A 57,671-nucleotide genomic window follows, 5' to 3' on the forward strand; every position below is an offset into this window, starting at 1 on the left:
GCACCGGTGGCGGTATCGCTGGCGGCGCAGCTGGGTGTCACTGCGACCGACGCGGATGGTTCGGAGCAGGTGACCGGCGTGACGGTGACCCTGAGCGGTGTGCCGGCAGGTGCGTTGATGGGGGCAGGCTGGGTGGCTGGCGCGGTGGCGGGCAGCTACAGCTGGAGCGGTGCGAGCACAGCGGGCGTGCCGGGCTTTAGCTTGCCGGCGGACTGGAGCGGGGTCGTGAATGGCAACGTGGCGGGGACCACGGACGAGGGTGGGGCAGACAACAAGCCCTTCACCGTGACCGTCACTGCAACTAACGATGCTCCCATGCTGACTGTCTCGGATCTGCGCATATCCGAGGAGGGATTACCGGGATCCAATCCAGACAATTCACCCAATCCCGGCGATATTACCGATAGCACCTCGACCCATGCGACGGCAAGTGTGACAGATATCGACAGCAATACCTTTACGTTCACTCTTTCTGCTCCATCTGGCCTGAGCTCTGGAGGGGTACCAGTTGTGTGGAGTGGTATAGGGTCTGCGACACTGGTGGGTTCAGCGGGAGGGATCCCAGTCATACAAGTATCTGTAGATCCGGTTGGTAAATATACCGTCACCTTGCTGGGGCCCATCGATCATGAATTTGGAGACAATAAGGAAGGACTGAAGACATTTACCTTCAACCTGTCAGCCAGTGATGGTGACTTGAGTGATACCAAGCAGGTCAGTGTTGTTATTGAAGACGATATGCCCGTGATCACAGGCATCGAAAGTCTGGAAGTGATGAATGTAGCCGACATCACTACCGGTGGATTGTTTGGCGTCTCTTTTGGTGCTGATGGCCCTCTGGGTACTGGTGGACTGAAACTGACTGGATGGCCTGATTTGGCAGGGATCACCGAAACCTTGTCGACTGATGGCAAGACTCTGGTAGCAACCATTGATGGTAGTGGGCAGCCACCTAAAGTGTTCTATACATTGACACTCAATGACGACAATACTTACAGCTTTGAACTGGTTACTCCCCAGCCAACCCAGACTTTCTCGATCGGGGCACAGTTCGGTGCTGGAGGGCCTGTTGAGACGATCGGGGTTACTGCTGGCGGGATTGGTGTACTGTTCGATGGTCTGCTGTTCAATGGCAGCGTCAATAATCCTCAGGATCTGCCGGGGAGTGATGCAGATAATCTCAACCCGAACAACAATGGTTTCGGGATTAAGAACGGCAACCTGGACAATAACGAAGGGTTCAAGGTATCCACGACTGCAGCCGTTGATGGGCTCTCTTTCAACGTCTACGGGGTTGGCAACACCAATACCAGCACCATACAGTGGGTGGCTTATGCTGCCGATGGCGTGACCGTCGTCGATTCCGGAGAGCTTGTTCTGTCAGGACTCAAAGGGTCGATGCAGTTGGCCAGCATAGAACCCGATGGGGAGTTCAGCCAGCTTTATGTCCGCTTTGTGCTGAATGGCAATGACTCAGTGAGGATCGAGAATTTCGGAGTGATCGACAAGATCACGCCTCCTGATATTGACCTTGATTTCAGTGCTACCTTGACTGATGCCGATGGAGATAAAGCCAGCGCCAACTTTACTGTATCGGTCAAGAGCAATGAGCCTCCCGTCGCGTCCAATATTCTGGTTGTGGGTAGCAACACCTCGGATACCCCCGACACTACCGGGACCCCCGGCACGGATGATGATCACAAGGTGCCCAACTCCAACGGTAGTGTGGATGGTCTGGTTGCAGGCGGTGCTGGTCACGATATTGTGGTGGGGGACATCGGCGGCACCAGTACCAATTTCATCCCGGGTGAGAATTACAATATTGCCTTGGTGGTCGATGTGTCTGGCAGTATGGCTGGATCACGACTGAGTATGCTCAAGGCCTCCCTGACCCATTTGGCGAACCAGTTGAAAGATCATGATGGTGAGATCAATGTCACCTTGATTGGTTTTGCGGCGAATGCCAGCGAGAGTGTGACAATAGTAGGGCTTGATGCCAGTAATGTGAGCAACCTGACCAATGCCATTGATGCACTGGTTGCCAATGGTGGCACCAACTATGAAGCCGCGTTCAATCAGGCCGTGCAGTGGTTCAATGATGGTAGCAAGGCTGCTCCCGGTTACCAGAACCTGACATTCTTTGTCACGGATGGTAACCCGACTTACTACCTCAATGACAGCAATCAGGTCGCTGGACCAGGCAACAGCACCACATTTGAGGTGATCAAGGAGTCGGTGGATGCTTTTGTTTCACTCAGTGCCATCAGCCAGGTCAATGCAATCGGGGTGACCAATGATGTTAACAAGGATTTGTTGAAGTTCTTTGATAACACGACTGAAACGGCAGATCAGTTTTACTCGGCAGGCAGCTTCCTTGACTTGGCCACATTTGGTAGTGGTAGCGGCATAAATGCCGCCTCGGGATGGGTGCTCAGTGGTGATGCTCAGGGATCGCATACCGTTACAAATGGAAGCTTGCGGATCCGGGATGATCGAACCGGTTCTGATTCTGACAGGACAATATTGGCGCTCGCCGTGGCCAATGCCATCCAGGTTTCTGCGGCACAAGCCGGAGCAAGTCTGCAGTTCCAGTATGCCTTGAATGGTGTTAATAGCAGCGACAGCTTCACCTGGAAGTTGGTGAAACTCGAGGGTGGCGTCTGGGATATGCTCAATCCAGTGCAAACGGGCACCATTACTGGCGTTAGTTCATCTGTTTTGACGGCTTACAGCACTATCACAACCGATGGACTGCCTGTCGGGCAATACGGGTTTGTGTTCGAACTGCTCGACAGCTCCAATGACCGGAATGCTGAGGTACGGATAGACAATATCCGGATCGAGCAGGGTTTCAATGCCCCGATCGGCGATGCCCAGATTGTGACCAGTGCCGAGCAGTTGACGGCAGCCCTGACCGAGGGGGATCAGATTACCGTGTTGCTGGGGGCCGGCAATGACGTGGCCGATGGTGGTGTTGGCAATGACATCCTGTTTGGCGATGTACTCAATACCGATACGCTGGCCAGCGAGTTGGGACTGGATCTGCCCCAAGGTTCTGGTTGGCTGGTATTTGAAACGCTGGAGTCCAGTCATGGGTGGACACGTGAACAGACGGTGGATTACATCCGGACCCATATTACTGAGCTGAGTGGGGAGAGTAGCCGCAGTGGTGGTAATGACACCCTATATGGTGGCAGTGGCAACGATATCCTTTTTGGCCAGGAAGGGAACGACACCCTTGTTGGAGGTGTCGGTGATGATTATCTGGATGGTGGTTCTGGTAGCGATATACTCACGGGCGACCTTGGTAAGGACATTCTGATCGGCGGCCTTGGCAGCGATACCATGACCGGTGGTGGGGAGAGTGACACCTTCAAGTGGCTGGCGGGGGATGCGGACGGCAGTATCGATACCATTACTGATTTCACTTTAGGTGATACCAACAATGGTGGAGATGTACTGGATCTCTCGGATCTGCTGGTCGGCGTACCTGCAGTGGGGAACAACGAGGATCTGGCAGCCGTGCTGGACAACTATCTGCAGTTCAACACGACGACCAAGACGTTGACGATAGATCCTGCCGGGGCCGGTGGGAGCCCGGAACTGACCATCCAGTTCCAGAACTCACTCGACCTCGCCTCACTGGGCTCCAATCAGGAGATCATCAAGCACTTGCTGGATGACGGTAACTTGAAGGTTGATCCGTAACCCTCTCTCGGGGCCGGGCTTGCCTGGCCCCTGTTTTTTCTTTAGGTGGATGGATAAGATAGCGGCCGTAGAAGAGAGGGTAATCATGCAGTCATTCAACTGGGTCGACATTGATGGCATCCGTTATAGCTGGGATGGACAGGGCAACATTACCTGCGCAGGTCAGTTTGGCTATCAGGCCTCGATCGCCGGTGATCGGCTGGATGGGATGGAGATAGAGAATGAGGCCGGTGATGTCGCGGGCTCGCTCTATGTTGACTTTGCTGCAGCCTCTATCACCTATGTGCCTGTTTTGGATACCGAGTCTGCCCATAACATGATTCTGGTTGGCCATGAGCAGGGTCAGCAGGAGTATCCACTGGTCAGTTTTCACCCTCCGTTGTTGCAAAATTTGCTTGGGCCGTCTGATACCATCCCTTGGTCTGCGATGGAGGAGGCAATTGGTGGCACCGATCTCGGACAGGCGGTGCAAGGACATGTTCTGTCGTGGGACTCGTTCCATTTCGATGATGAGGTGCAGGTCTGCGGTGCGACATCGTCACAAGATAAGGTAGAGCAGAGCCCAGATGTCTGCAGCGTGGTCACCATCAGTCTCGATCTGACCAATCAGATACTGGATCAGTTCCCCCCCTCGCATGATATATGAATCCCGTAGCTGCACGGGCATAATGGCCTCAATCTTTTCGATTGAGGTTTTTTTCTATGTGGCGTCCCCTTCTTACTCTTTCCGCTCTGGTTGTCAGTGCTCCGCTGCTGGCGATTGAAGTGCCGCAAGCGCCCCATCTGGTGGTGAGTGGTTATGCCGAGCAGAAGACCGAACCCGATATGCTCACCCTCAATGTGGCGGTGAGTGCACTGGATAAGCAGGGCCTCAAGGCCAAGCAGCAGGTCGATACCAAGGTCGCAGCCTTTTTCAGCCAACTGGAAGGGCTGGGGATCAAGCGCAGCGATGTTGAGGCTGGCAACCTGATGGTCTCTCCGGAATATCAGTATGGCGAGAACAAGAAGCCGGTATTGTTGGGATACCGTGCTCAGCGACAATTGGCGGTGAAGCTCTATCAGCTCGACAAGTTGAGCCCCCTGATGGATACCGCACTCAAAGCCGGGCTGGAGTCCGTATCCCAGATTGAGTACGGGTTGAAATCGCCGCAGGTCATCAAGGAGCAGGCCCGTTTGAATGCCGTTGAGGATGCCAAAACCAAGGCTGAATCTCTGGCCAAGGCCTTCGGGATGAAGCTTGGCAAGGTCTACAGTGTGGAGTACCGCAATGCTTCGCCCATTACCGCCTACAGCCGCAACCTGAAGGTAGTGCAGGCCATGGCGATGGCTGCACCTGCGGCGGATATGGCGGACAACAGCTATCAACAACAGCAGATCACGGTAAGTGATAATATCGAGGCTGTTTTCTTGCTGGAGTGATGCCCGTCGTTTAAGTCCAGTCATGAACACCCCCGCCATTTGCGGCGGGGTTTCTATTGCGCATCGATGCAGATATAAAAAAGCCGACGCTCGTGTTTACTAAATCGAGCATCGGCTTTTTGTTGCGCTGGGTTTATCAGGCGGTCACAGCATCAGCCTTGGTCGCTTCCGGCGCCGGGTTGCGGATGAGGTAATCAAACGCACCCAGTGCGGCGGTGGCGCCAGCACCCATGGAGATGATGATCTGCTTGAACGGTACCGTGGTGGCATCTCCTGCGGCGTAGACGCCGGGCAGGGAGGTCGCCCCTTTGGTATCGATCTCGATCTCGCCAAAGCGGGTCATGGCAATCTCGCTCCCTTTCAGGAACTCGGTGTTCGGTACCAGGCCGATCTGGACGAAGATACCCGCCACCGCCAGGTGTTTGATCTCACCTGTGGTGCGATCTTCGTAATCCATGCCGACCACCTTGCTGCCATCACCGATCACTTCGGTGGTGCGGGCGCTCATGATGATGTCGATATTGCCCATGGAGCGAGCCTTCTTCTGCAGCACTTCATCGGCACGCAGGGTGTCGGCGAACTCCACCACAGTCACATGCTCGACGATGCCAGCCAGATCGATGGCCGCCTCGATGCCGGAGTTACCGCCACCGATCACAGCTACTCGCTTGCCCTTGAAGAAGGGACCATCGCAGTGCGGGCAGTAGGCCACGCCCTTGGTGCGGTACTCAAGCTCGCCCGGTACGTTCAGATCACGCCAGCGGGCACCGGTAGCCAGGATCACGGCGCGGCTCTTCAAGGTGGCACCAGAGGCGAGATCCACGTTCACATATCCATCTTTGCTGATGGCGGCGGCGCGCTGTTCGGTTATCACTTCCACCCCGTACTGTTTGACGTGCTGCTCCAGGCTGGCGGCCAGTTTGGGGCCTTCGGTGTAGGGGACGGAGATAAAGTTCTCGATACCGACGGTATCCATCACCTGACCACCGAAACGCTCGGCAACGATGGCGGTGCGAATGCCTTTACGAGCGGCATAGATGGCCGCTGCGGCGCCAGCTGGGCCACCGCCCACCACCAGCACATCGTAGGGATCTTTCTCATTCAGCTCGGCAGCCTTGCGCTCGGCGGCGCCGGTGTCGAGTTTGGCGACGATCTCTTCCAGCGAGATCCGGCCCTGGCTGAACGGTTGACCGTTCAGGTAAACATTCGGTACCGCCATGATTTGACGCTCGGCGACCTCTTCCTGGAACAGGGCGCCGTCGATCATGGTGTGAGTGATGCCGGGGTTCAGGGTCGCCATCAGGTTGAGGGCCTGTACTACGTCCGGGCAGTTGTGGCAGGAGAGGGAGATATAGGTCTCGAAGTGGAACTCACCTTTGAGATTGCGGATCTGCTCCTGCACTGCCGCATCGGCCTTGGAGGGGTGGCCGCCGCTTTGCAGCAGGGCGAGTACCAGAGAGGTAAATTCATGACCCATGGGGATGCCGGCAAAGTGAACGCGCGGTGCTTGGCCCTGGGGCGCGACGCTCATGGAAGGCTTGCGAACGGCAGTGCCAGAGGTCTGGGTGATCTTGGGGGACATCTCGGCGATCTCGCTGGCCAGTGCCAGCAGCTCTGCAGATTTGTCGCTGTCGTTGCCGGACACGCTGATCTCGATGGGATTGACGATGTACTGCAGATAGGTGTTCAGCTGTTGTTTGAGGTTGGTATCCAACATGGTCGAATTCCTTCTTGTAATGGCGAGTTGGCATTAAATGTGAGTCGGTCTGCTTTCAGGCCTATTTGGCAATGCCGGAAAGCAGACCGGCCCTTACGCGGGCCGGTCTTGGAAGCGGGAGGCTTAGATCTTGCCTACCAGGTCCAGGGACGGGGCCAGAGTGGCTTCGCCTTCTTTCCATTTAGCCGGGCATACTTCACCCGGGTGGGAGGCAACGTACTGGGCTGCTTTGACTTTGCGCAGCAGTTCCAGTGCATCACGGCCGATGCCGCCAGCGTTGATCTCGACGATCTGGATGATGCCCTGCGGGTCAATTACGAAGGTACCGCGGTCAGCCAGACCAGCTTCTTCGATCATCACGCCGAAGTTGCGGGTGATGGTACCAGTCGGGTCACCAATCATCGGGTACTGGATCTTCTGAATGGTGTCAGAAGTGTCGTGCCATGCTTTGTGAGTGAAGTGGGTATCGGTAGAGACAGAGTAGATCTCGACGCCCAGCTTCTGGAATTCAGCGTAGTTGTCAGCCAGGTCGCCCAGCTCGGTCGGGCAAACGAAGGTGAAGTCAGCCGGGTAGAAGAAGACCACGGACCACTTGCCTTTCAGGTCAGCGTCAGACACCTGAACGAATTTGCCATTGTGGTAGGCGGTAGCATTGAACGGCTTGATTTCAGTGTTGATGTAGGTAGACATGTAATTGCTCCTTGGTGATGTACATATGCCGGTCTGGTGTTGAAGAGTCTTGCCAGACGAGGCGCTTAACTTTCGATGGATTCATCATAGGGGCTTCCGCTAATCGATAAAAGCCGCAATTTTGAATCGCTTAAATCTACTTATTAGATAGCTCACTATGGCTGTACCTAACATGAATATCTCTGGCCTACTGAGATAACTCCTTGTCGTGGTTCAATATCTGTGCGCTACATCGCCTTTTCAAGGCATAAGAAGGGGTGTGCAGAGTCACGATGACGCGATGAGATAAACGGTGGTGCAAACAGGTGGCGCAGGAGGTTGAGGCAGCTGCTTGCAGCGATGGGGATGTGCTGGCAAGGGGAGGCAGAAAGGCGCAGATAAAAAAATCCCGGCGCTATCGCAACGACAGGGCCGGGTCATCAAACAAGGAATGGCTATATAAACAAATGCTTTACAGCAAAGACTAACTACGGGGTGTGCAAACTTGCAGACATATGAGAGGAAGATAATGGGTGCACAATCCCTCGTCTCCCCCTCGGCAACTATTGCATGAGAGGATGATAGTGTGACACAGATCACAAGGCAAGTATTTGGTGTAATTTTTCAATCAAAATGAAAGTGTTTCATCATTTTAGCTTATTTCGACGGCTTAAAACGCTTTTATTGTAATTTAATTACATCCAGTTCTGTCAAAAGTCGGTAGGTGGTTCCTGCTCTTCCATCAATTCCAGCAGGTTGATGGCCACGGCAATGAAGTCCGACTCGGTGACAATGCCGATCAGCTTGCGTCCTTTGAGTACCGGCAGGCAGCCATATCTGTGCCGCTGCAGGTAAAGTGCCGCCTCCTTGATGCCGGCGTGAGGATCTACGCTCGCCACTTGCCGTGTCATGATCTCGTCGAGTTGCACGCTGTCGGTAAATTCGGCTTCCCGCTCCGGGCTGATGAGCAGCAGCTTGGATTCCCGGGTGGCCAGGATATCGGTAAGGGTCACCAGCCCCAGCAGGTGGTGCTGCTCGTCGACGATGGGAATGTGGCGGATCCGCTCCTGCTGCATCAGGTCCATCGCCTGTTTGACACTGTTTGACGGACCCAGAGTGAAGGGGTGTTCGGTCATGATTTCGGATAGGGTCATCATGGTGGGCCTCCTTGTGTATCTGCTTTCACCCTAGCCCAGCCCAAACTGGCAAAACATGATCAGGGTCAATACAGAACATTAAAGAATCATTAACCGGAGGTGTGTCTCAATATTGCTCGCTACCCCTTGTCTCTCTTGGGTTTTTGGTCTTTTGGGTTGCCTTGGAAGATGGGGATAACTAGACTAGCCGCCGATTCCCCCCGAGGTGAAAGATGCAAGTATCCGATTTTCATTTTGATCTGCCAGACGAGCTGATTGCCCGCTATCCGATGGCAGAGCGTACCGCCAGCCGCCTGTTGCAGCTCGATGGTCAAACTGGCGCCCTGCGCCACGGTCAATTTGTGGATGTGCTGGATCAGCTTAATCCGGGTGACCTGCTGGTATTCAATAACACCCGTGTCATTCCGGCGCGCATGTTTGGCCAGAAGGCCAGCGGCGGCAAGCTGGAGGTACTGGTCGAGCGCATTCTGGACGAGCACAGCGTGCTGGCCCATGTCCGGGCCTCCAAGGCGCCCAAGCCCGGCACCCGGATGATCATGGATGGTGGTGTGGAGGCAGAGATGCGCGCCCGCCACGACGCCCTGTTCGAGATCCACTTCCTCGACCCGCGTCCGGTGCTGGAGATTTTGGAGGCCATCGGCCACATGCCGCTGCCCCCCTATATCGACCGCCCCGACGAGGATGCCGACAAGGAGCGCTACCAGACCGTTTACAATCAAAAGCCGGGCGCCGTTGCCGCGCCGACCGCCGGTCTGCACTTTGATGAGCCGCTGCTTGAGAAAATTCGGGCCAAAGGGGTTGAAACGGCCTTCGTCACCCTGCATGTAGGGGCGGGGACCTTCCAGCCGGTGCGGGTAGAGAAGATTGAAGATCACCACATGCACTCCGAGTATGCGGAAGTGCCGCAAGAGGTGGTGGATGCCATCGCGGCCACCCGTGCTCGTGGTGGTCGGGTGATCGCGGTGGGGACCACGTCGGTGCGTTCGCTGGAGAGCGCGGCCAAGGTCACCCTGGCGCAGGGCAAACCGCTGGCGCCCTTCTTTAGTGACACCGATATCTTCATCTTCCCTGGCTATCAGTTCCAGATTGTCGATGCCATGGTCACCAACTTCCATCTGCCGGAGTCGACCCTGATCATGCTGGTCAGCGCCTTCGCCGGTTATGACAACGTGATGGCGGCCTATCAGGCAGCCGTGGCCGGGCAGTACCGTTTCTTCAGCTACGGGGACGCCATGTTCGTCACCCGTCGCCAGGTTGAAGCATAAGCTTCAGCTTATTTACCGGGCCGTGAGCGGCCCTCCTATTGTCAGACTGTTTATCTGACGCAGCCGAGGTAGCAATGAAATTTGAACTGAAAACCACCGACGGCCGTGCCCGTCGCGGTCAACTGGTCTTCGAACGTGGTGTGGTACAAACGCCGGCCTTTATGCCGGTCGGAACTTACGGCACCGTCAAGGGGATGACCCCGGAAGAAGTGCGTGAAACCGGCGCCCAGATCCTGCTGGGTAACACCTTCCACCTCTGGCTGCGTCCGGGTCAGGAAGTGATGCGTGCCCACGGCGATCTGCATGACTTCATGAACTGGCAGGGCCCGATCCTGACCGACTCCGGTGGTTTCCAGGTGTTCAGCCTGGGCCATATTCGCAAGATCACCGAAGCGGGCGTCCACTTCCGTCACCCCATCAATGGCGAGAAGATCTTCCTCGACCCCGAGAAGTCCATGGAGATCCAGTACGATCTGGGCTCCGACATCGTGATGATCTTCGACGAGTGCACTCCGTACCCGGCCACTTATGAAGAAGCGCGCAAGTCCATGGAGATGTCCCTGCGCTGGGGCAAGCGCTCCCGCGACAAGTTTGATGCGCTGGGCAACAAGAACGCCCTGTTCGGCATCATCCAGGGCTCGGTCTACGAAGATCTGCGTGATGTCTCCCTCAAAGGGCTGCTGGAGATCGGTTTCGACGGTTATGCGGTCGGCGGTCTGGCGGTGGGTGAACCCAAAGAGGACATGCACCGCATCCTCGAGCACGTCTGCCCGAAAATTCCGGCTGACAAGCCGCGCTACCTGATGGGTGTCGGCAAGCCGGAAGATCTGGTGGAAGGGGTGCGCCGTGGTATCGACATGTTCGACTGCGTCATGCCGACTCGCAACGCCCGCAACGGCCACCTGTTCACCACCGATGGCGTAGTGAAGATCCGCAATGCCCAGCACCGCAACGACACCAGCACCCTGGATGCCGAATGCGATTGCTACACCTGCAAGAACTACAGCCGCAGCTACCTGCACCATCTGGACAAGTGCAACGAGATCCTCGGTGCCCGTCTGAATACGATTCATAACCTGCGTTACTACCAGCGTGTGATGCAGGGTTTGCGGGACGCGATCGAGCAGGGTAAATTAGACGACTTTGTAACAGAGTTTTACCGTCGGCAAGGGAAGCCTGTGCCTCCGTTAGCTGAAAATGACGTTAAATAACAACAACATATAATTTTTTTTAAATCTACATCAATAAGAGGTTGTTAAATGAGCATTATCTCCAAGGCGTATGCAGAAGGCGCAGCACCGGGTGCACAGGGTGGTGGTATGGAAATGATCATCATGCTGGCCGTATTCGGCCTGATCTTCTACTTCATGATCTATCGTCCCCAGGCCAAGCGTGCCAAGGATCATCGCAATCTGATGAGCTCCTTGTCCAAGGGTGATGAAGTGCTCACTTCCGGTGGCCTGGTTGGCAAAATTGCCAAAGTGGCTGCAGACAGCGATTACCTGGTGATCGCCCTGAACGACCAGACTCAAGTCACCATCAAAAAGGACTTCGTCTCTGCCGTTCTGCCCAAGGGTTCTATCCAGTCCCTTTAATCTCCCAAGGAGCACAGCGTGTTGAATCGCTATCCGCTGTGGAAATACCTGATGGTGATCCTGGTGATCGCCATCGGTTTTCTATATGCAGCCCCCAATCTTTACGGCGAAGATCCGGCTTTGCAGGTTTCTGCCAGCCGTGGTGCCGAAGTCAAGCTAGATACTCTTGATCTGGTGAAAGAGACCCTTGAAGCGGCCAAGATCCCGGTCAAACATGCTGCATTCGAGCACGGTTTTATCCTGATCCGTTTCAAGAACACCGAAGACCAGCTGAAAGCGCGCGATATCGTTGCCAACAAGCTGGGCGACAACTTCATTACCGCACTCAACCTGGCACCTTCCACTCCCGCCTGGCTCGAAGCCATCGGTGCGGCGCCTCTGAAGCTGGGTCTTGATCTGCGCGGTGGTGTGCACTTCCTGATGGAAGTGGACATGGCCGAAGCACTGACCAAGCAGCAAGAGCAGATGGTGCAGGATTTCCGCTCCGAGCTGCGCACCCAGAAGATCCGTTACTCCGGCGTGCGCCGAGTCGGTGATCAGGTGCAGGTGATCTTCCGTGACGAAGCCGATCAGGAACGCGCCGTTTCTCATCTGCGTCGTCAGAACCCTGATTTGACCTTCACTACCGAGCAGAAAGGGGATGAGTTTATCCTGCTGGCGGGTCTGAGCGAAGCCAAGATCAAGGAAGTGAAGAAGTACGCCCTCGAGCAGAACATCACCATCATCCGTAACCGGGTCAACGAACTGGGTGTGGCCGAGCCGCTGGTACAACAGCAGGGCGCCGAACGCATTGTCGTTGAACTGCCCGGTATTCAGGATACCGCTCGTGCCAAGGAGATCCTCGGTGCGACCGCGACCCTGGAGTTCCACATGGTGGATGAGGCGGCTGATATTCAGGCGGCTGCTGAAGGGCGAGTTCCCCCCAGCTCCAAGGTCTATACCGATCGCAATGGTCGTCCGGTGGTACTGCACAAGCGAGTGATCCTGACCGGTGACCACATCGTGGGTGCCCAGTCCGGTTTCGACGAGTACAGCCGTCCCCAGGTCAACATCAAGCTGGATGGCCAGGGTGGTAACAAGATGGCCAACTTTACCAAGGACAACGTGGGTAAAGGGATGGCGACCGTCTTCATCGAGTACAAGCCGGTCGGTCAACCGGGTCCGGATGGCAAGCGCAAGTTCCGCAAGCAGGAGGAGGTGATCAACGTCGCCACCATCCAGTCGCGTCTTGGCAGCCAGTTCCGTATTACTGGGATCGACAACGCCAACGAAGCCCACAACCTGGCGCTGCTGCTGCGTGCCGGTGCCCTGATCGCCCCGATCCAGATCGTGGAAGAACGCACCATTGGCCCGAGCCTGGGTCAACAGAACATCGACAGCGGTATGGAAGCCATCGGCTGGGCCATGCTGGTGATCGTGCTGTTCATGGGGATCTACTACCGCGCGTTCGGCTGGGTCGCCAACCTGGCGCTCTGCATGAACCTGGTGTTGATTGTCGGCATCATGTCGATGATCCCTGGGGCCACCATGACATTGCCGGGTATCGCCGGTATCGTCTTGACGCTGGGTATGGCGGTGGATGCCAACGTACTGATCTACGAGCGTATTCGTGAAGAGATCCGCAACGGTCGCGGTGTTCAGCAAGCCATCCATCTGGGCTTTGATCGGGCATTCTCCACCATCGCCGACTCCAACGTGACCTCGCTGATCACTTGCGTGATCCTGTTCGGTATCGGTACTGGCGCCATCAAGGGCTTTGCCCTGACGCTGGGCATTGGTCTGACCGCCTCCATGTTTACTGCCATCACAGTTTCCCGTGCCATTATCAACCTGGCTTGGGGTGGACGGCGTATCGACAAGCTGCCCATCTGAGGATAGAGAAATGTTTCAGATTCTACATTTTGAAAAACCGATCCCGTTTATGCGCTATGCCAAGCCGGGTGTGGTTTTCTCTTCCGTGCTGATGGTGGTAGCCCTGTTCTTCCTGTTTGATCGGGGGCTGAACTGGGGTCTGGACTTTACTGGTGGTACCACCATCGAGGTGGGATTCCAGCAGTCGGTGAGCCTGGACAAGATCCACGACGTTCTGGAAGAGCAGAAGATTGAAGGGGCCACCCTGCAACACTTTGGCTCCAGCCGTGACGTGCTGTTCCGTTTGGCGCCGAAAGAGGGGGTCAAGGTCGAGCAGCAGGGTAACGAGGTGCTGGCAGCGGCCAAGCTGCTCGATGAGGGCGCTGTACTCAAACGCGTCGAATTCGTCGGCCCTTCAGTCGGTGACGAGCTGGCTACTGACGGGGCGTTGGCGATGCTGGCCTCCATCATCTGTATCCTGATCTACGTGGCGGTGCGCTTTGAATGGCGTCTGGCCATGGGCGGCATCCTCTCGCTGGTGCATGACGTGGTGATCACCTTGGGCGTCTTTGCCTACTTCCAGTACGAGTTCGACCTGACCGTGCTGGCGGCATTGATGACCCTAGTGGGTTACTCCCTGAACGATACCATAGTGGTGTTCGACCGCTTGCGGGAGAACTTCCGCAAGGTGCGCAAAGGGGATACCGACTACATTCTCGATCTCTCCATGACCGAGACCCTGAGCCGTACCATCATCACCTCCGGGCTCACCTTCGTGGTGGTGCTGGCGCTGCTGCTCAAGGGCGGCGCGCTGATCCACGGTTTTGCCGTGGCCATGGTGATCGGTGTGGCGTTCGGTACCTACTCCTCCATCTATGTGGCGAGTGCGTTTGCCATGTTCCTCGGCGTCAAGCGCGAGCACATGCTGCCCACCCAGGTAGAGAAAGAGGGTGCGGACCAACAGGAAATCCTGCCGTAACAGTGAAGAGCGCCTCATGGCGCTCTTTTCTTATCTCTGCGTGTCGTTTGCTGACGCAGATGATTTCAACAAAAGGAGCTTGCCATGCAACACAATCCCCGTTTTTTGGCGCTGGTTGACGGGATCCGCTCCCGCATCACCGAAACCGATGTTCACCAGATCAAGCGCTGGCAGGACGAAGGGCGCACGTTTCACCTGATCGACGTGCGGGAAGAGAGCGAGTGGGCCAAAGGCCATCTGCCCGGAGCCCAATATCTGGGTCGTGGAGTGATTGAGCGGGATATCGAGACCCTGTTCCCGGATCCCGAGACCACGCTCTATCTCTATTGTGGTGGCGGTTTTCGCTCCGTACTGGCGGCCGACAATTTGCAACAGATGGGTTATCGCAACGTAATCAGTGTTGACGGCGGTTTTCGCGGCTGGCTGGAGGCCGGATACCCTGTCGAATCCTGATTTATTTGATGGAGAGGGGCTCAGCTACATGACAAAGTGGCGGCTGACCTTTACCATATGCGGGGTCAAGCGTAAGCGTCGGAGTGTTCATTGAACGTCAGGAAAGGGATTGGATACCTCCTTGGTATCCTGTTGCTGCTACCCATGTGGGGTTGCAGCAGTAGCAGTCATGTCAACACCCCTAAGGTTCCCAAGGCGCAGCCTGCTTCACTGGTATTGGCGACCCCCCTGCAGGTCTCCTACCAAAGCGAGTTGGCGCTCGCCCGACTCGGGCAGATGCTGAGTGAAATGGAGTTGACCACGGAGCAACGGGCCGAGTTGTTCTATGAACGTGCCGTGGTGTTTGATCGCGTCGGCTTGCGTTCCCTTGCCCGTCTCGATTTCAACAGGGCCCTGCGGGAGAAACCGGATTTCGCTGAAGCCTACAACTTCATCGGTGTCTATCTGGTACAGCAGCAGAACTACGACGAAGCCTATGAGGCATTCGACTCAGCCCTCGAGCTGGCACCCGATTATGACTATGCCTACCTTAACCGCGGTATTGCCCTCTATTACGGTAATCGTCCCGAGCTGGCAGCGGCCGATATGAAGCGTTTCTACGAAGCGCAGCCGGAAGACCCTTATCGGGTGATCTGGCTCTATCTGGCCGAGCAGAAGCTCAATCCCGCTGCGGCCATGAGCCGGATGCGCGAGCGCCTCAACAAGTACGATGACGACGCCTGGAACTGGGATCTGGTTCGCCTCTATACCGGCGAGATCAACGCGTCCCAGCTGATGGGCAACGTGGTGAAAGGGGTGAAGGATAACCGGGAGCTGGCCGAGCGCCTGTGTGAAACCTATTTCTATCTGGGCAAGTTCGAGTTGGGCAAAGGCAACCGCAAGGAAGCCATCAGCTACTTCAAGCTGGCGCTCTCCAACAACGTCTATGACTTCATCGAGCACCGCTATGCTCTGCTCGAACTGGAGTTGATGGCGCGCAAACCCTTGCCGCCGGGTGCCCAGAGCAAAGGCGAACAGCCCTCCTGAATGGAGATGGCGATTACCCGGTGATAAAAAACCTCGATATGAGGCTAATGCCAGTCAGTAAAGCCTGACTGGCATTGTTTTTATCTGCTTTTTCACACCCACTCCCGTGGCTTGGCTCCATGTCACAGTGAGCTTCGTGTCGCTAATCCACACAACCCTACCAGTTTTTCCAACTCTGCCGCCCGCCTCTGAATAATGAACGGGCACATCTGATCCATGCAGCTCAACAGATGGATGGGGCCGACTCCGTGTGAAACCCGGTCGGCTCGTCCTATGCCTCCTGATATGGGTGATTCTCTTCCCTATCGCGGTGGGCGACTGGTTGACTATCGCTGCTCTTGTCCGATTCCTGCCGGACTGCCTCTCTCATAATGGGTGAGGCTGACGATAGGGAGTAAATATGCGTGCTGGCCCGTGCTTTTACACTCCGTTACATCTGCTCGTCCTGTGACCGCCCCATAATGGTCCTTGGTCTCCTAACCCTGTTCGATGGGAGGTGGATCAGTAGTCGATAAAGTGGAGATCACGAGCAATTTCCTGTCAGCACGGAGGCCTGGACGACGGATGTCACAGAGCGTATCAAACCAGGTGATCAGACGAATGCTGGGAGCCTGCCAGCAGCAGGGGGGCGATCCCGATGCCATTTTGATGGCGGGCGGCCTCACGTCGTTCGACATCGAGCGGGAGCAGGGCCGGCTGCCGGCCCACAGCCACTACCGGATGCTGCAACTGATGCAGCCCTATCTGGCCATTTTTCACGAAACCATCCTCTCCTACGACATCGGCCAGCTCTACCAGCACTATCCACCCCTCATCAGCCTGTGCCTGAACCAGCCATCACCGCGGGCGGCGCTAGAGATGCTGCTGGCCTATCGCCCCATCATCGGCAGTTGTGACGAGCTGCGGGTGCGGCGGGGGGCGCAGGCCAGCCAATACCTGTATGTCAATCAGGGGCCCGCCAGCCTGGGGGCGAGTCAGGCCATCCCCAACTTCATCATGCTCTACCGGATTTTGCGGGTCTATCTGGCGGATCCTCGGGTCTCGGTGGGCTTCACGGGGCGGCCGCCACCGCGCCATCAACTGCTGGACCAGTTCTTCGCCACTAGCTGCCGCTGGGAGCAGGGGGAAAACACCCTGACCATCGACAATGCCCAACTCGACTGCCCCAGCCACTGCTACAACGAGCCGCTGGGTCGTCTGCAACTGGCCCAGCTGGCGCAGATCTGCGCCGACATCGCCGAGCGGGCCCCCTTTGCCTGTCTGGTGGGGGAGCGGATCCGCCACAAGATCCGGGAAGGGGAGCTGGAGAGCAACGAGAGCCTGCTCAAGGAGGTGTGCGCGGCCATGAATGTCAGCCGCTGGACCCTGAATCGCAAATTGCAGGGGGAGGGGAGCAGTTTCTCGACCCTGCTGAGGGAAGCGAGGGTGAGCGAAGCCTGCCGCTTGCTGGGTGAGGGGGATCAACCGCTGCAGAGCATCAGCGATCGGGTCGGTTTCTCGTCCCAGAGCGCCTTCAACCGCTTCTTCAAGGCCAACACCCGGATGACGCCGCTGGCCTATCGCAACGCCCGCCAATAAAAACGGGACCGGTGCAAGGCCGGTCCCGTGGGCGGGTCATTGCTGGGCAATGTTCGGGCAAGGCCGGGCTGGGGGCCCGGCCGTGCCTGCCTTTGTTAGCGGGTGATGGTGGTGACGCTGGCGGGATCCACCCCGGTCGGCAGTGCCAGTGCCCCTGGCGTGGTGTTGCTCACCACGATCTCCTTGCTAACCGTGAAGCTGACCGGCGTGCTGGCGGAGACATCCGACGAGGGGCTGATGTAGGCGCTGTAGCGGCCCGGCTCCACGATCCACTGGTTGCTGGCCTCATCGAAGCTGGCGAGGATGCTGGCCGGAATGGTGAAGCTCAGCTGTTCGCTGGCCCCCGGTGCCAGTTGCGCCGTCTTGGCAAAGGCCTTGAGCTCGATGAGCGGTTTCTTCAGCTTGACCTCGGGGGCGGTCACATAGACCTGGGCCGCCTCCTTGCCTGCCACGGCGCCGGTGTTGGTGATGGTGGCGGTCAGCACCAGGTTGCCGGCGCTGCCGTCCGCTAGGGTATTACTGGCGATGGCGGGGCTGGTGTAGCTGAAGCTGGTGTAGGAGAGACCGAAGCCGAACGGGTAGGAAACCGCCTGCTCGAAGGTGCTGTAGTAGCGATAGCCCACGTAGATCCCCTCGTTGTAGTAGAGATCGTCCGGTTCGCCGTCCCCGTCGGTGTCCTCGCCCGGGAAGGTGCCGGCGGAGGGAACGCTGGCGTAGCTGTGCGGGAAGCTCTGGGCCAGCTTGCCGCTCGGGTTGACCGCGCCGGAGAGCACGTCCGCCACCGCGTGGCCGGTCTCCTGGCCAGCCATGTAGGCCAGCAGGATGCCATCCACCTTGTCGCTCCACTGGGCGGTATCGATGACGCCGTTGACGTTAAGCACCACCACCACCTTCTTGCCCTGGGCGTGGAAGGCGCTGCTCACCGCGTCGATGAGGGCGCGCTCGTCATCGCCGAGCAGATAGTCCCCCTTGCCACTGCTGCGATCCGCCCCTTCTCCGGCCTGGCGGCCAATGCTGATGACGGCGGCTTGCTGGGTGGCGGCCGCATTGGCGATCAGCGCCGCCAGCTCGCCGCTGATCGGCGCCTCGGCGCAGGTGTAGTAGCCCTTGGCGCCAAATTGCCCCTCGTGATAGACCTTGTTGTTCTCGTAAAAATCGCGGTAGTAGCTCTGCAACGCCTCGTTGACCGGGAAGCGTGCCGCTAGTCCCTGCGCGATGGTGGTGGTGCTGGCGGCGTTCACATCGCCGCTGCCGGTGCCGCCCTTGTAGGTGTTGATCTGATTGATGCCGAAGCTGGCCAGGGTGCTGCTTGCCGCCAGCGGCAGGGCCGCGGCCTCGTTGCGCAGCAGCACCATGCTCTCGGCGCCGGCCTGACGGGCCAGTTTGGCATGGGCGGTCAGATCCGGGCTGTTGCTGATGGCCAACTGGCTGTAAGAGGGGCTCTTCATCACCTGGGTCAGGATGTGGATGGCGGCCTCGTTCACCTTGCCCTCGTCGAGATCGCCGTGCGCGATGGATTGCTGCAACTGCTCCTTGACGTTGCCCGGCTCGATCAAATCTTGCCCCGCCAGCACCTGCTTGTAGGCGTTGTTGGCCACGTCGCCGGCAAACCAGTCGGACATGACTAGGCCGTCAAACTTCCACTCGCCGCGCAGAAGGTCGGTCACCGCATCCTTGCGCTCGTTGACATAGGTGCCGTTGACCTTGTTGTAGGAGGTCATCACCGCCCAGGGCTGGGCCTCGTCTACCGCTATCTGGAAGCCGCGCAGGTAGATCTCGCGGAAGGTTCTCGGTTCGCCGATGTCGTTGATTTGGTTGCGGTTGGTCTCGGAGTTGTTGCCGAAGTAGTGCTTGATGGTGGTGCCCACCCCGTTGCTCTCCACCCCGTTGACCATGGCGGCGCCGATTTTGCCGGTCAGCAGGGGATCTTCCGAGTAGTACTCGAAGTTGCGGCCATTGAGCGGGTTGCGCTGGATGTTCATGCCCGGAGCCAGCAGGATGTCGACCCCGTACTGGCGCACCTCGTCCCCCATGGCTTCGCCGACGGCCTTGACCAGCTTGACGTCCCAGCTGGAGGCGAGCAGCGAGCCGATGGGCCAGGCGGTAGCGTAGTAGCTGGCGCTGTCACCGTCGCGGTTGGCGTTGATCCGCACCCCGGCCGGCCCGTCCGCCAGTTTGAGGGCCGGAATGTCGATGCCGTCCGCGCTGCGCAGCACGCCGTTGATGTAACCCGCCACGCCGGGCACGTCCTGCTTGACGTTGATGGCGCCGTTGGCACTGCCGTAACCGGGGCCGGAGAGCAGGTCCAGCTTCTCGCTCAGGGTCAGCTTGGCCACCATGGCCTCGGCCTGGCCGCGGTAATAGGCATCGTCCTTGACCAGGGGATCCGAGTCATTCTGGTTGCAACCGACCAGCAGGCCGGCCAGCGCCAGGCTGACACCCAGTGAAACCGCTTTCAATTTTGTGGTGATAGGCATGAAGACGTCCTCGTAACTGTCTGAATAAAAATACAAAGGAGATATCGACACCGGGCGCAAGGCATCCGCCCGGGCTGGGCCGCTCTGCTGGCGGCTGCCATTGGATATCGCAAGGAAGGCCGAACGGGCCGGTGGGCCGGCGTTTGGCTGCAGGCAGGTTAACAAGCCGGGCGATGGCTGCCTTGCCCCGAGGGAGCGAGAAATGTGCCGGCGGGAGCAAGGGGGCCGAGTTGTGAGCAAGGTCGCATCGAAAGGCGGTGCCAAAGCAAAGGTGGGGGTGGCAAGAGGGGAAAGGGCAGGGGAGAAGGAGGGAAAACGGATGGCCTGACGGCCAATGAGGATGGCTGCGATCAACACGCGAGGGGGCCGGCGGCCCCCTCGAAGATCAGCTGATATGCCCGGGCAATGGCCCGGGACGGCTCACTTGGGCTGTTTGAGGGCCCCGGCGAGTTCAATCTGTACCTTGACCCCCTCCTGCTTGAGCGCCGTGGCGACGGCGTTCAGATCGGTGCCCGGCTTGGCTTCCAGCAGGGCGATGCCGCCGCTGCTCTGCTTGAAGCGCAGGCCGTGCCGGCTGGCCAGCGCGCTGGCCTGGTTGTCATCGGCTTCCACCAGCAGGGTGCCGCTGACGGTGAGCTCGGGGCTGGCGGCCCCCTGCATCAGCACATCGCCACGGTGCAGGGTCTGCAGCGGTTCCTTGCCATCGAGACTGCGGGTGGTTCGCGACTTGCTGCCATGGTCGGGGATGAGGTAAGTCTGGCCATTTACCTCTATAGTGCGGTACTGCTTGCCCTCCAGAGTCACGGCTTCTGCCGCCACAGCATTAAGGGCGAGGGGGGCCAACAGGCTGGCCAGCAGTAAGGTAACCGGTTTGTTCATGATAAAACTCCTCGCTTGTTAGCTGTGGTTGGCGTCGTGACCCAGGATCCGCAAGGACCACTCGATCAGCTTGCCTGGCTGGCGGTTGTTGCGCTCGGTCAGGGTGGTGCGCTCACGGGTCTCGCGATTGAGCAGAGAGACCTGACGGGTACCGTTGGCAACGTCGGTTACCTCCAGTCGCCATGTGCCTTGCGCCGGTTCACCATAAAACTTGTGGGAGAGCAGGCGCATGTCACGCAAGCCCTTGGTACGCACATAACCCAGCTTTTGCAGATCGAGCGACTGGCCAACCAGGCTGTTGAGCGGGTTCAGCAGTATGCTGCGGGTACCGGCGGGGGAAACCAGTTCGATCAGCAGATCGGGCAGGCGCTGATGATCCAGACTCACCATCACCTGAACCGCTTCTACCGTCAATGGTGTGGCAATGCGGGTTGTCGAGCTGGTCGGGCTGTTGCCTACATCCGGGATAGTGGCGGCACTGCCGGTGACATTGATCTTCTGCCACGGCAGCTGTACCAGCGGGGGGAGGGGCTGGTGATTGGCTGCCAGCTCAAGGGCCTTGTTGACGTCAATCAGACCAAAACCGTAAGTCGGGCTGAACCACATGCCGGCGGCATTGCGCTCCCACCCTTCCAGCCCTTTCATATCACGCACCTTGCCGGTGCTGCTGGTGTAGCTGACCATCACAGGTTTCTGTGTGGCATCGACCCGGGTTGCGCTGCGCGCCAGCAGATCCCGCAGGTCACGTACCGACAGATCCGGGTAGGCGGACATCAGCAGCGCCATGGCGCCGGAGGTGCTGGGGGTGGCGGAGGAGGTGCCGTTCATCACACCGTTGTAGTCGCAGCTGGCATCCAGTTGCGGGTTGCCGTGCAGCCGGTTGGTGCTGGGATCGTCGGTGCGGTTGTAACCCATGTCGCAGCCGGGCAGATCCGTGGTCACCATCGCCGGAGAGTCGGTACCGTATTCGCCGCCGGTCGCGCTCAGGAAGATGTTGCTGCCGACGCTGGAGTAGGAGGATCTGACGCCATCGGCGTTGAGCGCGCTCACCACCAGGTTCCAGAAGTTGCTGTTGGAGGGATCGAGGTTGCTGTTTTCAAACGGCAATTTGGGGCCATTGCCGGTGCGGTTAAGCACATAGCCGCCCGCCGCTATCTTGTTGAAGCCGTTGCCGGCGGCCTTGATATAGGCCGCGCCCTGCGCCTTGAGGGTCTGCTGTTCAAACAGACGATCAAGCTGGGATTGATCCAGAGAGTTGGCAGAGCGGGGATCCACCACACTCATGCCGTAGCTCTGGTTGAACACCCGGTTGTCGCGACTGGCATCGCTGTCGCCAAGGGCGTAGAGCCAATCCTTCTGCAACTGCTGGCTGTTGTCATCCAGCAGGTTGAATCCCTGCAGCTGGGCTCGCGGGGCTATCCCCTTGGTACCGATGGCGTTGTCTACCGCCGCAATAACGCCGGAGACCGAGGTGCCGTGGGCCGTATCCGGATCGGTCGGTGTCGGGTCATCGCTGCCGGTTACCACGTTTTTCGAACCCGGACGCACGTTCTCCGCCAGATCCGGGTGGGCGATGGCCAGACCATCATCCACCACGGCCACATTGACTCCCTGGCCCAGCACGCCGGTGCGATGAGCCCACCAGAGGTTGAGATCATTGCCCGCTATACCGCCACGGGCGCTGAATCCATCCTGGCCGCTGTTGAGCAGATACCACTGCTGATCCTGCAGGGGATTGGTACCTGGCAGGCAGCGCTCGGTGCTGCTGCGTCCGATATCCATGCCGCTCTCCTTGCCGGTGAGCGGCGCACAACCTTCATTTGCCTGAACGAGCGCACTGGGCAGGGTCGACAGCAATGCTGTGATCGCCAGTGCTAACGATGTTTGCTTCATTATTTTTTTAACTCCATCTTGGATCGCACCATCCTGAGTGCGACGGAAATCTATACACGGGTGGTAGGGGTTCAAAAAGAGCCATTTTCAAAAAACGCAATGAGGTTCAAAGAAATCCGATCTGATTTATGGTAGGTATTCCAATGACGCTGGTTATGTGTTCTATTGAGAATGGTTCTCACCGCTCACTACTGATCTTTTTATCTGTAATTCACTCTCTCGTGACTCTCCTTCGCCGCAGCCATCTTGATTCGGGGTAATCCTGAAGGGAGCTCGTGCGCTCTTGAACGTGAGTGGCATGGTTGTATGTGCCAACGTGAGTGCGGCTATGCATTCGGGGGTGACAGCAAGGGTGATGAGGTGGAACCAGCGTTTTATTGCTTGGCGGCAGTGGATGGCTCTGTTATGGTAACCAAAATAGCCGTTTGGATGGCTAGATTGCTGCGGTTTGAGGGGCCTAATCTCTGAGAGCCACCCCGCCGCAGTCCCATAGCTTGATGCGTACCTGACAGGGAGTCCCTATGCCGTTTCGTTCCTTCTTATCTTCTCCTTTGACAGCTTCCTTGCGCGTCACTGCTGGCGCCAGCACCTTTATTGCCGCGATGGCGGTCGGGAGCCTCTCTTTTTCCGCGGTTGCCGTCGATGCGTCCTTGCCGACCAAACAGGAGATTGTGATTGGTACCACGGTGGGGGATTTTGCCGACATGGTGACCGACTCCATCAAGCCGCAGCTGGAGGCCAAGGGGTATAAGGTCAAGCTGGTGGAGTTCACCGACTATGTGACCCCCAATATTGCTCTGGCTGACGGATCATTGGATGTGAACTGCTTCCAGCACAAACCTTATCTGGAGAGTTTTGCCAAAGATCGCGGCTTGTCGCTGGCGCCCATTACCCAGGTGCCAACCGGTCCGATGGGACTCTATTCCGGCAAGCTGGCGGCTCTCGACAAGGTGAAAGAGGGGAGCACGGTGGCCATCCCCAACGATCCCACCAATCAGGCGCGGGCTCTGCTGATGTTGCAGGATCTCGGTTGGCTGACCCTCAAGGAGGGGATCAACCCGCTCAAGGCGAGCGAGTTTGATGTGGTGAACAATCCGCACAATCTCAAGCTGGTACTGCTGGAAGCCGCGCAGTTGCCCCGCTCGCGGGAGGATGTGGACTTCTCGGTGATCAACGGTAATTTTGCCGCCTCCAGCGGAATCCCGTTCAGTGAAGGACTGTTTCTGGAGCGCAGCTACGATTTTATCAACTGGGTGGTGGTGAAAAGCGCAGATGCGGATCAGCCTTTTGCCAACGATGTGGCGGCGGCCTACAACTCGGCGGCTTTCAAAGCCTATGCAGCCAAGCGTTTCGTTGGCTACAAGTACCCGCAAGGGTGGGGTGGCTAACAGTCGTGAACGTGGCCCGGCTATACAACGAAAAACGCCCCGAATTCGGGGCGTTTTTTATGGTATCAAGCCATCAACGGGCGCTTCACTGGTTGCGATAGAAGCGGTTCAGCTCGTTCATCACCTGGATCATGGCACCCATATCCGGGGTGCCGTGCTTGATCGGGCGATAGCTGTTGCGCTCCAGCAGTTCGAAGTCACCCTGCTTGTTGAAGTGGGTGATGGTGTCCCCTTCATAGATGGCGAAGTCGTTCTGATCCCCGGCCAGCAGCCAGTTGCGCGGGCTGGTATCAAACAGCGAGCGGCCAATGCTGTAATCGCGCGCCGGATTGCGCACGCCCAGCATCCCCTGCATCAGGGTCGGCGCCAGATCGAAATGGCTGCTCGGTTGTTCCCGAACGTCACTGCCGCGCCCCGGCCAGGCCAGTACCAGCGGTACCTGCACCTGATAGGGTGAGTAGTTGCTGCCTGCGCCCCAGCTGTTGCTGCGGGTGTCGTTGAACTCCTGGCCGTGGTTGGAGGTGATGACGACGATGGTGTTGCTGTCCATCCCCTGCGACTGCAGTTTGGTCAGCATCTGCTCAAGCAACTGGTCGGTATAGAAGACCGAGTTCTTGTAGCGGTTTTCCAGTTTTTGCAGGTTCTCCGCCCGATAGGCGGTCGCCGGATTGAAGTTGGCAAGCTCCGGTTGGAACGGCCCCTTCATGGTGGCGGGTAACTGGTAGTCGCCGGGGCTCGAGAGATAGACCAGCGAGAACCAGGGGCGCTCGGGAGAGCGCTTCTCCAGCCACTGTTGCCAGTCGGTCAGCAGCTTGCCATCGTCACTCTGTTCGGAGACAAACACCTGTTTGCGCAGACCGGCGAGGATACTCTTGCGATACTTCTGGGCATCTTCCATCGCGCCGAACAACCCGAACTGGTAATCCTGACGCAGCATCTCGTCGAACAGCACCGGCGGACGCTTGTCGCTGCTGATGTCCTTGTAGTAGTGACCGGGCAACCCGTAGAAGAGGCTGAACATGCCCATCAGGTCGTCATTGCCGCCACTCAGGTGATTGCGGAACGTCAGATGCTGATCCGCATAGCGCTGCAGATTGGGCATGTTGATGTTGTTGAGCATGTCAAAGCGCAGCGAATCGACCACCACAATCAGCAGATTGTTGTGAGTCAGGGGGGCGTTGACGTTGAGCGGGCGCAGCGGATAGTGCATCCGGCTGTCGCTGTTATCCCCCTGGGAGGCCGCCTGCTTCTCGTACTGATCCAGATCCAGCCAGCCATGTTTGGCCAGGAAGGAGCGGGCCGTCATAGGGTAGGAGAGGGGGAAGTTGGCTCTCTGCATGGTGATCGGCTGATAGAGGGTCGCATCGGCCCAGCTGTTGACCACGTGGGTCAGAATAAAGCAGATCAGCAGGGCCAGTCCCACCTGATTGCCGTACTGGCGGCGCTTGCGCTTGTTGATCTTGCGCCAGACATAGGCCGACAGCAGCAGTTGCAGCAGGAAGATGGTGGGCACGGCAACGAAGATGATGCTCCAGATTGAGCCCTCTTCGGTTTGCGCCTGATCCAGCAGCAACTGCCATACCTGACTGTTGAGGTGGAACTTGAACAGCCGGAATACCTGGGTGTCGATTAGCAGCAGCACCAGCGCCAGGGTGGCGATGATGGCCGAGATGAACCGCAGCGGTTTCTCTTTGGGCAGCACGAAGCTGAGCGGGAAGATCGTCAACAGGTAGGTGACAAAACTCAGAAACGAGAAGTGGCCAATCCAGCTTACAACGAGATAGATCACGCCAAGCGTGGTCGATGGCCAGCTGATGGCACCCAGATAACGGGTGGCGATGAGCATGGCCAGAATAATGTTGAAGAAGGAGAACCAATGCCCCCAGGTGATCAGGCGAGAGACATTATCACGATAGGGGTTACCGGTTTCGACCATAGTGATCCATCTGCGTTGAGAAACGTCAAATCAACAGAGTCGGGGACTCAGTGTGCGTCGTGGCGATTATCGACCGATGCGGTCAGGGCCTGGACAAACTTTTCAGTGATGGCCTGGCGCTGGGCCGGTGCCATACCGTTGATGATATTGGTGGTCAGATTGCCAAGCACCATAAGGCTGAGATCCACCGGCGCTTTATGCTTTTCCAGCGCGGTGATCAGGTCGTTCATCAGGGCGTCAAATTGCTCGTTATTGTACTTTGATACGATAGGCATAATCTTCAGTTCATCTCGGTTCAAAGCGCCTTATAATACTTCACCCTTTCGGCTAACACTATGGCTTTGTGACATGAGTCTCGATATTGACAAGATCATTCTTCACTCCTTGCGCCAGGGCGGCGATGGTCAACCCCACGCCGATACCCGCAGCCAGACCCTGCCCCCTGATGAGGCGGTACAGGGACTGATGGCGGAACTGCATCGGATCTACAACGGCAAGGGCGGCAAGGGCTTTGGCTTCTTTGCCGACCCCGAGGCCGCCGTCGCCGAGCTGGCCGACGGTGAAGAGGCTCCCAAGCAGCCTTCACCCGCGTTTCGTATCGCCCTCGAACAGCTGCTCGACGAGCAGACCGAATTCGTTCCCTTCTCGGTCACCGTGACCCAGATGCTGGTCAAGCAGCTGGTGGAGCACGCCCTCGATGAGCAAGGGGTGCTGCTGTTTGCCAAATACAATTATGTCGGGGTTGATTACCTGATGATCGCTCTGTTGGAAGGCAAGGAGAGCGTCACCGTCAGCGAAGCGCTGGAATTGCGCCACATCCAGTATCTGGATATCGGCAAACTCAATCTGGTGGCTCGCATCGATTTGACCGAATGGAAAACCCAACCGGATTCGCGCCGCTATATCACCTTCAGCAAGGGGCGTATCGGTCGCAAACTGGGCGACTTCTTTATGGATCTGCTGGGGGCCCGCGAGGGGATGGATGCCAAGGTGCAAAATAAAGGCTTGCTGCAGGCGGTAGAAGATTATTGCGACAGTCGCCAGCTCGAACCGACCGAGCGCAATGACTATAAAAAGCAGGTCTTCAAATATTGCACCGAACAGGCGAGTGCCGGTGAAGAGATCGAAATCAAGGAGCTGTCTGCAGAATTGCCCGGCGACGGTGACCTCGATTTTTACAGCTTTATCGGTCAGGAGTATGAGCTGGAAGAGCGTTTCCCGGCGGATCGCTCTACCCTGCGTGGTTTGACCAAGTTTGTTGGCTCCGGCGGCGGTCTGACTCTGAGTTTTGAGCAGAAGCTGTTGAACAGCAGGATCTTTTACGATCCCCAGACCGACACCCTGACCATCAAGGGTGTGCCGCCCAATCTCAAGGATCAGCTGCTGCGCCAGTCATAATGTGATCCGGCCTTCATTTTTGGCAAAAAGACACCGCAGTTCGCTGCGGTGTCTTTTTATTTAATGGGGCAGGGGGTAGCGAAAGCAACTCGGTGCTTTGTTAACAAATTAAACAGAATTATCCATGTGAAAGGGTTTTCAATGAGGTGAAAACCCTTTCATTCATGTCTTTTTATTTCCATTTGGTAATTTAATTTCTTGTGTTGGCGAGAAATATGCCAATAAATGGCGCTAACCCCCTGAAATAAGAAAATGTTTTCAAAACTTTCTGGAAGGAAATACGTAATTGCATTTCAAAAATGCGAGTTGCGTCATGTGAGCCGTTTGCCGCTTGGGATAATATTCATCTCGCACACAATGCTCTTACAGCGCGGAACTAATACAAGGAAAGGCTCATGAAAAAGAAATTGCTGTCATCCCTGATCGGTCTGGCCACTCTTGGCGTCGCTTGCTCTGCTACTGCTGCCATTGATGAAGGCCAGCTGACCATCTGGATCAACGGTGACAAGGGATACAACGGTCTGGCTGAAGTGGGTAAGAAGTTTGAAGCAGAAACCGGCATCAAGGTTACTGTGGCTCACCCGGATCAGGTTGAAGTGAAATTCCAGCAAGCCGCCGCCACTGGCAACGGCCCGGACATCTTCTTCTGGGCTCACGACCGTTACGGTGAGTGGGTCAAAGCCGGTTTGCTGGTTCCGGTAACGCCGAATGCTGCCACCAAAGGCAAATTTGAACAGCTGGCATGGGATGCCATGACTGTTGATGGCAAAACCTATGGCTACCCGGTTGCCATGGAAGCGGTCAGCCTGATTTATAACAAGGACCTGCTGCCCGAGCCGCCGAAAACCTTCGAAGAGATCGCCAAGATTGACGAGACTCTGAAGAAAAACGGCAAGCGCGCCATCATGTGGGCTTATGACACCCCGTACTTCAGCTATCCGCTGGTGGCTGCCAACGGTGGTTACGCCTTCAAGAAAACCGCTACCGGTTATGACGTCAAAGATACCGGCGTGAACAACGCAGGTGCCAAGATGGGCGTGGGCTACATCTCCGAGATGATCAAGTCCGGTCACCTGGAAAAAGGCATCGACTACGGTGTGATGGACGCCAAGTTCAACAAGGGCGAAGTGGCCATGATGATCAATGGTCCCTGGGCCTGGAGCAACCTAGACAAGAGCGGTATCAAGTACGGCGTAGCGCCGCTGCCGACCCTGAACGGCAAGCCGGCCAAAGCCTTCGTTGGCGTACTGGGTGCCACCATCAACGCTGCCAGCCCGAACAAGGATCTGGCTATCGAGTTCCTGGAAAACTACCTGCTGACCGATGCCGGTCTGGCGCCGGTTAACGCCGACAAGCCGCTGGGTGCCGTTGCGCTGAAATCCTTCCAGAAGACCCTGGAATCCGATCCACACATCAAGGCCACCATGCTGAACGCCCAGGCTGGCGAGCCGATGCCATCCGTTCCCGAGATGAGCCGTTTCTGGTCTTCCTTCGAAACTGCCCTCAAGAACGTGACCTCCGGTCGTCAGGGTGTTGACGAAGCGCTGGATACCGCTGCCAAGCGTATCGTTCAGTAAGCACGCACTACCCGGGAGGCCGTCATGGCCTCCCACTCTCTCAAATCTCTCTTGGCGTTATAAAGGTTAATTGGCATGGAAGTAGTACCTTCTGTTGAGTCCTATGCCGGTCCGAAGGATAAGCACACCTGGCTTAAGTGGACCATAGCGGCCCTGGTTGCCATCCTCAACGGCTACGCAGCCGTGATGATGTACGCCAGTGGCGAGTGGGTATTCGCGCTGCTGGATCTGGTGGTGGTTTCCGTCGGTCTGTATGTCTTCATGAACAAGAAGACCTATGCCCATCGCTACATCTTTCCGGGTGTTGCGGGCATGGTTGTGTTTATCATCTTCCCTCTTGCCTACACCATTGGCATTGCCTTCACCAACTATTCGGGGTCCAACTTGCTCTCCGTGGAGCAGGCGCGGGACTACCACCTGAAGAAAACCTACAAGGTGGCGGGCGGTGAATTCGATTTTACCCTGCTGGGTGGCGACAACGGCCAGTTCCAGCTGCTGCTGACACAGGATGATCAATCCTTTATCAGCCAACCTGTTTCCCTGATGACCAACAAGGCCCGTGAGCTGGCGTCCCGCGAGGGCCGTGTGCAGAACACCCAGCAAGTGGTCGAGCTGCAGCCCTTCACTGGCGAAGCGGCCAGCAAGGCCGCACCGATCCGCGCCATTGTTGAGCATCGTACTCACCTGAGTGACCTTGATCTGGTGCTGCCGGATGGCGGTACCCACCTGACCCTGAGCAGCCTGCGCAAGTTTGCCGCCCAGAAGCAGCACTACACCCGTCTGATGGATGGTGCCGTGCTCAAGTCCGGCGTGGTGATCAAAGACAGCAACCTGCTGCGTGATACCCAGAATGGCGAGTTGATGCTGCCCAATGGTGAGACCGGCTTCTATCAGTACATCGACGAACAGGGTCAGTTTGTCGGCAAGGGTATTGCTCCGGGCTTTGTGGTGAGCGTCGGTTGGAAGAACTTCGCGCGCATCGTCACCGATCCGGGCATCCAGTCACCCTTCCTGCAGATCTTCATCTGGACCGTGATCTTCTCAACCTGCTCCGTCGCTTTCACCTTGGCTATCGGCATGGTGCTGGCCTGTCTGGTGCAGTGGGAAGAGCTCAAGGGGCGTGGTTTCTATCGGGTCATGTTGATCCTGCCCTATGCGATCCCGGCGTTTATCTCCATCCTGGTGTTCAAGGGGTTGTTCAACCAGAACTTCGGTGAGATCAACATGTTCCTGGAAGCGGCGTTTGGCATCAAGCCGGACTGGTATACCAACCCCTTCCTGGCCAAGGTGATGATCCTGATTGTAAACACCTGGCTCGGCTACCCCTACATGATGATCCTCTGCATGGGCCTGCTCAAAGCCATTCCGGAAGATCTTTATGAAGCGTCCGCCATGGACGGTGCCGGTCCGGTGCAGAACTTCTTCAAGATCACCGTGCCGCTGCTGATGAAGCCGCTGACACCGCTGTTGATTGCCTCGTTCGCATTCAACTTCAACAACTTCGTGCTTATCCAGTTGTTGACCAACGGTGCGCCCGACATCATCGGCGCCAGCACCCCGGCCGGTACCACCGACTTGCTGGTGAGTTATACCTACCGGATTGCGTTCCAGGGATCGGGTGGTCAGGACTACGGTCTGGCCAGTGCCATCGCCACAGCTATCTTCCTCATCGTGGGTGCGCTGGCGCTGCTCAACCTGAAATTGTCCAAAGCCGACAAGCAGCTGTAAGGAGGCTTCAACATGGCAATCGTACAACCCAAATCAGTCAAATACCGGGTGTGGGCAACCCACCTGGTCATGTGGGGCTTCCTGGCGTTGATCATCTTCCCGTTGATCATGGTTATCGCCATCTCGTTCCGTAACGGTAACTTCGCGGTAGGGGAGATCATCCCCTCCAATCCGACGCTGGATCACTGGAAGCTGGCGCTGGGCATGTCCATCACCAACGCCGACGGCAGCATCACGCCGCCGCCGTTCCCGGTGCTGACCTGGTTGTGGAACTCCATCAAGATCGCCGGCATCACAGCCCTGATGATCGTGACGCTCTCCACCACCTGTGCTTACGCCTTTGCCCGCCTGCGTTTTCGTGGGAAGTCAACCATCCTGCAGGGCATGCTGATTTTCCAGATGTTCCCGGCGGTGTTGGCGCTGGTAGCCATCTACGCGCTCTTTAACAAGATTGGTGACTACATCCCCTGGCTCGGTCTCAACACCCACGGTGGTCTGATCCTGGCGTACATGGGGGGTATTGCCCTCCACGTCTGGACCATCAAGGGCTACTTCGAGACCATCGACTCCTCCCTGGAGGAGGCGGCGGCCATCGACGGTGCGACCCCGTGGCAGGCATTCCGTCTGATCCTGTTGCCCCTGTCGGTGCCCATCCTGGCGGTAGTGTTTATTCTGGCCTTTATCGGTTCCATTACCGAGGTGCCCATGGCCTCCATCCTGCTGCAGGATGTGAACAATCTGACCCTGGCGGTCGGGGCCCAGCAGTACCTCTATCCGCAGAACTATCTGTGGGGTGATTTCGCGGCGGCCGCAGTGCTCTCCGGTTTCCCCATCACTGTGGTTTTCCTGTTGGCACAGCGCTGGTTGGTTGGCGGTCTGACTGCTGGTGGTGTGAAAGGTTAAGTTTATGGCCGGGGGAGCTGACTCCCCCCGCTATCACGATTTGCAAAGATTCAAGAGCGGAGCTCGTCATGGCTGAAGTAGTACTCAACAACGTTCGCAAAAATTACGATCCGGCTGTTCACAAGGACACCCTGCGCAACATTAACCTCTCCATCAAGGAGGGCGAATTCATCGTCTTCGTCGGCCCGTCAGGCTGCGGTAAATCCACCCTGCTGCGGATGATCGCGGGTCTGGAAGACATCACCAGCGGTGAGCTGACCATCGGCGGTCGCTACATGAACGACGTACCGCCGGTAGAGCGCAACGTCGGCATGGTGTTCCAGTCCTACGCCCTTTATCCGCACATGAACATCTACGAGAACATGGCCTTTGGTCTGAAGCTCAAGAAGATGGACAAAGAGAACATCCACAAGCGGGTGATGCGTGCCGCCGAGATCCTGGGTCTTGAGCCGCTGCTGGACAGAAAGCCCAAGGCGCTCTCCGGTGGTCAGCGTCAGCGTGTCGCCATCGGTCGCTCCATCGTGCAGCAGCCGCAGGTGTTCCTGTTTGACGAGCCGCTCTCCAACCTGGATGCCGCGCTGCGGGTCAAGATGCGGATCGAGATCGCCAAGCTGCACAAAGAGCTTAACTCCACCATCATCTACGTGACTCACGATCAGGTGGAAGCGATGACCCTGGCCGACAAGATTGTGGTGCTGAGCCCGCTCAAGGCTGAAGCTGCCACCAACCTGGAACAGTTCGGTTCACCGCTGGATCTCTACCACAACCCGGACAACAAGTTCGTGGCGGGCTTTATCGGCTCTCCCAAGATGAACTTCCTGGCGGGCGAGTTGCTGGAGATTGGCGAGCAGGAGTGCCTGGTCAAGCTGACCTCTGGCGATACCGTACGGGCTCGGGTCGATGCCCGCAGTGGCGCTGTGGGTGACAAGGTTGAGCTGGGTATTCGCCCCGAGCATCTGATGCCGCTGGATCACCCCCATGCTCACAGCAAGGTGAGTGGGATCGTGCAGGTGGCCGAGCACCTGGGCGCCGAGTCCTTCGTTTATATGGATGTGGACGGTCACGACTTTACCGTCAAGGCTACCTCGGATGTGGATGTGGCGACCGGTCAAACCTACAGCGTGGGTATCCCGGCCGAAGCCTGCTACCTGTTCGATGCCAAGGAGCAGGCGTTCCCCCGTACCGCCAAATATATCCGTACCTGATTTTTGTTGTGCTGGTTTTCCTTTCTTAATAATCAATGCCTTTTTGCCGGTCGTCAGACCGGCTTTTTATTGCCTGCGATTTGAACACGCAGATAGGCAAGGTAACCCGGTTCAAGCCTCGAGTTCGGCGGTAATATCGGGCACAAAGGTCTGGCTGGCCAGCGGCGGGCGTTCATACCCTTCGGTCTTGATGGGGGGGAGCTTGATGGGCTCGTAGTGGATCGCCTCGTAGGGCACCTTGCTCAGCAGATGGGCGATGCAGTTGAGCCGGGCACGGCGCTTGTCGTCCGCCTCCACCACGAACCAGGGGCAATCCTCGGTGTCGGTGTAGGTGAACATGTCATCCTTGGCGCGGGAGTACTCCACCCAGCGCGAGCGGGACTGCAAATCCATCGGGCTGAACTTCCAGCGCTTGATGGGGGTGTTGATCCGCTCCTTGAAGCGCTTCTCCTGCTCCTCGTCGCTGACCGAGAACCAGTATTTGATCAAGGTGATGCCGGAGCGGATCAGCATCCGCTCAAACTCGGGGCAGGCGCGCAGAAACTCGCGATACTCGGCGTCGCTGCAAAATCCCATCACCCGCTCGACTCCGGCCCGGTTGTACCAGGAGCGGTCAAACAGCACCATCTCGCCAGCGGCGGGCAGGTGGGCCACATAACGCTGAAAATACCACTGGGAGCGCTCCCGATCGGAAGGGGCGGGCAGCGCCGTGACCCGGCAGACCCGGGGGTTTAGCGGCTCGGTGATCGCCTTGATGACGCCCCCTTTACCGGCGGCGTCCCGTCCCTCGAACAGCACCACTACCTTCAGTCCCTCCTGCTTGACCCACTCCTGCAGCTTGACCAGCTCCTCCTGCAGATGAGCAAGGTGGTGCTCGTAGCACTTCTTGTCCAGACGTGGCCGCTTCTTGCTCTTCTCCTTCGCCATGGGCTTCTCCTTTTGGCATCCTTTCATGGGTGACTTCTTTGAGTCACTGCCAGCTTGCACCAGGGAGGCGTCACCTGCCAAGGGGGACGTGATACACTGCCCGCCCATCGCTGGCAACAGGAGATAACATGAAGCATTTTATGGAGATAGCGGGCCGCCGGATGGCCTATCTGGATGAAGGGCAAGGGCCGGTACTGCTGTTTGGCCACAGCTATCTGTGGGACAGCGCCATGTGGGCGCCGCAAATCGAGGCGCTCAAGGGCAGCTATCGCTGCATCGTTCCCGAGCTGTGGGGCCACGGTGATTCCGACCTGCTCCCCGAAGGTGGCTGCACCCTGGCGACTCTGGCGCGGGATCACCTGGCGCTGCTCGATGCCCTCGGGGTTGACGAGTTCGTACTGGTGGGCCTCTCCATCGGCGGCATGTGGGGGGTGGAGCTGGCGCGCATGGTGCCAAACCGCCTCAAGGGTCTGGTGCTGATGGACAGTTTTGTCGGCCTGGAACCGCAGATCACCTGCGAGCGCTACCTCGGCATGCTGGCGATGATCGAGCAGCTCGGCACCGTGCCGGCGCCCATCATCGAACAGGTGGCGCCTATCTTCTTTGCCAGCCAGCCTGATGAGGCGCTGATGAGTGGTTTCAAGGCGCGTCTGGCCGCTTGGCCAAACGAGAAGATCGCCGCCATGGTGGCGGTGGGCCGCAGCTTTGTGACCCGCGAAGATCGTATCGAGTGGCTGGAGGAGATCACCACTCCCGCACTGGTTATGACCGGCTGCGAGGACAAGGCGCGTCCGGTGCTGGAGAGCTATCTGATGGCCGAGGTGCTGGGTTGCCCGTTCAGGGAGATCCCGGCCGCTGGCCACATCTCGTCGCTGGAAAATCCGGCCTTCGTCAATCAGCAACTGACCGAGTTTCTGGCGGCGCTGTAAGCCTGAATTGGCAGCTTGAGCAGGCTGTACTACCAGCCTGATGGTCGTGAAAAAGGGAGCCGAGGGCTCCCTTTTGTTTGGTCGTGTCTCACGGTTCAAGACTCATAACCGTTACCAGATATAGCCCAGCGCAAAACCCGCATAGAGCTCGCCATCGTGCTGGACGATGGGGCTGTTTTTGATGTCCCGATCATACCATTCGTAGTTCATGGCAAACATGCCAATCCAGTTGGGGCTGAAGCGGTAGCTGGTGATGAGGGCCGCCATCGGGGATAGGGTGGTACCGGTATCCCAAGCGGGCCGCTGGGCAGTCGCCTCGTTCTCGGAGATGCCGCCGAAGTAGTAGTTGGCCATCTTGTCGCTGCGCAGCATCAGCCCCATCCCCGGCATGATCAGCAGGTTGTCGCGCAGGATGGGGAAGTCGGCCCACAGCAGCAGCTCCTGTCCCTTGCTGCGGCCGGTGACATCGCTGTTGGCACGCACGGTCAGCAGGGCGTAGGGGGTGATGATGTTGCCACCGATCCCGCCTTCCAGCTGCCATTTTCGCTGCTCCATGCCAGTAAAGGCTGGAGAGTCCTCGGGATCCAGATTGCCAAAACGGACCCGGCCATAGCCGTACAGGGCGATCTTCTCATCCTTGTGGAAGTAGTAGCGGGCCCGATCGCCCAGAAACATGAACTGGTCGCCAAAATAGATAAAGCCGGGGATGGCGTAGAGGGCGTTGTCCTGCGCTTCATAACGGGCCTGTCCCCCGATGAGCGCCGCTCCGGCGACAAAGCCCTGTGGCACCGGGCTGGTAGGGCTGTCGCTGGTGAGCAGATCCATGGCGCCAAGATCGATATCGGCACGCGCTGGCATGGCGGCAGCGAGGAGCAGGGCCGTCAGCCCTGCCGCTCTAATTTGACGAAAAAAGGTCATGGACACTCCGTTGTCACGATTGCAGGGGAAGCAGGTTATTTTGCGGCACTGGGCATCTCTTCACGTTTTGGCCAGGCATTGATCACCGCCTTGACCAGGGTGGCGAGGGGAATGGCGAAGAAGACTCCCCAGAATCCCCACAAGCCGCCGAAGACCAGCACGGCGATGATGATGGCCACCGGATGGAGGTTGACTGCTTCCGAGAAAAGCACCGGCACCAGCAGGTTGCCATCGAGGGCCTGAATGACCAGATAGGCCACCATCAGCCAGGCGAACTCGGGGGTGAGCCCCCACTGGAACAGGGCGACCATGGCCACCGGCACCGTCACCACGGCGGCGCCTATGTAGGGGATCAGCACCGAGAAGCCGACTGCGACCGCCAGCAGCACCGAATAGCGCAGTCCCATCAGGGCGAAGGGGACATAGGTGGCGATGCCGACGATGAGTATCTCGATCACCTTGCCGCGGATGTAGTTGATGATCTGGTTGTTCATCTCGACCCACACCCGGTTGACCAGAGTGCGGTTGCGCGGCAGGAAGCGGCGCAGGCTGCCCATCAAGACCCGCTTGTCTTTGAGCATAAAGAAGACCATCAGCGGCACCAGAATGAGGTAGATCATGATGGCGACTACGTTGACCAGCGAACTGAGGGAGGCGCTTACCAGATGCTCGCCGCCGCTGAGGATGCGCTGGCGAATATTGTCGATGACGGTCTCCACCAGACTGACGTCGATGAGCTCGGGGTATTTGTCAGGCAGGGTGCGCACATAATCCTGAGCGTGGGTCAGCATGGCCGGCGCCTCTTTGGCCAGATTGATCCCCTGACTCACCAGCGTCGGGATAAGACCCAGCAAGGAGGCGACTGCTACCGCAATAAAGAGGATCAGAATGACGCTGGTGGCCAGGGTGCGCGACAGCCCCGCTTTTTGCAGCCGGGCGACCGGCCACTCCAGCAGATAGGCCATTACCAGCGCCACCAGCAGGGGGGCCAGCAGATCGCCAAACAGCCAGATGATGGTGAAGCAGAACACCAGCAACAGGAAAAGGGTAACGGCATCGGGATCGGAAAAACGGGTCTGATACCAGCGCTTCAATACTTCTAACATGACGGCATCCTTACATCACTGGGGCTCAAGATGGTTGTTTCGCCCCGACAACCAACTGCAAAGAGAGGGTATTGTCCGGTTGTTGCTGCATCTCGACATGGTGGCCCTGACGGTGCAGATAGGCCGGAATATCCTGCCGGGAGCCCGCATCGGCCAGCCGGATGGTGACGGTTTGACCGCTTTGGGCTTCCCTTAACCAGAGCTTGAGCCGGATCAGCGGCTCGGGGCAACGCCAGGGGGTCAGGTCGAGAATTTCCATGGGGGCTCCATCAGGCAGGTGGCCGCTATTATGGCCGTGATAAGAGCGTGAAACAACGCTTGTAGCCCTTGATGGGCAAGGGTATTCTGCCGAGGCCCTTTCTGATGGAGATAGAGATAACGTGGCACGTTTTTCCCCCCTGATGGCATCGCTTCCCCTGCTGGCTTCCCTGATGGGCGCCACGTTTCATGCCGAGGCCAACAATCAGCTTCCCGACATCGGCACGGCCGGGGTCGCTGCCCTGCCCATCGAGCAGGAAGTGCGTTACGGCAACGCTTTTATGCGCTTTGCCCGTGCGGGTCTGCCGATCATCGATGATCCGGTACTGAGCCAGTACATTGACGATCTGGGTCAGCGACTGCTGACCAACGCCGATGGGGTGCGTTTCCCGTTTACCTTCTTCCTCATCAATGATCCCAGCATCAACGCGGCCGCCTTCCTCGGCGGGCGAGTCAAGGTGCACACCGGCCTCTTCCTCTACGCCGACAGCGAGAGTGAGCTGGCCTCGGTACTGGCCCACGAAATCACCCACGTGACCCAGCGCCATATCGCCCGTTATATGGAGGCGCAGGCGAGCAGCTCTGCAGTGACCCTGGCCGGTCTGGTGGGCTCCATCGCGCTGGCGGTGATCAACCCGACTGCCGGTATCGCCGCGCTGCAGACTACGCTGGGCCTCTCCATGCAGTCGGCCATCAACTACACCCGCGACAACGAATATGAAGCGGATCGCATCGGCATGAAGACCCTCTATGATGCCGGTTTCGACCCCATGGGGATGGCCAACTTCTTCCAGAAACTGGCTGCCGAATACCGTTACGCCAGCAAGCCGCCGGAAATGCTGCTCACTCACCCGCTGCCGGAGACCCGGATCAGCGAGGCCCGCGCTCGGGCGGGCAGCTATGGCCGCCGCGACTTGCCGCCCAGCCTCGACTTCTGGCTGGCCAAGGTGCGGATTCAGGTGCGTTTTGGTACAGATACCCCGCAGGGGCTGCTGAGCTACTTCGATACCCGGATCCAGAAGGGGGATTACCCGCTCAAGGATGCAGCCATCTATGGCAAGGCGCTGGCGCTGATCCAGCTCAAGCGCACCGACGAGGCTGATACCCTGATGCAGGAGCTGGCGGCCCGTCATCCGGAAGATCTCTTTATCGTCGATGCCCAGACTGACATCGATCTGGCCAAGGGGCGCAGTGCCCAGGCCATTGCGCGCCTCGAGAAGTTCCGCAGCCGGATGCCGGACAACGAAGTGGTGGTGGTCAATCTCGGCAACGCCTACCTCGAGAGCGGCAACTACAAGAAGTCCATCGCCATCCTTGACCCCTATGCCCGTGCCCACGAGGAGAACAATCTGGCCTGGAACCTGCTGGCTGATGCCTATCGCAAAGCGGGCAGAATGACCGAGCTGCATATGGCGCGGGCCGAGATGCTCTCGCTGCGCGGGGATTATCAGGCAGCCATCGACGAACTGATCGTGGCGCGCGGTACCACTAGCGACCGGATGACCCTGGCTCGTCTGGAGGCGCGCATCACCGAGCTGGAGCGGGCCAAGAAGGATCTCGACAGCCTCAAGGGCTAACGAAACCTATCAAACAAGGGCGCACTATAGTGCGCCCTTGTTGTTTATGGCGGTGGCGTTGATGTGGGGGACGGTGATAGCAGCGATGGGCTAGTGACTCAGGCTGCTGGCGGTCGCCTTGAGCATCTCGATCTGCTGCTGGTCGAGCTCGCCGACCAGCGTCTGCTTGAGCTTGCCCTCGCTATCGAGCAGATAGCTGGTGGGCAGGCCGCTTGGGCGCGGGAAGGGAAGCCTGGCATCTTCATTGGCAATAAGGAGCGGCACCTTGATGTGGTACTGCGCGGCCAGCTTGCCCAGCTCTGCCGGGGTGGTCGGGTCGTAGTTGATGGCCACCACTGTGATCTGGCCCTCCGCTGCCAGCCGGTTGAGGTGCGGCATCTCCCGCAGGCAGGGGGCGCACCAGGGGGCGAAGTAGTTGATCAAGAGCGGCTTGCCGGCAAAATGATGCAAGCTGACCGACTGCCCTGTGGCATCGGTAAATTCGGGGGCGGGCGTGCAGGCGCCCAGCATGCCAGCCACAATCAGCCAACAAATTCGTTTCAATTCCTTTCCACTGCCGCTTACCCTGACCATCACTTTCCCCTACAATAGCGCCGTTTCTAGTCCCATCTTGCGATTAATCAGGGAGTTACCATGAGCGAGACCCAAATCTACCACAATCCGCGCTGCTCCAAGAGTCGCGAAACCCTGGCTCTGCTGGAACAGCACGGGATCGCCCCTGATGTGGTGCTCTATCTGGAGCAGGCCCCGAGCGAAGATGAGATCCGCAACCTGCTCTCTCTGCTCGGTTTTAGCGATCCCCGCCAGCTGATGCGCACCAAGGAGGACCTCTACAAGGAGCTGGGATTGGCCGATGTCAGCGGTGATGCCCTTATTCGCGCCATGCACCAGCATCCCAAGCTGATCGAGCGCCCAATTGTCATCAAGAATGGTCAGGCCCGCATTGGTCGGCCGCCGGAGCAGGTGCTGGAGATCCTCAAGTGAGCACCCGCTTCGCACGTTGGCTGACTCTGGTCGGCTTCTTCGGTCTGCTGTGTTGGGTCATCCTCTGGCATCTGTGGCTGTCGCCCCATCCGGACCTCAACCCCTGGCTGCTGCCGGTGATCTGGACGGTGCCGCTGCTCTTCCCCCTCAAGGGGATAGTGCAGGGCAACCCCTACACCCACGCCTGGGGCAACTTCGTGTTGATGCCCTACTTCCTCCATGCCCTCACCCTGATCACCACGGATGAGGGGGAGCGGTGGCTGGCGGTGGTGGAGCTGGTCTTCACCACTCTCGCCTTTGTCGGCACCATCTATTACGCCCGACTGCGTGGTCGGGAACTGGGCTTAAGCATTCGCAAAAAGAAAGACGAAGCCAACTGATGACAAATGCCCCGCAAGGGGCTTTTTTTTATGGGGAAGCTGCTTTATCCAGAGGGATCACTGTGCCCCTTGGGCTGCCCGATATTGGGCCAGCTGCTGCTGGCTAAAGTCCATCAGCTGGGGATAGAAGCGCAGAAATCCCGCCTCGCATGTTTGCCACTGCGACTCATCGAGGGTCAGCAGCGCCTCTCCCAGTTGTACCGGGCGGCGCAGTCGGCGACCAATACCATTGAGGGCCTGCGCCAGCCCCTCCTTGCGCTGATAGGAGGCGATCCAGTTCTGCTCGGCCATCCGTTTGAGGGGAAGTGGCAGTCCGTCCGGCAGGCGTGGGTGATCCGCCAATAGCTGCTCATAACTGCGTTGCAGGAAGCGGGGTAGGGGCTCGGTACTGAACAGCTCCCAGTGCAGGCTCAGCCAATGGTCGTAGATCATATCCACCACTATGCCGCCAAAGCGGCGCCAGGGGGCCTCGAAACTGGCGACGGTCGCCTTGTGCTCGGGGTGGCTGTCGGTGAAAGCGTCAATTTTGCGGTGCAGCCAGATCCCCTCATCGAAGTGGGCGGCAAGCCCCGTGGGCAGCGTGCCTTTGACAAAATCACCGAGCAGGTTGCCGGTGAGGGAGCTTCGGGTGTGGGCAGCCAGATGGAGATGGGCCAGAAAATTCATCGGTCGCTGTGGGTCTGTTATGGGATGGCAAGGTGCTTCGAGCCTAACGGATCCCGCCGGCCTTGACCATGATCGGGATTTTGCTACTGCCCGGCGGCTGCCTCTTGCCGGGCAAAATTCGGGCATGCTAAGGTGATGCCATCTTTGTCACAGGACGCGACAAACCACCATGATGCGCAAAGCCAGAGGCTTTTTTCTGGCCTTCTACTTCAAGCCTTTCTATCTCTCCGAGTGGTTCGACGAATAGAGCGAACCTCTGGAGCAGTTCACTGACGCCCGCTTGGGCGTGATCTCGCTCATCCAGATTTTGCCGCTTTTGGTCATCGCATGCATTCGCCTGCGGTGCCTTGTCCGCGCCTGTGCGCTTTTTATGTAATGGAGTACACATGATGAAGATCAGACTGACCCTCTCAGCCCTGTTTGTTGCCAGCCTGCTGGCCACCCCCGCTATGGCCAAGGAGTGGAAAACCGTGCGTTTCGGGGTGGAGGGGGCCTACCCGCCCTTCTCCTGGACCGATGCGTCGGGCGAGATCAAGGGATTTGATATTGATCTCGCCAACGCCCTGTGTCAGCAGATGGCGGTCAAGTGCGAGCTGGTGGCGCAGGATTGGGACGGCATGATCCCGGCCCTGCTGTCGCGCAAATACGATGCCATCATCGCCGCCATGTCGATCACCGACGAGCGGCGCCAGAAGGTCGATTTCACCGAAAAATATGCCCATATTCCCAATCGCTTTGTGGCGGCCAAGGGGACCGAGCTGACGTTGACCCCGGAAGGCATGGCGGGCAAGCGCATCGGGGTGCAGCGTGCTACCACCCACGACAAGTACCTGACCGACAATTTTGGCTCGAATGTCACCATAGTCCGCTACGGCAATGCCGATGAGGCCTATCTCGATCTGAAGGCGGGTCGGGTGCTGGCCCTGTTGGCCGATGCCTCTGCCATCGAGCAGGGGCTGCTTGGCAAAGAGGGGGGCGACAAGTTCGACTATGTGGGGCCCGCCCTGACCGATCGCCAGTGGTTTGGTGATGGTATGGGGATCGCCGTGCGCAAGAGCGATAAGGAGCTCAAGGGCAAGCTGGACGAGGCGATCAAGGCACTGCGTGCCAACGGCACCTATCAGCAGATCAACCAGAAGTACTTCAAGTACGATATATATGGTGGTTGACGGGAGGAGGCAGCTTGCTCCCTCTCTTTTCATTGGGCAAGCGACAATCGTGCAAGGAGGATCGCCATGTTGACCCTGATCGAGGGGGCCGAGATCTTCAGCCCCACCCACCTTGGCCAGCAGGATCTGCTGGTGGCCGATGGCCGTATCGCCTGGATGGGCAAGGGGTTGACGGTGCCCACAAACTGGCCGCTGCACAGGGTCGATGGTCGAGGCCGCTATCTGGTACCCGGGTTGGTGGATCCGCTGGCCCATATCACCGGCGGTGGCGGTGAGGGGGGCTTTGCTTTTCGCACCCCTGAGCTGGCGGCGAGCGAGGCGCTCAAGGCCGGCGTCACCACCCTGGTGGCGGCGCTTGGCACCGACAGCCTGACCCGCACTCCCGTGCAGGTGCTCGGCAAGGTGCGCGAGTTTCGCGCCGCCGGAGTGAGCGCTTTTATGTATACCGGCTCCTACCATCTGCCGATCAAGACCCTGACCGGCACGGTGGAGTCGGACATCATCCTGATCCCCGAGGTATTGGGGGTGGGGGAGGTGGCCATCAGTGACCACAGATCCAGCGCGCCGACCCACGATGAGCTGGCCAGGCTTGCCAGCGAGGCGCGAGTAGCCGGGCTGCTTGCGGGCAAGAGCGGGATCAGCTTCTTCCATGTCGGGGATGGCAAGGGGGCATTGGCCCCCCTGCGGGCCCTGCGCGATGAGACTGACATTCCGCTGCGCCAGCTCTATCCCACTCACTGCAACCGCAACCCCTGGCTCTTTGCCGAGGCCATCGAGTGGGGCAAGGCGGGAGGTTGGGTCGACCTCACCACCTCGAGCTTTCCCGATCTGCTGGAGGATGGCGAGCGGCTTGCCGCCGATGCGTTTCTCGAGCTGCTGGCCGCCAATGTGCCTGCCGATCGCATCACCTTCAGCTCGGATGCCAACGCCAGCCTGCCGCGCTTTGATGGCGAAGGGCGGCTAATCGAGATGCGCTGCGGCCAGATTGCCAGCCTGTGGCAGCAGTGCGTGCGCGCGACCCGGCTCGGTGTCTCGCTGGAGAGGGCGTTGGCCGTGGTGACGAGCAATCCGGCGCAGGCGCTGGGGCTTGGCAGCAAGGGGCGTATCGGGGTCGGGCAGGATGCGGATCTGCTGCTGGTGCACGACCGGACGTTTGCTATCGAACGGGTGATGAGTGGCGGCCAGTGGCGCGAATAAGGCTGCGGGTAATATCGTAGTCAGTGCGAGTGCGTGGTTGCTCCAAACAGCCAAAGCCCGACAACAAGGTCGGGCTTTTTGATCTGCAATGTGGAAATCAGGCTTAGATCGCCAGAAACCCGAGGATCAGGATGGGGCCGAGCAGGCTCAGGATAAAGCCGGAGACAATGGCCACCGGCACCACCTGAATGCCCCCTGATTTCTGGATGACCGGCAGGGTGAAGTCCAGCGCCGTGGCGCCGCCGTAACCGATGGCTGCCGAGGGGTGGCGTCGCATCAGGACCGGGATGATCAGAATGGCGATAAGCTCGCGCCCAAGATCGTTGATAAAGGCAGCAGAACCGAGCACCGGCCCCAGTTTGTCGGCTACCAGAATGCCGGAGAGCGAATACCAGCCGAAGCTCGAGCTCATCGCCAGACCATGGGCAAAGGGCATGCCCAGCAATTGGGCCGCCAGCAGGCTGCCAAGCCAGCTGCTGAGGATGACGGTGGCGGCTATCTTCATCCCCCAGGGGTTGAGCAGGATCTGGCGCAGCCGCATGCCGGAGTTGCGCATCTGCACCCCGATGAGAAACAGCAGCAGCATCAGGGCCCACTCGCTCCACTTGTCGATGGGCAGTGCGCGCAGATCCACCAGCAGCCCGAGCAGCACACCGCCGAGCACCACAAAGCAGAGCTGCAGGGATTCCCACAGCAGGTGTAGCTTGCCCGGCATCTTTGCATCGTTCGCCTCGTGGGTCGGCGGCGTGCGCTTGTCGAGCCACCAGAGGGCCAACAGGTTGCAGAGCGTGATCGCGGTCAGCATCACCCCGGCGACCTTGAAGATCACCGCCAGATTGCTGCCCAGGTTCTCCACATAGGCAAGCCCGAGCCCCATCAGAAACAGAATGAGGTAGACCATCTTGCCCAGACTCTGGTTGACCAGCTTGATCAGCCGGGCAGAGGAGAGGGGGATCAGATAGCCGATTGCCAGTGGCAACAGGATCAGCAACACATTGAGCAGCATCGAGGCCTCGATCACAAAAACTGATAAAAACACCACCTTATCATTACTTATTGGCTCTGTGTCACATATCTCTCGCTTTCATGGTCAAAAACAGCCCTTTTGGGGGCTAATTGTTACTTTTTTGCCACAACCTCTCTGTTTGATAAGGTTCTGTGCGAGCCCGAGTGCACCAATGAAATCAAGTTGATCCGATCTTGGGGTCTGATATTTCGCTCTGCAAGGGTCTGCATAAAGCCATTTTGGTGCCGGTTTGGCACACATCACGCTTTTCTCTTGCCACTGATATGATTGGGGTATAAAAAGGCGGTATCGGAACAGCCATTGAAACGGCTGTTTATGCAAACAAAGTGCTGAAAAATACGCAAAGAGCGAATAAAAATAGAGCGAATCCTCTGAAGACCCTCGTTCTGTATTGTTTTTTCACTATCCGGGTGATATTTTCGCTGAAGGTTGCCATCGGTTAACTTTTTGTTAAATGGACGATGGTTGAGTCACGCCCCTGCGGCGTCTAGGGACAGACAAGGTTGTAATGGATGAGCGACGTTGCCGCACTGGAAGTACGTGATCTGCACAAATATTTTGGCACCCACGAAGTGCTCAAGGGCATCGACATGACCGCCCACAAGGGGGATGTGATCTCCCTTATCGGCTCCTCCGGCTCGGGGAAGTCGACCTTTCTTCGCTGTATCAATCTGCTTGAAACCCCCTCATCCGGCACCGTCTCGCTCCATGGCGAGTTGATCCGGATGAAAACCAGCCGCGCCGGCGAGCGGTTGCCCGAGGATATGCGTCAGGTGGAGCGGATCCGCAGCCGACTGGCCATGGTGTTTCAAAGTTTCAATCTCTGGTCACACATGACCATCATGCAGAACATCATCGAAGTGCCGATCCAGGTGCTCAAGGTGCCTCGCGCCGAAGCACTGGCCAAGGCAGAGCAACTGCTCAACCGGGTTGGACTCTGGGAGCGGCGCGACTACTATCCCGGTCACCTCTCCGGTGGTCAGCAGCAGCGGGCCGCCATTGCCCGTGCGCTGGCGGTAGAGCCCGAGGTGATGCTGTTTGACGAACCCACCTCGGCGCTGGATCCCGAGCTGGTGGGAGAAGTACTTGGCCTGATGCGCGAGCTGGCCGAAGAGGGACGCACCATGCTGGTGGTGACCCACGAGATGTCGTTTGCCCGGGATGTATCGAACAAGGTGATGTTTTTGCATCAGGGGCGGGTGGAAGAGGAGGGCAACCCCAAGGAGATTTTCGCCCATCCCAAATCCGAGCGGTTCAAGCAATTCATCTCCTCCATCTACTGATGGCGGGATGCCTGGTTACCCAATCAACTGTTTTATCAAGGAGAGATACATGAACAAGCTGATGCTGGCGACAGCCGTAGTCACTGCCCTCGCGTCCGGTAGCCTGATGGCCAAGGAGTGGAAAGAGGTCCGGATCGGGGTTGAGGGTGCCTATCCCCCCTTCTCCTGGACCGAGCCCAGTGGCGAGGTGAAAGGCTTTGATATCGACATCGCCAACGCCCTGTGCGAAGAGATGAAAGTGAAGTGCACCCTGGTCAAGCAGGACTGGGACGGCATCATTCCGGCGCTGCTGTCACGCAAGTTTGACGCCATTATCGCCACCATGGACATCACAGAAGAGCGCAAGAAGAAGGTGGACTTCACCCAGAAGTACCAGCACATTCCGGCCCGCTTTGCCGCCAAGAAGGGCACTGATGTGCAGCTCGACAAAGCCTTTATGGAAGGCAAGTCCGTCGCGGTGCAGCGTGCGACCTCCATGGATACCTTTATTACCGACAACTTCCCCAACGCCACCATCAAGCGTTACGGTACGGCCGATGAAGCCTATCTCGATCTGAAATCCGGTCGTGTGGACTATGTGCTGGCCGACTCTGCCGCCATCACCGACGGTCTGCTGAAGAAAGAGGGGGGTGATGCCTTTGAATTCGTCGGCCCTAAACTGACCGATCCCAAGTGGTTTGGCGAGGGTGCCGGTATTGCGGTGCGCAAGGCTGACAAGGATCTGAAAGAGAAATTCAACGCCGCCATTCTGGCGCTGCGTGCCAACGGCAAGTACAAGGAAATCAACGACAAGTACTTCGAGTTCGACGTTTACGGAGAGTAAAACAAAGAGACGTTTACGGCGAGTAAGTCCAAAAACGTCTACGGCAAGTAACGACAGGTTGATCCCGTCAGTAGTCATCGGGCCCGTCACCTCCCTGAGGGAGTTTACGGGCCCGCATTGATTGCAATGGAGCTGCACATATTTCATTCGGACTGCTATGGAGCCTTCTGGTTAGCAGGTGCGTGAAGATTCAGTGGCGATGGAGCTGCATATGTTTGATTTGAAAGGATACGAAGCCTCGCTGCTGGAGGGCGCCTGGGTCACCCTGGAAGTGGCGCTGGCCTCCCTGCTGCTGGCGTTGCTGCTGGGGATGCTGGGGGCGCTGGCCAAACTCTCTCCCTACAAGTGGGCCAGGGCCATCGCCACCGGCTACACCACCATCATTCGCGGCATCCCCGATCTGGTGCTGATGATGCTGCTCTTCTTTGGCGGCCAGGTGCTGATCAACGGTATCTGCACCTGGGTCAACGAGACTTACAACAGCTGGTTACTGGAGAGTAATCCCAATCAGGAGTGGGTCTCCCTGCTTCCGGACTATATCGACATCAGCCCCTTTGTGGCCGGTGTCGCGACCATAGGCTTTATCTTCGGCGCCTACATGACCGAGACCTTTCGCGGCGCCATTCTGGCGGTGGACAAAGGTGAGCTGGAGGCCGCACGGGCCTTTGGCATGCGGGCAACCCAGGTGTTTGTGCGGATCCTCTTCCCCCAGATGATGCGCCACGCTCTGCCGGGGTTTGGCAACAACTGGCTGGTGCTGCTGAAAACCACCGCGCTGGTCTCCATCATCGGCCTCGATGACATGGTGCGCAAAGCCTCGCTAGCGGCGGGCTCGACCCAGCAACCCTTCACCTTCTACATGGCGGTGGCGTTAATTTTCCTGATCTTCACCGCAGTCTCCACCTCGGCGCTCAAGTGGGCCGAGCGTCACTATGCCATCAAGACGAGGTAAGCCATGGATTTCTCAATCATTCTCAAAGAGTGGCCCACCTACTGGGAGGGGCTCTATACCACCGTCTGGCTGGTGGCCCTCTCTCTGATCCTTGGGTTGATGCTGGCGGTGCCCATGGGCATCCTGCGCAACAGCCGCAACTGGCTGATCAAGGGGCCGATCTGGGCCTATATCTACTTCTTTCGCGGCACCCCGCTGCTGGTGCAGCTCTTTATCATCTACTACGGCGCCGCCCAGTGGGAGTGGCTGAAGAACAGTGCCGCCTGGTCGCTCTTCTCCGAAGCCTGGTTCTGTGCGCTGCTGGCCTTCACCCTCAATACCGCCGCCTATACCGCCGAGATTGTGCGCGGGGCGGTACACAATATGCCGCGCGGCCAGATTGAGGCCGCCAACGCCTTTGGCATGACCCGCTGGCAGACCCTGACCCGGATCATTTTGCCCAACTCGTTTCGTCGGGCACTGCCGGCTTACAGCAACGAGGTGATTTTCATGCTGCAAGGCTCAGCGGTGGCGGGCATCATCACCATCGTCGATCTGACCGGCGCGGCGCGGATCATCAACTCCCGCTACTACAGTCCGTTCGAGGCGTTTTTGACCGCAGGGCTGCTCTATATGCTGCTCACCTTTGTCATCGTCTGGCTGTTCAAGAAGTGGGAAGCGCGCTGGCACGCTCACCTGCGTCCGCGCAATGTGTAAGGGTTGAGCTGCCAAGATGAGCGAAAATGGCTCCACCTGTTGCAGGCGGAGCCATTTTTTATCTTTATCCTCTGCCCGCCCGGTTTGCTAAATAGTGCCCGAGCAGGGAGAATGCAGCACTCCCGAGCGCAGTCAGTCGTTGGCTGCGTGCTTTATCCCCCAGTTCCCGAGGTTTTATGTACCGGATATTTTTTGAGCATCCCGCTTTCCTGGTTATCGACAAGCAGCCCGGCATCGGCATGCATGACGAGAAGGACGACTGGGAGTCGGTCAATCCGGGACTGGTCAATCGCGTGAAGGCCGATACAGGGCTCACCCTCTATCCGGTACACCGGCTCGACAAGATGACCTCCGGTCTGGTGCTGCTGGCCCGCACCACGGAGGCGAATCGCGAGCTGAGCATGGCCTTTGCGGCCCGTGAGGTTAGCAAGCAGTATCTGGCGCTCTCCGATCGCAAACCCAAGAAGAAGCAGGGTTGGGTGAAGGGGGATATGCAAAAGGGGCGCGGCGGCAGCTGGATGCTGGCGCGCACGCTGGATAATCCTGCTATCAGCTGGTTCGATTCACTGTCGGTGCGCGAGGGGGTGCGGCTCTATCGCATCAAGCCGCAGACCGGCAAGACCCACCAGATCCGGGTTGCCCTCAAAAGCATCGGCGCCCCCATTCTCGGGGATGAGCGCTATGGCGGTACATCAGCCGATCGTGGCTATCTGCATGCCTGGCAGCTCAGCTTTACCCTGGCGGGCGAGCCCTTCGACTTTGTCTGCCCGCCCACGCAGGGGGCCGAGTTTGTCACCCCCGAGCTGACCGCGGCGATTGCCGCTCTTGCACCTTGAGGCTCCCATGATAAGCCGCTCGCCAGCTGAACCAGTGGTGCCGAAAGAGAGTGGGGGGAATCGAGAGTGCGGGGGGGCTGCGCGCTGGATCTTGGCCGACTTTGACGACACCCTGGCCCCCGGCGACAGCCACGCCGGTCTGCTGCGCTATATCCTGCGCCGCCGGATCTGGCCGCTGTTGCTGTTGCCAGTGATTGCGCTGGGTGGCTTGGTCTATCTTCTTCCCAGCCAGCGGCGGCGCGGTATCTCCCTTATCTGGTGGGCCATCACGTTGGGGCTTTCCCCTTTGGACTGGCGCAAGCTGGTGCGTGCCTATTGCCGCACCAGGCCTGGGCTGTATCGTCAGGCTCGCGAATTGCTGCAAAGCGAGGGGGCGCGCTGCTGGGTGATCTCCGCCAGCCCCTGCGCGCTGGTGCGAGCCCAGCTCTATCAGCAACTGCCCGGCCAGTTGCCCCACCGGATCATTGGCTCGCAGATGCACTACCGTTTTGGCGGCCTGATGCCCCGCTTCTATTGCCACGGACAGCACAAGCTGCTGCCAGAGATTTGCGCCCTCGATGCCGAGCTGGCCTTGAGCGACAGCCTGCACGATCTGCCACTGCTGGGGTTGGGGGAAGAGGCGTGGCTGATCAATCCAACGCCTGTGCGACTGCAAAAGGCCCGGGCCTGCTTGCCCCATCTGATGGTCAAAAACTGGCAACTGTAAGCCAAAGCTGACAGCCATACTGATCGTCACCGTTTGATCCGCAGGGCTGCCGCTTGAATGTCACATTCTATTTACATCTTTTGCTGCCAGCTGCGAAAAACTATCTGCAACCCGCCTCTTCTCTTCCTGCTACGCCCTGCTTCTAATGAAACAAGTTGTTAACACTTGCCGCGCCGCTGGGTGCTGCAATCCGTTTTAACCGAATCAAGAGCAAGGAGCGCCCGATGAATGCCACCTCTTCCGCCACCCACACCATCAATCCGTTAGGCACTGACGGTTTCGAGTTTGTCGAGTACACGGCCCCCGATGCCAAGGGGATTGCCGCTCTCAAGAGCCTGTTCGTTTCGCTCGGGTTTGCCGAGGTCGCCAAGCACAAACACAAACAGTGCTGGCTCTACCGGCAGGGGGATATCAACTTTGTGGTCAATGCCGAGCCCCACTCCCAGGCGGAGCAGTTTGCCAGCCTGCACGGACCGAGCGTTTGCGGCATGGCATTTCGGGTGAGCGATGCGGGTAAAGCCCAGCAGTACGCCATCGCCAAGGGGGCCAAGCCCTTTGTCGGCAAGATTGGCCCGATGGAGCTCAATATTCCCGCCATCTACGGTATCGGCGAGAGCACTCTCTCCTTTGTTGACCGTTATGGCGACAAGGGCTCCATCTATGACGTGGATTTTGTCTTCTACCCCGACTGGCAGGCCCGGATGGCAGAGGTGGATGCCGGTCTTATGGAGATCGATCACCTGACCCACAACGTCCATCGCGGCAATATGGATGTCTGGTCCAACTTCTACGAGCGGATCGGCAACTTCCGCGAAATTCGCTACTTCGATATCGAGGGCAAGCTGACCGGGTTGCATTCACGCGCCATGACCGCCCCCTGCGGCAAGATCCGCATCCCCATCAACGAGTCGGCGGATGACAAGTCCCAGATTGAGGAGTACCTGCGCCAGTACAAGGGGGAGGGGATCCAGCACATCGCCATGGCCTCCAGCGATATCTACCACACCATCCGCACCCTGCGCAGCCGCGGTACCGGTTTTATGCCGACCCCGGATACCTACTACGAGAAGGTGAACAACCGGGTCGAGGGGCATCAGGAGGATCTGGCGGCCCTCAAAGAGCTGCGCATCCTCATCGACGGCTCCCCCACCAAGGATGGCATCCTGCTGCAGATTTTCACCGATACCGTGATTGGCCCGGTCTTCTTCGAGATCATCCAGCGCAAGGGTAACGAAGGGTTTGGCGAGGGCAATTTCAAGGCGCTGTTTGAATCGATCGAGCTGGACCAGATCCGCCGTGGTGTGCTGGATGGCGCCGAGGATAAGAAGGGTGCCCGCAAAGAGGGAGCGAGCGATGCGTAACTGGATTAACTTTCCCCACCGGGAGGGAACCCACTCCCGGCAGGCCCATGCCGACCTGCCGGAACAGGCTATCTATGAGCGCGAGCTGGGGCGCAGCGGCTTTTTCGGCCCCGCCACCCACATGCACCACAAGCATGCCCCCACCGACTGGAGCAGTTGGGAGGGACCGCTGCGACCACGGCTGTTTGACTTGAATGCCCTCCAGGAAGAGGTGAGCTCACTCTCTCCCTGGGTGGCTCCCGACATTCTCAGCAACCCCCATTGCCGCTACCGGATATGGCGGCTCTCCGAGGCGATGCCGTTTCTGGTGCGCAACGCCGACGGTGACGAACTGCTCTTTATCCACGAGGGGGGCGGCGAGTTCTTCTGCGACTACGGCCACCTGACTCTGCGGGACGGCGACTATGTGGTGATCCCCCGTGGCACCATGTGGCGCATCGAGCCGACGGCGCCCCTGTTCATCCTGATGATCGAGGCGACCAACGACAGCTATCAGCTACCGGACAAGGGGCTGGTGGGCAATCACGCCATCTTCGACCCGGCGGCGCTGGATGTGCCCGCCATCAACGAGCGCTTTTTGGCCCAGCAGGATGAGAATCCCTGGTCGCTGCAGGTGAAGCGCCACGATCAGGTGTCGGTCATCACCTGGCCCTTCAACCCGCTGGATGCGCAAGGGTGGCACGGCGACTTGTGCGTGGTGCGCCTCAACTGGCGGGATATCCGCCCGCTGATGAGCCACCGCTACCATCTGCCGCCATCGGCTCATTCGACCTTTGTGGCGAGCCGCTTCGTGATTTGCACCTTTGTGCCGCGCCCCATCGAGAGTGACCCCGGCGCCCTCAAGGTGCCCTTCTATCACAGCAACGATGATTACGACGAGGTGCTCTTTTACCACGCCGGGGATTTCTTTAGCCGGGACAATATCGAGCGGGGCATGGTCACCTTCCATCCCGCCGGTTTCACCCACGGCCCCCATCCCAAGGCGTTTGCGGCAGGGCAGGCCTATGCCAAGAAGTTCACCGACGAGGTGGCGGTGATGCTCGATACCCGCGATGCGCTGAACGTCGGCAGTCTGTGCGAAGGGATCGAGAACACCCGGTATGTCTCCAGCTGGCAGCGCCCGGACGCTGCTGCCGGCAAATAAGGAATCGCTTATGAAATTGGCAACATTGAACAATGGCAAGCGCGATGGCGCTTTGGTGGTGGTGAGCCGGGATCTGACCCGTGCGGTACGGGTGAGCGAGATTGCTCCCACCCTGCAGGCCGCCCTCGATGAGTGGGCCGAGGTTGCCCCCAGGCTGGAGGTTGTCTATCAGCAGCTTAACGAGGGCCGTGTGGCCGAGACGTTCCCCTTTGACGAAGCGTCTTGTCTCTCTCCGCTGCCGCGTGCCTATCAGTGGGCCGATGGCAGCGCCTACGTCAACCACGTGGAGCTGGTGCGCAAGGCGCGCGGCGCCGAGATGCCGGAAAGCTTCTGGCACGATCCGTTGATGTATCAGGGGGGCTCCGACAGCTTTCTCGCCCCCCGTAGCCCCATCGTGATGGGTTCTGAGGAGTGGGGGATCGATTTCGAGTCGGAGGTAGCCATCATCACCGACGACGTGCCGATGGGAGTAAGCCCGCAGGGGGCCGCCAGTCACGTCAAGCTGCTGATGCTGGTCAATGATGTGAGCCTGCGCAACCTGATCCCGGGGGAGCTGGCCAAGGGCTTTGGCTTCTTCCAGTCCAAGCCGTCCAGCGCCTTTTCGCCGGTGGCCATCACGCCGGATGAGCTGGGCGATGACTGGCGCGATGGCAAAGTGCATTTGCCGCTTCTGACCCACCTCAACGGTGCCCTGTTTGGTGCGCCCGAAGCTGGAGTGGACATGACCTTCAACTTCTTCGAGCTGATTGCCCATGCGGCCAAGACCCGGCCCCTTGGTGCGGGTTGCATCATCGGCTCCGGCACCGTCTCCAACTACGATCGCAGCGCCGGCTCATCCTGCATTGCCGAGCGCCGCATGCTGGAAATTCTTGATTGTGATCAAGCTATAACCCCCTATTTGCAGTTTGGTGATAGAGTGTCGATCGCGATGGAGGATCGCTCTGGCCAAAACCTGTTTGGCACCATCTCTCAACAGGTGGTGCCAGCGAGCGGTCAGGGAGGTTGATGGCCAGCGCCGGTTGGCGGCAAGGATATTCGGGATATGTCCGGATCACGACGAGCCCTCAACCGGTGCCGGATACACAAGGAGGCAGGTGGCGAGCACCTGCCGGGCTTCGGGCCCAGATAAGATGCAGGGACAGATTATGTTGCAGTTGTTTGGCTATTGGCGTTCGTCGGCAAGTTTTCGGGTGCGGATCGTGTTGCAGCTCAAGGGGCTCGCCTACGAGCAGCATCCCATCAATTTGCGGCAAGGCGAGCAGAGCGAGAAGGCCTATCGCCGGATCAACCCGCAAGGGCTGGTGCCGTTTCTGGTGGATGGCGATGTGCAGATCGGTCAGTCGGTCGCCATCATGGAGTACCTTGACGAGACCTATCCCGCCTACTCCCTGATGCCCTCTTCCCCCGACGCGCGGGCCCGGGTGCGCCAGATCGTCAACATGATCGCCTGCGATATCCACCCGCTCAACAATCTGCGGGTGCTCAACTATCTGGAAGAGCACTTCAGGGCCAACAACGAGCAGGAGGCTTGCTGGTATCGCCACTGGATTGACGAGACCTTCACCGCCCTCGAACAGCTGTTGATGACCACCGCCGGTGTCTACTGCGTCGGCAACGAAGTGACCCTGGCCGACTGCATGCTGGTGCCCCAGGTCTACAACGCCCGCCGCTACGACATGACCCTGGACGATTACCCCACTATCCGCCGCATCGTCGCCAACTGCGAACAGTTGCAAGCCTTTATCAAGGCCGCCCCCGCAAACCAGCCGGATGCGCAGTGACCTACTGACTTGAATCGCGGGATGGCGTCAGCACGCCATCCCGCGCGTTATATCTCCTCATCTCTTTATTTCCCTTCTGTATGCGCCTTGCGTGCCTTGTGTTGACGGCTGAATGTCGCCAAGGATCCTGCACTTGTCACACTTATCAACATTTTGCATCGATTGAGTCTTTATTGTTGGTGTTTTGGGCTGTCAGTCACACTCAAGTCAGTTGATTGGGCCTAGTATCGCCACGCCAGCGGGACAGCGGAAAGCAGAAATGCGCACAGGTCGCCTATCAGGGGGCCTTGGCTACCTCCTTGGTTTCCATGGTTTATTCGCACTGCTCTTTTTCGTGTTTACGGTTTGATGGCCCGCACTGTCCGGCCCGTGTCACCGCGCAGATCCCTTGTGACAGCGGCAGGTTGACTGGCGCGCCACCGCTTATTTGCAACCACTCTGTGCAACAAGGAGATCTCATGTATTCCTTCAAAAAGTGCGTCGTCGCACTCTCCATCAACCTTGCTCTCTTCTCGTCGGCGTTCGCCTGTACCACCTTGCTGGTCGGTAGTGAAGCCAGCGCCGATGGCTCCATGATGGTGGCCCGCAGCGCCGACAGCGATGCCCTGAAAGCCCAGCATTTCGTAATCCATCCGGCCAAGCAGGGGCAGAGCGGTATGCACAGCTCCAAGGCTCACAATGGCGCCAATGATTTCAGCTACCCCTTGCCGAAAAACTCCCTGCGCTATACCACGGTACCGAACTGGAAGACCCAGCTGCATGGCGCCACCGGGTTCAATGAGAAGGGGGTAGGGGTGAGCGGCACCGAGTCCATTTTTGCCTCACCCGAAGCGCTCGCCTTTGACCCCTATGTGGAAGATAAGGGGATCACCGAGGATGACATTCCCGATGTGTTGCTCTCCCGGTCCACATCGGCCCGCGAGGCAATCGCCTTGCTTGGTAACATCATCGAGACCATTGGTGCTGGGGAGGGATTTGGCGTCGCCGTGGTGGATGATAACGAGCTCTGGTATCTGGAGACCGCCACCGGCCACCACTGGATGGCGCAGCGACTGCCGAAAAATCACTATTTCGCTACCGGCAATCAGGGCCGCTTGCAGCAGTACGATCCCGCCAGTGCCGATACGATGGGATCGAAGAATCTGATCGAATTTGCCACCGAGAAGGGGCTCTACCATCCGCAAAAGGATGGGGCGTTCAACTTCTCGAAAGCCTATACCCGCGATGACGAGCGGGACCGCACCTATAACGATCCGCGGGTCTGGACCATCCAGCAGATGTTCAACCCCTCGCTCAAGCAGGCGGTGGATGCCGGTCGTCAGTTCCCGGTCACCCTCGCCCCCGAGAAGAAGATGACGCTGGAGGAGGTCAAGGCGGTGCTGCGCAATCACTATGACGGCACCGAGCACGATCCCTACAGCAAGGGGTTGAACGGTCAGGAGCCGTGGCGCCCCGTCAGTGTGTTCCGCACTTACGAGTCTCACGTGATGCAGGTTCGCCCCTGGATGCCGCGTGAGGTGGGGGAGGTGACCTATCTGGGCCTCGGCATGGCGGATCTGACCGCCTTCGTTCCCTACTACAGCGGTCTGGAAGCCTATCCGGCGCACTATGCCATGGGCAGTGACAAGGCCGACAGCGACTCCATCTACTGGAAATATCGCAAACTGCAGACCCTGGTGATGACCGATTACCCCAAATTGGCCCCCATAGTGAAGCAGGCGTACCAGAGCTGGGAGGCGAAGATCGCCAAAGAGCAGAAAGAGATGGAAGCCAGCTACCTGAAAACGGTCAAAACCGACAAGGCCGCCGCCAACAGCATGCTCAACGACTTCAATTTGCGGGTGATGAAGGAGGCCGAAATGCTGACCGACGATCTCACCAACCAGATCTTCACGGTGCGCACCCAAGATATTCAGACCGATATTTTCTTCGCCAACAAAGCGAAAAAGGACTGATTGCACCCCATGATGTGGTGGGGCGGCAGAGCGTGTCGTCATCCATGTCTTGAGTATGGTGATCTTCTCACTGTCACCTTTGTTATCAGAAGACGACATAACGAAAAGCCTTCACGGGAGTGAAGGCTTTTTTGCAGAGTGTGTTCAGATGAGCACGACGAAGTCTGTCTGGCTAAAAACGGTACTCGATATGGAGGGTATGGCTGTCCAGCCCCGGGTTCTTGTCATACATATAGGCGTTGGACATGTGCTCATACTGATAGCCGATCAGCCAATTCTTGGTGATGGCGTAACCGAGGCCGATACCCAGAGCGAACTGCAAGGGACCGCCGTAATCCTTGTAGCCGTGGCCGCGGGTGCCAAATTGATACTGATCGAGCCAGACCATTTCGCCGGGGATCCAGGTCACCCAGTTACCCCATTGGCATTCGATACGGGCACCGCCTCCCAGTCTTGCTGTCTCTTCATCTTCTACCTTGAGGGTACCGCCACGCACTCCCAATCCAAATTGACAGGCCGAGTCTCCCCAGCGCCAGAACATGTGGTGAAACTTGGCATCGGCGATCTTGATGTCAAGCTTTTCATTGCTGAACGCCTTGCCCAGCTGCAGGGCAAGAATATTGTCATTGGCCACGGCCCCTGTGCTGGTCAGCAGTGAAACCAGCAGGCCAATCCTTGATAGAGTGTTAGCGTCCATGCCCCCTCCAATGTCGTTGAGACCCTGTGGTGCCGATTCAATCGGACACATATCAGGCATAGTCAACAGGCAATAACCCTGTCAATCACGGCCAGAAAAACTAAAAAAAACCATGTTGGCGAATAAATGGTCTATCGCTTTTATGTTCTCAATAACGGGGGAAAAACGGAGTCTGGCTGAACGTTATTTGAACAGTTTGTTATGTGTGATGTTAATGGCGGTCACTTTTCAGGCAATGGCTGAGTGGATTGATGGGGATATCAGAGAGGTTGCCGAACTCGAATAAAGTATTGCCAACCATATTTTAATTGAAAGTTCAATGGATGTGACTCACAAAAAATTAATTTCTTTTTGGAGGAGCGAGGGATAATTAAGAAATTTCTAAATTAATCTTGCTTGTCGTCAAAAATATTTACACCGTGCGAGTACATTTATTACCAATACTGCTTTGAGCGTAAATCTTTTAAAAACAGAGTCTTGTGTCCCTCCTTGTCGTGTGAAGAATGCAGGTGAGTTTTTTGAGTGTTGACCCAATTGTGGCTTATTGATAGCATTCGAAAAAAATGAGAATAAGTATGATATACGTCACATTGTGACGTTCTCATGCACGGGGTGGGTGCTTACATTGCAATCAATTTCTGTCTGCTTTTTGAGCTGACAGGCATCGTTATTTTCCCTCCTGTTTTAGTTTTACATCCATTTTGTCTGTTTTTTGTCCGGGAAGATGTCATTGCCGTGCGGTAGCTATGGCAAAAAAACAGTGTTTCGCATCAACATCGCTACATCTTTACAGCAATTGAGCAGCATTGCTCATTTTAGAGCTCATGCCTACTTCTGATGAGACTATTGCTGTTCTGTCTGAGATCCATCATATATCGTGTCTTGCTCGATTCACTCAGAACATTCTGAAATGTGTGCTGTAAATGGTAATTTTTTGAGCAAAGCCCTCTTGTTCAGACTGCCTGGTATCGCTTCGCAGTCTCGGCAGATTGTCTGTTGATGAGGAACTCAAAACCCGCTTTTGCAGTTGCAGGGCTGGGGATGAACAGCCACATGTCAGTTCGTTTTTTGGTCATGAAAGATAATGAGTCGATCGGCAATAGCGTTGCCAGACCATAAGGCGACCTGGCTTTAACAGATCAACACTTGACTCCATGGGAAATATTGACACATGAATTTTGCAACCCGGTTATTGGCCATATCGTTAGCCATACAAGTTGGTGGCTGTGCATATGAGCCAAAGCAGGTAGAAGCGTCTCGTCCTCTCGTCAACCCGTCAGTTGCTACTGAATTGTATGCCATGCCTCCCGATCTGCAGCAGGCGCTGAATACACTGCCACAAGGCGCTGCATTCAGTAGAAACAATGTTACCTATACCCTGGGGCAACGCTATGTTTCGGCTCTGGGTCTTGAGTGCGTTGAGTTGTTGTTTAACAGCATGCAAGGCCATTCGCAAAGGCGCGCGGCATGCAAGACTGAAGAACAATGGTATCTGATA

General features: G+C 58.0%; 51 protein-coding genes (1 of these 51 running past the window's edge). 35 read left to right on the plus strand and 16 right to left on the minus strand.

The features are described from left to right. The first annotated feature begins 78 nt into the window (after positions 1-78). From G5168_RS14495 to G5168_RS14505, 3 genes are all read left to right on the plus strand, one after another. Entirely contained in the window at positions 79-3,708 is a 3,630-nt protein-coding gene (locus G5168_RS14495; protein ID WP_421252388.1) for a VWA domain-containing protein, read from the plus strand. 85 nt (positions 3,709-3,793) lie between these two features. Next, on the plus strand, positions 3,794-4,354 hold the full coding sequence (locus G5168_RS14500) for a hypothetical protein (RefSeq protein WP_042056172.1): 561 nt from the start codon (positions 3,794-3,796) through the stop codon (positions 4,352-4,354). Between the two features lie 56 nt (positions 4,355-4,410). Continuing rightward, on the plus strand, positions 4,411-5,127 hold the full coding sequence (locus G5168_RS14505; protein WP_005337338.1) for an SIMPL domain-containing protein: 717 nt from the start codon (positions 4,411-4,413) through the stop codon (positions 5,125-5,127). 136 nt (positions 5,128-5,263) lie between these two features. Here the strand turns inward: G5168_RS14505 and ahpF are convergent, their stop codons facing one another. The 3 genes from ahpF to G5168_RS14520 all read right to left on the minus strand — a co-directional run bounded on the left by ahpF (position 5,264) and on the right by G5168_RS14520 (position 8,670). Then, complete coding sequence (gene ahpF / locus G5168_RS14510; RefSeq protein ID WP_421206635.1) at positions 5,264-6,844, minus strand: alkyl hydroperoxide reductase subunit F; 1,581 nt, start codon at positions 6,842-6,844, stop codon at positions 5,264-5,266. Positions 6,845-6,967: 123 nt separating this feature from the next. Then, positions 6,968-7,534 carry an alkyl hydroperoxide reductase subunit C gene (gene ahpC / locus G5168_RS14515; protein ID WP_005337335.1) on the minus strand — a complete coding sequence of 189 codons (567 nt, stop codon included), beginning with the start codon at positions 7,532-7,534 and terminating at the stop codon, positions 6,968-6,970. A 689-nt stretch (positions 7,535-8,223) separates the two neighbouring features. Beyond that, positions 8,224-8,670, minus strand: coding sequence for a CBS domain-containing protein (locus G5168_RS14520; RefSeq protein WP_013723842.1), 447 nt, complete (start codon positions 8,668-8,670; stop codon positions 8,224-8,226). A gap of 212 nt (positions 8,671-8,882) precedes the next feature. Here G5168_RS14520 and queA point away from each other — a divergent pair, with 212 nt between their 5' ends. The 8 genes from queA to G5168_RS14560 all read left to right on the plus strand — a co-directional run bounded on the left by queA (position 8,883) and on the right by G5168_RS14560 (position 17,417). After that, positions 8,883-9,935 carry a tRNA preQ1(34) S-adenosylmethionine ribosyltransferase-isomerase QueA gene (gene queA, locus G5168_RS14525; RefSeq protein WP_005344678.1) on the plus strand — a complete coding sequence of 351 codons (1,053 nt, stop codon included), beginning with the start codon at positions 8,883-8,885 and terminating at the stop codon, positions 9,933-9,935. 74 nt (positions 9,936-10,009) lie between these two features. Next, positions 10,010-11,146 (plus strand): tRNA guanosine(34) transglycosylase Tgt, encoded by a 1,137-nt coding sequence (gene tgt / locus G5168_RS14530; protein ID WP_005337329.1) that lies wholly within the window; start codon positions 10,010-10,012, stop codon positions 11,144-11,146. 48 nt (positions 11,147-11,194) lie between these two features. Continuing rightward, positions 11,195-11,530 (plus strand): preprotein translocase subunit YajC, encoded by a 336-nt coding sequence (gene yajC, locus G5168_RS14535; protein ID WP_005337327.1) that lies wholly within the window; start codon positions 11,195-11,197, stop codon positions 11,528-11,530. Between the two features lie 18 nt (positions 11,531-11,548). Continuing rightward, positions 11,549-13,402 (plus strand): protein translocase subunit SecD, encoded by a 1,854-nt coding sequence (gene secD, locus G5168_RS14540; RefSeq protein ID WP_216953338.1) that lies wholly within the window; start codon positions 11,549-11,551, stop codon positions 13,400-13,402. 10 nt (positions 13,403-13,412) lie between these two features. After that, the gene (secF, locus tag G5168_RS14545) at positions 13,413-14,360 is read left to right on the plus strand and encodes a protein translocase subunit SecF (protein WP_421173000.1); all 948 of its coding nucleotides are present in this window, start codon (positions 13,413-13,415) and stop codon (positions 14,358-14,360) included. A gap of 84 nt (positions 14,361-14,444) precedes the next feature. Beyond that, positions 14,445-14,813 carry a rhodanese-like domain-containing protein gene (locus G5168_RS14550; protein ID WP_005344690.1) on the plus strand — a complete coding sequence of 123 codons (369 nt, stop codon included), beginning with the start codon at positions 14,445-14,447 and terminating at the stop codon, positions 14,811-14,813. Positions 14,814-14,903: 90 nt separating this feature from the next. Beyond that, positions 14,904-15,839: a lipoprotein NlpI gene (gene nlpI, locus G5168_RS14555; RefSeq protein ID WP_005344691.1), complete on the plus strand. Its 936-nt coding sequence runs from the start codon at positions 14,904-14,906 to the stop codon at positions 15,837-15,839. A 600-nt stretch (positions 15,840-16,439) separates the two neighbouring features. Then, complete coding sequence (locus tag G5168_RS14560; protein WP_216953339.1) at positions 16,440-17,417, plus strand: AraC family transcriptional regulator; 978 nt, start codon at positions 16,440-16,442, stop codon at positions 17,415-17,417. Positions 17,418-17,512: 95 nt separating this feature from the next. On the opposite strand, the gene G5168_RS14565 is transcribed toward G5168_RS14560, so the two are convergent. The 3 genes from G5168_RS14565 to G5168_RS14575 all read right to left on the minus strand — a co-directional run bounded on the left by G5168_RS14565 (position 17,513) and on the right by G5168_RS14575 (position 22,666). After that, complete coding sequence (locus tag G5168_RS14565) at positions 17,513-19,894, minus strand: beta-glucosidase (RefSeq protein WP_421252389.1); 2,382 nt, start codon at positions 19,892-19,894, stop codon at positions 17,513-17,515. A gap of 420 nt (positions 19,895-20,314) precedes the next feature. After that, positions 20,315-20,776 (minus strand): serine protease chaperone, encoded by a 462-nt coding sequence (locus G5168_RS14570; protein ID WP_216980322.1) that lies wholly within the window; start codon positions 20,774-20,776, stop codon positions 20,315-20,317. A gap of 15 nt (positions 20,777-20,791) precedes the next feature. Then, positions 20,792-22,666 carry a S8 family serine peptidase gene (locus G5168_RS14575; RefSeq protein WP_421252390.1) on the minus strand — a complete coding sequence of 625 codons (1,875 nt, stop codon included), beginning with the start codon at positions 22,664-22,666 and terminating at the stop codon, positions 20,792-20,794. A 602-nt stretch (positions 22,667-23,268) separates the two neighbouring features. Here G5168_RS14575 and G5168_RS14580 point away from each other — a divergent pair. Further along, positions 23,269-24,054 carry a MetQ/NlpA family ABC transporter substrate-binding protein gene (locus G5168_RS14580; RefSeq protein ID WP_421252413.1) on the plus strand — a complete coding sequence of 262 codons (786 nt, stop codon included), beginning with the start codon at positions 23,269-23,271 and terminating at the stop codon, positions 24,052-24,054. 85 nt (positions 24,055-24,139) lie between these two features. Here G5168_RS14580 and G5168_RS14585 read toward each other — a convergent pair whose 3' ends face one another. Continuing rightward, entirely contained in the window at positions 24,140-25,990 is a 1,851-nt protein-coding gene (locus tag G5168_RS14585; RefSeq protein ID WP_421252391.1) for a DUF3413 domain-containing protein, read from the minus strand. A gap of 47 nt (positions 25,991-26,037) precedes the next feature. Beyond that, complete coding sequence (locus G5168_RS14590) at positions 26,038-26,265, minus strand: YejL family protein (protein ID WP_005333874.1); 228 nt, start codon at positions 26,263-26,265, stop codon at positions 26,038-26,040. Positions 26,266-26,338: 73 nt separating this feature from the next. Here G5168_RS14590 and yejK point away from each other — a divergent pair, with 73 nt between their 5' ends. The 5 genes from yejK to G5168_RS14615 all read left to right on the plus strand — a co-directional run bounded on the left by yejK (position 26,339) and on the right by G5168_RS14615 (position 32,801). Then, positions 26,339-27,388, plus strand: coding sequence for a nucleoid-associated protein YejK (gene yejK, locus G5168_RS14595; RefSeq protein ID WP_421252392.1), 1,050 nt, complete (start codon positions 26,339-26,341; stop codon positions 27,386-27,388). A 395-nt stretch (positions 27,389-27,783) separates the two neighbouring features. Further along, positions 27,784-28,965, plus strand: a complete 1,182-nt coding sequence (malE, locus tag G5168_RS14600; protein WP_005333871.1) for a maltose/maltodextrin ABC transporter substrate-binding protein MalE — start codon at positions 27,784-27,786, stop codon at positions 28,963-28,965. Between the two features lie 75 nt (positions 28,966-29,040). After that, entirely contained in the window at positions 29,041-30,693 is a 1,653-nt protein-coding gene (gene malF, locus G5168_RS14605) for a maltose ABC transporter permease MalF (RefSeq protein WP_005333870.1), read from the plus strand. A gap of 12 nt (positions 30,694-30,705) precedes the next feature. Next, positions 30,706-31,596, plus strand: coding sequence for a maltose ABC transporter permease MalG (gene malG, locus G5168_RS14610; RefSeq protein WP_005333868.1), 891 nt, complete (start codon positions 30,706-30,708; stop codon positions 31,594-31,596). Positions 31,597-31,664: 68 nt separating this feature from the next. Beyond that, positions 31,665-32,801 carry an ABC transporter ATP-binding protein gene (locus G5168_RS14615; RefSeq protein WP_005333867.1) on the plus strand — a complete coding sequence of 379 codons (1,137 nt, stop codon included), beginning with the start codon at positions 31,665-31,667 and terminating at the stop codon, positions 32,799-32,801. A gap of 111 nt (positions 32,802-32,912) precedes the next feature. Here the strand turns inward: G5168_RS14615 and ppk2 are convergent, their stop codons facing one another. After that, positions 32,913-33,728 (minus strand): polyphosphate kinase 2, encoded by an 816-nt coding sequence (gene ppk2 / locus G5168_RS14620; RefSeq protein ID WP_005361444.1) that lies wholly within the window; start codon positions 33,726-33,728, stop codon positions 32,913-32,915. Positions 33,729-33,856: 128 nt separating this feature from the next. Between ppk2 and G5168_RS14625 the strand changes: the two genes are divergently transcribed. Then, positions 33,857-34,657, plus strand: a complete 801-nt coding sequence (locus tag G5168_RS14625; protein ID WP_421173004.1) for an alpha/beta fold hydrolase — start codon at positions 33,857-33,859, stop codon at positions 34,655-34,657. A 111-nt stretch (positions 34,658-34,768) separates the two neighbouring features. Here G5168_RS14625 and G5168_RS14630 read toward each other — a convergent pair whose 3' ends face one another. From G5168_RS14630 to G5168_RS14640, 3 genes are read right to left on the minus strand one after another with little or no spacing between them, the layout of a single operon-like run. Further along, on the minus strand, positions 34,769-35,575 hold the full coding sequence (locus tag G5168_RS14630) for a MipA/OmpV family protein (protein ID WP_421173005.1): 807 nt from the start codon (positions 35,573-35,575) through the stop codon (positions 34,769-34,771). A gap of 35 nt (positions 35,576-35,610) precedes the next feature. Next, a complete protein-coding gene (locus G5168_RS14635; RefSeq protein ID WP_005352935.1) occupies positions 35,611-36,681 on the minus strand; it encodes an AI-2E family transporter in 1,071 nt (356 codons plus the stop codon). Between the two features lie 25 nt (positions 36,682-36,706). After that, a complete protein-coding gene (locus tag G5168_RS14640) occupies positions 36,707-36,940 on the minus strand; it encodes a sulfurtransferase TusA family protein (RefSeq protein ID WP_181269497.1) in 234 nt (77 codons plus the stop codon). A gap of 121 nt (positions 36,941-37,061) precedes the next feature. Between G5168_RS14640 and G5168_RS14645 the strand changes: the two genes are divergently transcribed. Continuing rightward, positions 37,062-38,516 (plus strand): M48 family metalloprotease, encoded by a 1,455-nt coding sequence (locus G5168_RS14645; RefSeq protein ID WP_367948260.1) that lies wholly within the window; start codon positions 37,062-37,064, stop codon positions 38,514-38,516. Positions 38,517-38,606: 90 nt separating this feature from the next. Here the strand turns inward: G5168_RS14645 and G5168_RS14650 are convergent, their stop codons facing one another. Beyond that, positions 38,607-39,089 (minus strand): TlpA family protein disulfide reductase, encoded by a 483-nt coding sequence (locus G5168_RS14650; protein ID WP_184232193.1) that lies wholly within the window; start codon positions 39,087-39,089, stop codon positions 38,607-38,609. A 60-nt stretch (positions 39,090-39,149) separates the two neighbouring features. Between G5168_RS14650 and arsC the strand changes: the two genes are divergently transcribed. Continuing rightward, positions 39,150-39,500, plus strand: coding sequence for an arsenate reductase (glutaredoxin) (gene arsC / locus G5168_RS14655; RefSeq protein WP_042657676.1), 351 nt, complete (start codon positions 39,150-39,152; stop codon positions 39,498-39,500). Further along, the gene (locus G5168_RS14660) at positions 39,497-39,880 is read left to right on the plus strand and encodes a DUF2069 domain-containing protein (RefSeq protein ID WP_005352922.1); all 384 of its coding nucleotides are present in this window, start codon (positions 39,497-39,499) and stop codon (positions 39,878-39,880) included. The genes arsC and G5168_RS14660 overlap by 4 nt, the downstream gene beginning before the upstream one ends. A 57-nt stretch (positions 39,881-39,937) precedes the next feature. Here G5168_RS14660 and G5168_RS14665 read toward each other — a convergent pair whose 3' ends face one another. Beyond that, on the minus strand, positions 39,938-40,546 hold the full coding sequence (locus G5168_RS14665; protein WP_421173006.1) for an ACP phosphodiesterase: 609 nt from the start codon (positions 40,544-40,546) through the stop codon (positions 39,938-39,940). A 386-nt stretch (positions 40,547-40,932) separates the two neighbouring features. Between G5168_RS14665 and G5168_RS14670 the strand changes: the two genes are divergently transcribed. Next, positions 40,933-41,715, plus strand: coding sequence for an ABC transporter substrate-binding protein (locus G5168_RS14670; protein ID WP_019445361.1), 783 nt, complete (start codon positions 40,933-40,935; stop codon positions 41,713-41,715). Positions 41,716-41,781: 66 nt separating this feature from the next. Further along, positions 41,782-42,912: a beta-aspartyl-peptidase gene (iadA, locus tag G5168_RS14675; protein WP_421173007.1), complete on the plus strand. Its 1,131-nt coding sequence runs from the start codon at positions 41,782-41,784 to the stop codon at positions 42,910-42,912. Positions 42,913-43,015: 103 nt separating this feature from the next. On the opposite strand, the gene G5168_RS14680 is transcribed toward iadA, so the two are convergent. Next, the gene (locus tag G5168_RS14680; RefSeq protein WP_421173029.1) at positions 43,016-43,918 is read right to left on the minus strand and encodes a lysine exporter LysO family protein; all 903 of its coding nucleotides are present in this window, start codon (positions 43,916-43,918) and stop codon (positions 43,016-43,018) included. Positions 43,919-44,451: 533 nt separating this feature from the next. Here G5168_RS14680 and G5168_RS14685 point away from each other — a divergent pair. The 11 genes from G5168_RS14685 (at position 44,452) to G5168_RS14735 (ending at position 55,476) form a co-directional block, all read left to right on the plus strand. Continuing rightward, positions 44,452-45,222: an ABC transporter ATP-binding protein gene (locus G5168_RS14685; protein ID WP_005337310.1), complete on the plus strand. Its 771-nt coding sequence runs from the start codon at positions 44,452-44,454 to the stop codon at positions 45,220-45,222. 49 nt (positions 45,223-45,271) lie between these two features. Continuing rightward, complete coding sequence (locus G5168_RS14690; protein WP_005337307.1) at positions 45,272-46,045, plus strand: ABC transporter substrate-binding protein; 774 nt, start codon at positions 45,272-45,274, stop codon at positions 46,043-46,045. 211 nt (positions 46,046-46,256) lie between these two features. Next, positions 46,257-46,997 carry an ABC transporter permease gene (locus tag G5168_RS14695; protein WP_005352911.1) on the plus strand — a complete coding sequence of 247 codons (741 nt, stop codon included), beginning with the start codon at positions 46,257-46,259 and terminating at the stop codon, positions 46,995-46,997. A 3-nt stretch (positions 46,998-47,000) separates the two neighbouring features. Continuing rightward, positions 47,001-47,693, plus strand: coding sequence for an ABC transporter permease (locus G5168_RS14700; protein WP_005337302.1), 693 nt, complete (start codon positions 47,001-47,003; stop codon positions 47,691-47,693). 176 nt (positions 47,694-47,869) lie between these two features. Continuing rightward, complete coding sequence (locus G5168_RS14705) at positions 47,870-48,529, plus strand: TIGR01621 family pseudouridine synthase (RefSeq protein WP_421252393.1); 660 nt, start codon at positions 47,870-47,872, stop codon at positions 48,527-48,529. A 37-nt stretch (positions 48,530-48,566) separates the two neighbouring features. Beyond that, positions 48,567-49,235 carry an HAD family hydrolase gene (locus G5168_RS14710; protein ID WP_421252414.1) on the plus strand — a complete coding sequence of 223 codons (669 nt, stop codon included), beginning with the start codon at positions 48,567-48,569 and terminating at the stop codon, positions 49,233-49,235. A gap of 224 nt (positions 49,236-49,459) precedes the next feature. Continuing rightward, positions 49,460-50,596: a 4-hydroxyphenylpyruvate dioxygenase gene (hppD, locus tag G5168_RS14715; protein ID WP_421252394.1), complete on the plus strand. Its 1,137-nt coding sequence runs from the start codon at positions 49,460-49,462 to the stop codon at positions 50,594-50,596. Next, complete coding sequence (locus G5168_RS14720; RefSeq protein ID WP_075112729.1) at positions 50,589-51,740, plus strand: homogentisate 1,2-dioxygenase; 1,152 nt, start codon at positions 50,589-50,591, stop codon at positions 51,738-51,740. The genes hppD and G5168_RS14720 overlap by 8 nt, the downstream gene beginning before the upstream one ends. Positions 51,741-51,750: 10 nt before the next feature. Then, entirely contained in the window at positions 51,751-52,746 is a 996-nt protein-coding gene (locus G5168_RS14725; RefSeq protein WP_421252395.1) for a fumarylacetoacetate hydrolase family protein, read from the plus strand. Positions 52,747-52,885: 139 nt separating this feature from the next. Next, positions 52,886-53,521: a maleylacetoacetate isomerase gene (maiA, locus tag G5168_RS14730; RefSeq protein ID WP_180343339.1), complete on the plus strand. Its 636-nt coding sequence runs from the start codon at positions 52,886-52,888 to the stop codon at positions 53,519-53,521. Positions 53,522-53,979: 458 nt separating this feature from the next. Next, on the plus strand, positions 53,980-55,476 hold the full coding sequence (locus tag G5168_RS14735; protein WP_421252396.1) for a C69 family dipeptidase: 1,497 nt from the start codon (positions 53,980-53,982) through the stop codon (positions 55,474-55,476). Positions 55,477-55,648: 172 nt separating this feature from the next. On the opposite strand, the gene G5168_RS14740 is transcribed toward G5168_RS14735, so the two are convergent. Continuing rightward, positions 55,649-56,173, minus strand: a complete 525-nt coding sequence (locus G5168_RS14740) for an acyloxyacyl hydrolase (RefSeq protein ID WP_216953357.1) — start codon at positions 56,171-56,173, stop codon at positions 55,649-55,651. Positions 56,174-57,344: 1,171 nt separating this feature from the next. Between G5168_RS14740 and G5168_RS14745 the strand changes: the two genes are divergently transcribed. Further along, positions 57,345-57,671, plus strand: the 5' portion of a protein-coding gene (locus G5168_RS14745) for a hypothetical protein (protein ID WP_201996467.1). 48 nt of this gene lie beyond the right edge of the window; only the first 327 of its 375 coding nucleotides appear in the window; its start codon is at positions 57,345-57,347; the stop codon falls past the right edge of the window.

It is taken from the genome of Aeromonas sp. 600724 (assembly GCF_049175135.1).
GTDB lineage: Bacteria > Pseudomonadota > Gammaproteobacteria > Enterobacterales > Aeromonadaceae > Aeromonas > Aeromonas veronii_A.

Bases quoted from the DNA above. Each gene is read 5' to 3' on its own strand.
- G5168_RS14500 (WP_042056172.1), top strand. From the start codon at position 3,794: ATGCAGTCATTCAACTGGGTCGACATTGATGGCATCCGTTATAGCTGG.
- G5168_RS14505 (WP_005337338.1), top strand. From the start codon at position 4,411: ATGTGGCGTCCCCTTCTTACTCTTTCCGCTCTGGTTGTCAGTGCTCCG.
- ahpF (WP_421206635.1), bottom strand. From the start codon at position 6,844: ATGTTGGATACCAACCTCAAACAACAGCTGAACACCTATCTGCAGTAC.
- ahpC (WP_005337335.1), bottom strand. From the start codon at position 7,534: ATGTCTACCTACATCAACACTGAAATCAAGCCGTTCAATGCTACCGCC.
- G5168_RS14520 (WP_013723842.1), bottom strand. From the start codon at position 8,670: ATGATGACCCTATCCGAAATCATGACCGAACACCCCTTCACTCTGGGT.
- queA (WP_005344678.1), top strand. From the start codon at position 8,883: ATGCAAGTATCCGATTTTCATTTTGATCTGCCAGACGAGCTGATTGCC.
- tgt (WP_005337329.1), top strand. From the start codon at position 10,010: ATGAAATTTGAACTGAAAACCACCGACGGCCGTGCCCGTCGCGGTCAA.
- yajC (WP_005337327.1), top strand. From the start codon at position 11,195: ATGAGCATTATCTCCAAGGCGTATGCAGAAGGCGCAGCACCGGGTGCA.
- secF (WP_421173000.1), top strand. From the start codon at position 13,413: ATGTTTCAGATTCTACATTTTGAAAAACCGATCCCGTTTATGCGCTAT.
- G5168_RS14550 (WP_005344690.1), top strand. From the start codon at position 14,445: ATGCAACACAATCCCCGTTTTTTGGCGCTGGTTGACGGGATCCGCTCC.
- G5168_RS14560 (WP_216953339.1), top strand. From the start codon at position 16,440: ATGCTGGGAGCCTGCCAGCAGCAGGGGGGCGATCCCGATGCCATTTTG.
- G5168_RS14565 (WP_421252389.1), bottom strand. From the start codon at position 19,894: ATGCCTATCACCACAAAATTGAAAGCGGTTTCACTGGGTGTCAGCCTG.
- G5168_RS14575 (WP_421252390.1), bottom strand. From the start codon at position 22,666: ATGAAGCAAACATCGTTAGCACTGGCGATCACAGCATTGCTGTCGACC.
- G5168_RS14580 (WP_421252413.1), top strand. From the start codon at position 23,269: ATGGCGGTCGGGAGCCTCTCTTTTTCCGCGGTTGCCGTCGATGCGTCC.
- G5168_RS14585 (WP_421252391.1), bottom strand. From the start codon at position 25,990: ATGGTCGAAACCGGTAACCCCTATCGTGATAATGTCTCTCGCCTGATC.
- G5168_RS14590 (WP_005333874.1), bottom strand. From the start codon at position 26,265: ATGCCTATCGTATCAAAGTACAATAACGAGCAATTTGACGCCCTGATG.
- yejK (WP_421252392.1), top strand. From the start codon at position 26,339: ATGAGTCTCGATATTGACAAGATCATTCTTCACTCCTTGCGCCAGGGC.
- malE (WP_005333871.1), top strand. From the start codon at position 27,784: ATGAAAAAGAAATTGCTGTCATCCCTGATCGGTCTGGCCACTCTTGGC.
- malF (WP_005333870.1), top strand. From the start codon at position 29,041: ATGGAAGTAGTACCTTCTGTTGAGTCCTATGCCGGTCCGAAGGATAAG.
- malG (WP_005333868.1), top strand. From the start codon at position 30,706: ATGGCAATCGTACAACCCAAATCAGTCAAATACCGGGTGTGGGCAACC.
- G5168_RS14615 (WP_005333867.1), top strand. From the start codon at position 31,665: ATGGCTGAAGTAGTACTCAACAACGTTCGCAAAAATTACGATCCGGCT.
- ppk2 (WP_005361444.1), bottom strand. From the start codon at position 33,728: ATGGCGAAGGAGAAGAGCAAGAAGCGGCCACGTCTGGACAAGAAGTGC.
- G5168_RS14625 (WP_421173004.1), top strand. From the start codon at position 33,857: ATGAAGCATTTTATGGAGATAGCGGGCCGCCGGATGGCCTATCTGGAT.
- G5168_RS14630 (WP_421173005.1), bottom strand. From the start codon at position 35,575: ATGACCTTTTTTCGTCAAATTAGAGCGGCAGGGCTGACGGCCCTGCTC.
- G5168_RS14635 (WP_005352935.1), bottom strand. From the start codon at position 36,681: ATGTTAGAAGTATTGAAGCGCTGGTATCAGACCCGTTTTTCCGATCCC.
- G5168_RS14640 (WP_181269497.1), bottom strand. From the start codon at position 36,940: ATGGAAATTCTCGACCTGACCCCCTGGCGTTGCCCCGAGCCGCTGATC.
- G5168_RS14650 (WP_184232193.1), bottom strand. From the start codon at position 39,089: ATGGTCAGGGTAAGCGGCAGTGGAAAGGAATTGAAACGAATTTGTTGG.
- arsC (WP_042657676.1), top strand. From the start codon at position 39,150: ATGAGCGAGACCCAAATCTACCACAATCCGCGCTGCTCCAAGAGTCGC.
- G5168_RS14665 (WP_421173006.1), bottom strand. From the start codon at position 40,546: ATGAATTTTCTGGCCCATCTCCATCTGGCTGCCCACACCCGAAGCTCC.
- G5168_RS14670 (WP_019445361.1), top strand. From the start codon at position 40,933: ATGATGAAGATCAGACTGACCCTCTCAGCCCTGTTTGTTGCCAGCCTG.
- iadA (WP_421173007.1), top strand. From the start codon at position 41,782: ATGTTGACCCTGATCGAGGGGGCCGAGATCTTCAGCCCCACCCACCTT.
- G5168_RS14680 (WP_421173029.1), bottom strand. From the start codon at position 43,918: ATGCTGCTCAATGTGTTGCTGATCCTGTTGCCACTGGCAATCGGCTAT.
- G5168_RS14685 (WP_005337310.1), top strand. From the start codon at position 44,452: ATGAGCGACGTTGCCGCACTGGAAGTACGTGATCTGCACAAATATTTT.
- G5168_RS14690 (WP_005337307.1), top strand. From the start codon at position 45,272: ATGAACAAGCTGATGCTGGCGACAGCCGTAGTCACTGCCCTCGCGTCC.
- G5168_RS14695 (WP_005352911.1), top strand. From the start codon at position 46,257: ATGTTTGATTTGAAAGGATACGAAGCCTCGCTGCTGGAGGGCGCCTGG.
- G5168_RS14700 (WP_005337302.1), top strand. From the start codon at position 47,001: ATGGATTTCTCAATCATTCTCAAAGAGTGGCCCACCTACTGGGAGGGG.
- G5168_RS14705 (WP_421252393.1), top strand. From the start codon at position 47,870: ATGTACCGGATATTTTTTGAGCATCCCGCTTTCCTGGTTATCGACAAG.
- hppD (WP_421252394.1), top strand. From the start codon at position 49,460: ATGAATGCCACCTCTTCCGCCACCCACACCATCAATCCGTTAGGCACT.
- G5168_RS14720 (WP_075112729.1), top strand. From the start codon at position 50,589: ATGCGTAACTGGATTAACTTTCCCCACCGGGAGGGAACCCACTCCCGG.
- G5168_RS14725 (WP_421252395.1), top strand. From the start codon at position 51,751: ATGAAATTGGCAACATTGAACAATGGCAAGCGCGATGGCGCTTTGGTG.
- maiA (WP_180343339.1), top strand. From the start codon at position 52,886: ATGTTGCAGTTGTTTGGCTATTGGCGTTCGTCGGCAAGTTTTCGGGTG.
- G5168_RS14735 (WP_421252396.1), top strand. From the start codon at position 53,980: ATGTATTCCTTCAAAAAGTGCGTCGTCGCACTCTCCATCAACCTTGCT.
- G5168_RS14740 (WP_216953357.1), bottom strand. From the start codon at position 56,173: ATGGACGCTAACACTCTATCAAGGATTGGCCTGCTGGTTTCACTGCTG.